Origin of the sequence: Streptomyces sp. BE303 (genome assembly GCF_036290945.1) — a bacterium.
Taxonomy (GTDB): domain Bacteria; phylum Actinomycetota; class Actinomycetes; order Streptomycetales; family Streptomycetaceae; genus Kitasatospora.
Window position 1 is genome coordinate 1 of the sequence record NZ_JAQYWZ010000708.1, and the last position, 57,671, is coordinate 57,671.

The window sequence follows — 57,671 nt, forward strand, 5'->3', positions numbered from 1 at the left end:
CACGGTCAGGCGGGCGTTACGGTGGGACACGAAGACCTCCGGTGCGGTGCAGTCCTAGACAGCTCCACCACACCGGAGGTCTTTACGTTTGATCAAGCCCGACCACTGTCAACAACGCTCGTGATCAATACAGCTAGCCGGAGCCGCCGCACGGGCCCGTCCGCCGGGGCGGGCCGACCGGTGGCAGCGCGACGGCCGCAGGTGGCCGGAAAAGGGCGTCAGGAGCGATCCTGACGCCCTTTCGGCATGTTCGAGGTGTGCGCGGGCCTCCGACGGGGCAGGCATGTCCTGCGACGGACGCACCGCCAGTCCACAGCCCGCGCCGAACATCTGACCAGGGATTCGAACACCCCGGGCGCGCAGGGCCGGAATCCACAGGCCGGACCGGGTTCCCGTCGTCCACAGGCCCGGGAGCCGTGAGTTATCCAGAATTCCTCCACAGGCCCGCCACCGCTACGCTCTTCCGCGCAGGTCAGGTGCCTGTGGACTTGTGCACAACCGTTGTCCACAGCCTGTGGACAATTGTCGGCCCGTCAGTAGGCCATCCGGGTTGTCCACCGGTTGTCCCCAGGAGAGCCCCGGTTATCCCCAGGTTGTCCACAGGCGTGTCCACAGTTCGACAACCTTCCGCAGTCGTTCACGCCCAGGTGTGAAAGGCGTCACGAAATGTTGACCGGGGCCCGTGGATAACCGGGCCCGGATCTGGGGACGGAGCTGGGGATAACCTGTGGATACTCAGCGTGCCCTGTGGGTAACGCTCCGCCGTCCACAGCGGGGCCTGCTCGTCCACAGGCCCGGTCCACACCCCCTGTGGACAAAAAACCTGGTCTGACCTGCGCAAACAGGGTTATCCACGGTTTCCACAGGCCCTACTACTACCACTACACCTATAGACCGTTCGATGAGCTCAAAAGTGGGTGGGGCCGAAATCTGTGGACAACCGCTCACCGACATCCGTTCGACTTGCTTCCGCCCGTCTGCCCCGTCTGTCGGTGGAGTACGTCAGACTGTCCTCGGCGACTGGACACGGAGCGGCAGAGCTCGGCGGCCAGGCGGACCGAAGACCAAGATCAGAAGAACCAGACGTGCGAGCGGGAGCGCTCGATCCAGGAGGCGGTTACCGGTGAAGTTCCGGGTGGAGCGTGACGTCCTCGCGGAGGCGGTGGCCTGGGCGGCCCGCAGCCTCCCGGCACGGCCGCCGGTGCCGGTGCTGGCGGGCCTGCTGCTGACGGCACAGGACGGCAGCCTGGCCCTGTCCGGCTTCGACTACGAGGTCTCGGCCCGGGTCGGGCTGGAGGCCGACATCGAGGAGGCCGGCACCGTGCTGGTCTCCGGCCGGCTGCTGAACGACATCTCGCGGAACCTGCCCAACAGGCCCGTGGAGTTCTCCACCGACGGCCAGCGGGTCAGCGTGGTCTGCGGCAGCTCGCGGTTCACCCTCCCCACCCTCCCGGTGGACGAGTACCCCGCCCTGCCCCAGATGCCGACCGCGACCGGCACCGTCTCCGGCGACGTCTTCGCCTCCGCGGTCAGCCAGGCCGCCGTGGCCGCGGGCCGCGACGACACCCTGCCGGTGCTCACCGGTGTGCGGGTCGAGATCGAGGGCGACCGGATCACCCTGGCCGCCACCGACCGCTACCGCTTCGCCGTCCGCGAGCTGCTGTGGAAGCCCGAGCAGTCCGACATCTCCGCGGTCGCCCTGGTGCCGGCGAAGACCCTGCAGGACATCGCCAAGTCCCTGGGCAGCGGCGACACCGTCTCGATCGCCCTGTCCTCCGGCGGCGCCGGCGAGGGTCTGATCGGCTTCGAGGGTGCCGGCCGGCGGACCACGACCCGCCTGCTGGAGGGCGAGTTCCCGAAGTACCGCAGCCTCTTCCCGACCGAGTTCAACGCGATCGCGGCGATCCAGACGCAGCCCTTCCTGGAGGCGCTCAAGCGCGTCTCGCTGGTCGCCGAGCGCAACACCCCGGTCCGGCTGAACTTCGAGGAGGGCGTGCTCACGCTGGAGGCCGGCTCGGGCGACGACGCGCAGGCCACCGAGCGGATCGACGCCTCCCTGGAGGGTGACGCCATCTCGATCGCCTTCAACCCGGGCTACCTGGAGGAGGGCCTCAAGGCCATCGACTCCGCCTACGCCCAGCTGAGCTTCACCACCCCGACCAAGCCCGCGCTGCTCAGCGGCAAGGCCTCGGTGGACGCCGAGGCGGACGAGGCCTACCAGTACCTGATCATGCCGGTCCGCCTCTCCGGCTGACGCCGGCGGGTGCCGGGCCGTCACCCACAGCCCTGTGAACAAACCTGTGGAAGTCTCCCCCGGTCGGCCCGACCGCGGGGAGGCCTCCGCGCTTCAGCACGTAGGCTCGGGGAGGCGCGGCAACGGCGCCGCCCGCAGGGACGTCACCACAGGTAAGGATTAGGTCATGGAGCTCGGCCTCATCGGTCTCGGCAAGATGGGCGGCAACATGCGCGAGCGGATCCGCCGCGCCGGCCACACCGTCATCGGCTACGACCGCAACCCCGACATCTCCGACGTCGAGAGCCTTCAGGAGCTGGTCTCCAAGCTCCAGGCCCCGCGCGTCGTCTGGGTCATGGTCCCGGCGGGTGCCGCGACCCAGGCCACCGTGGACGAGCTGGCCGAGCTGCTCTCCCCCGGCGACGTGGTGGTGGACGGCGGGAACTCCCGCTGGACCGACGACGTCAAGCACGCCGAGGCGCTCGCCGCCAAGGAGATCGGCTTCGTCGACTGCGGCGTCTCCGGCGGCGTCTGGGGCCTGGAGAACGGCTACGCGCTGATGTACGGCGGCCAGGCCGAGCACGTCGCGAAGGTCCAGCCCGTCTTCGACGCGCTCAAGCCCGAGGGCGACTTCGGCTCCGTGCACGCGGGTGCGGTCGGCGCCGGCCACTTCGCCAAGATGGTCCACAACGGCATCGAGTACGCGATGATGCAGGCCTTCGCCGAGGGCTGGGAGCTGCTGGAGGCGGCCCCCGAGGTCACCGACGTCCGCGAGGTCTTCCGCAGCTGGCAGGAGGGCACCGTGATCCGCTCCTGGCTGCTGGACCTGGCCGTCCGCGCCCTCGACGACGACGAGCACCTGGCCAAGCTCAAGGGCTGGGCCGCCGACTCCGGCGAGGGCCGCTGGACCGTCGAGGCGGCGATCGACCACGCCGTGCCGCTGCCGGCCATCACCGCGTCGCTGTTCGCCCGCTTCGCCTCCCGCCAGGACGACTCGCCGCAGATGAAGATGATCGCCGCGCTGCGCAACCAGTTCGGCGGCCACGCGGTGGAGTCCAAGTAGTCCCGCAGTCCCCACCCGGGTGGTCCCACCGGGTTCTCCACAGAAGGCGAGCGCAGTCCACAGTCATGCACGTCGCGCATCTGTCGCTCGCCGACTTCCGTTCCTACGCCCGGGCCGAGGTCTCCCTCGACCCGGGCGTGACGGCGTTCGTGGGTCCCAACGGCCAGGGCAAGACCAACCTGGTCGAGGCGGTCGGCTACCTCGCCACCCTCGGCAGCCACCGCGTCGCCACCGACGCCCCGCTGATCAGGCTGGGCGCCGAGCGGGCCGTGGTGCGCGCCTCCGTGGTCGCCGGCACCCGCACCACCCTGGTCGAGCTGGAGATCACCCCCGGCAAGGCCAACCGGGCCCGGATCAACCGCTCGGACAACGTCCGGCCGCGCGACGTGCTGGGCCTGCTGCGCACCGTGCTCTTCGCCCCCGAGGACCTCGCGCTGGTGAAGGGCGACCCCGGTGAGCGACGGCGGTTCCTGGACGAGCTGCTGACCGCCCGCGCTCCCCGGCTGGCCGGCGTCCGGCAGGACTACGAGCGGGTGCTCAAGCAACGCAACGCCCTGCTGAAGACCGCCGCGATGGCCCGCCGGGCCGGCGGCGGCAAGGGCGCCGACCTCTCCACCCTGGAGGTCTGGGACGGTCACCTGGCCCGGTCCGGCGCCGAGCTGACCGCCTTCCGGATCCAGCTGGTGGCCGCCCTCCAGCCGCTGGTCACGGCCGCCTACGGGCAGCTGGCACCGGGTGGCGGCGAGACGGTCCTGGAGTACCGCAGCTCCTTCGAGGGCGAACTGCCCGGCAGTCGCGAGCAGGCCGAGGAACAGCTGCTCCAGGCCCTGCGGACGGTCCGCAAGCAGGAGGTCGAGCGGGGGATCACCCTGGTCGGCCCGCACCGGGACGAGCTGGTGCTCAGACTCGGTCCGCTGCCCGCCAAGGGCTACGCCAGCCACGGCGAGTCCTGGTCGTTCGCGCTGGCGCTCCGGCTGGCCTCGTACGAACTGCTGCGCGCCGACGGCGGTGAGCCGGTGCTCGTCCTCGACGACGTCTTCGCCGAGCTGGACGCCTCCCGCCGCGACCGGCTGGCCGAACTGGTGGCCGGCGGCGAGCAGGTGCTCGTCACCGCCGCCGTCGCCGAGGACGTGCCGAAGGCGCTGGCCGGGGTCCGGTTCTCGGTCGCCGACGGAGCGGTCCAGCGCGTCACCGGCTGAGCTCCGGCACCGTTTCCCCACCCGATCCCCCCACCCGCAGCGGTCGGGGGCGCCCCGAGGACCCCTCCCGCTCCCGTACGCTGGACGGCTGACCGTTGTCCACAGGCTGGGGATAGGAGATCGCCGTGAGCGAGCCGGCGCAGGACTCCCCGCAGCAGGGCGGCGCCGAGCTGACCGGCGCCGATCTGGCCCGGTCGGCGCTGCGGGCGGCCCGGGCGCAGGCCCGCCAGCGCGGCGAGCAGGTCCGCGAGAAGCGCGAGGCGAAGCGGCACGGTCTGCGCAGCGGGGCCCGCTCGGACGGCCGTGACCCGGTGCCGCTGGGGGCGGCGCTGAACCGGCTGCTGACCGAGCGCGGCTGGGAGTCCTCGGCGGCCGTCGGCGGCGTGATGGGCCGGTGGCCGCAGATCGTCGGCCCGGACATCGCCGCGCACTGCACCCCCACGTCCTACGACGACGAGGCCGCGGTTCTCACCGTGCAGTGCGACTCCACCGCATGGGCGACCCAACTCCGATGGTTGGCAAGGCAGTTGGTGGCCCGTCTGAATCACGAGCTGGGTCACGGCACGGTCCGGACCATCAAGGTGCTGGGTCCGGCCGCCCCGGTCCGCGGTTACGGCCGGCTGCGCGCTCCGGGCAGCAAGGGGCCGGGCGACACCTGGGGCTGACCCCGGCCGGCCCGGGGCCGAGCGGACTCGGATCTTCCGGAACCCCTGACGGCCCTTCCAGGCGCTCTCAGCCCCCGGGGCGAGTATCGGGACATGTGCAGAGGGGATTCAGGGCGGCGTATCTGCCCTCAGAGGCTGCCAAACGCCCATCTCTGTCAGTCGTACCGGTAGACTGAGAGCCAAACACTGTTGCTAGTGGCAACCGAGTCGAAACGCCGTGGTCGCACGCCCGCCCGCACGGGGTGGGGATGCGGCCCGAGCTGTGCCAGAGAGGGCGCTTCGTGGCCGATTCCGGCAACCCCAGCCAGACCCCAGACCAGACCGACCAGGCTTCCTACACCGGCAGCAACATCCAGGTGCTGGAGGGCCTCGACGCCGTCCGCAAGCGTCCCGGCATGTACATCGGCTCGACCGGTGAGCGCGGCCTGCACCACCTGGTGCAGGAGGTCGTGGACAACTCCGTCGACGAGGCGATGGCCGGGTACGCGGACACCATCGACGTCATGCTCCTCGCCGACGGCGCGGTCCGGGTGGTCGACAACGGCCGGGGTATCCCGGTGGACATCGTCCCCGGGCAGGAGAAGCCGGCCGTCGAGGTCGTGCTCACCGTCCTGCACGCGGGCGGCAAGTTCGGCGGCGGCGGCTACGCGGTCTCCGGCGGTCTGCACGGCGTCGGCGTCTCCGTGGTGAACGCGCTCTCCACCCGGCTCGCGGTGGAGATCGACCGGGACGGCCACCGCTGGACCCAGGACTACAAGATGGGCGCCCCGACCGCGGCGCTGGTCAAGGGCGAGGCCACCGACCGGACCGGCACGACGGTCACCTTCTGGGCCGACCCGGACATCTTCGAGACCACGGTCTACTCCTTCGAGACGCTCTCCCGGCGCTTCCAGGAGATGGCGTTCCTCAACAAGGGCCTGACCATCTCGCTCACCGACGAGCGCCCCGAGCACGTCGACGAGGAGGGCAAGCCGCTCTCCGTCACCTACAAGTACGACGGCGGCATCGCCGACTTCGTCGCCCACCTCAACTCCCGCAAGGGCGACGTGATCCACCCCTCGGTGATCGACTTCGAGGCGGAGGACAAGGACAAGACGATCTCGGTGGAGATCGCCATGCAGTGGAACTCCTCGTACACCGAGGGGGTCTACTCCTTCGCCAACACCATCCACACCCACGGCGGCGGCACCCACGAGGAGGGCTTCCGCGCGGCGCTGACCGGCCTGGTCAACCGCTACGCGCGGGACAAGAAGCTGCTCCGGGAGAAGGACGACAACCTCTCCGGCGAGGACATCCGCGAGGGCCTGACCGCGATCATCTCGGTCAAGCTCGGCGAGCCGCAGTTCGAGGGCCAGACCAAGGACAAACTGGGCAACACCGAGGCGAAGACCTTCGTCCAGAAGGTGGTCCACGAGCACCTCAACGACTGGCTGGACCGCAACCCCAACGAGGCTTCGGACATCATCCGCAAGTCCATCCAGGCCGCCACCGCGCGCGTCGCCGCCCGCAAGGCGCGCGACCTCACGCGCCGCAAGGGCCTGCTGGAGTCCGCCTCGCTGCCCGGCAAGCTGAGCGACTGCCAGTCCAAGGACCCGTCCGAGTGCGAGATCTTCATCGTCGAGGGTGACTCCGCCGGCGGCTCGGCCAAGCAGGGCCGCGACCCGCGGATCCAGGCCATCCTGCCGATCCGCGGCAAGATCCTGAACGTCGAGAAGGCCCGGATCGACAAGGTGCTGCAGAACACCGAGGTCCAGGCGCTGATCTCGGCCTTCGGCTGCGGCATCCAGGAGGACTACGACGAGTCCAAGCTCCGGTACCACAAGATCGTTCTGATGGCCGACGCCGACGTCGACGGTCAGCACATCCGGACGCTGCTGCTCACCCTGCTGTTCCGCTTCATGCGGCCGCTGGTCGAGTCCGGCTACGTGTACCTGGCGATGCCCCCGCTGTACAAGATCAAGTGGGGCAAGGACGACTTCGAGTACGTCTACTCCGACCGCGAGCGCGACGCCGTGATCGCGGCGGGCGTGGCCGCCGGCCGCCGCCTGCCGAAGGACGACGCGATCCAGCGGTTCAAGGGTCTCGGCGAGATGAACGCCGAGGAGCTCCGGATCACCACCATGGACCAGGCCCACCGCCTGCTCCTCCAGGTCACCCTGGAGGACGCCGCCCGCGCCGACGAGTTGTTCTCCGTCCTGATGGGCGAGGACGTCGAGGCCCGCCGCTCCTTCATCCAGCGCAACGCCAAGGACGTCCGCTTCCTGGACGTGTGACGCCTGCACCCAGGCCCCGCACGTATCCAGTCCGCGTGAAAGGAAACTGACCACCAGTGGTCGACGACAACCGTCCCGAAGGCGAGCAGCCCGAGACCCCCGAGGTCGCCTCCGCGATCACCCTGCGGATCGAGCCGGTCGAGCTCGAGACCGAGATGCAGCGCTCGTACCTCGACTACGCGATGAGCGTCATCGTGAGCCGAGCGCTGCCCGAGGTGCGCGACGGCCTCAAGCCGGTGCACCGCCGCGTGCTCTACGCGATGTACGACGGCGGGTACCGCCCCGAGAAGGGCTACTACAAGTGCGCCCGCGTCGTCGGCGACGTCATGGGCAACTACCACCCGCACGGCGACACCTCGATCTACGACACCGTGGTCCGCCTGGCCCAGCCGTGGTCGCTGCGGATGCCGCTGGTGGACGGCAACGGCAACTTCGGCTCCCCGGGCAACGACCCGGCCGCGGCCATGCGCTACACCGAGTGCAAGATGATGCCGCTGGCCATGGAGATGATGCGCGACATCGACGAGGAGACCGTCGACTTCGCCTCCAACTACGACGGCCGCTCGCAGGAGCCGACCGTCCTGCCCGCGCGCATCCCCAACCTGCTGGTCAACGGCGCCACCGGCATCGCGGTCGGCATGGCCACCAACATCCCGCCGCACAACCTGCGCGAGGTGGCCTCCGGCGCACTCTGGGCGCTGGAGCACCCGGAGGCTTCCAACGAGGAGCTGCTGGAAGCGCTGATGGAGCGGATCAAGGGCCCGGACTTCCCGACCGGTGCCCTGATCGTCGGCCGCCGCGGGATCGAGGAGGCGCACCGCACCGGTCGCGGCTCGATCACCATGCGCGCCGTGGTCGAGGTCGAGGAGATCCAGGGCCGCCAGTGCCTGGTGATCACCGAGCTGCCCTACCAGGTCAACCCGGACAACCTCGCCCTGAAGATCGCCGACCTGGTCAAGGACGGCAGGGTCGCCGGCATCGCCGACGTCCGCGACGAGTCCTCCTCGCGCACCGGTCAGCGCCTGGTGGTCGTGCTCAAGCGCGACGCCGTCGCCAAGGTCGTGCTGAACAACCTCTACAAGCACACCGACCTGCAGACCAACTTCGGCGCCAACATGCTGGCCCTGGTCGACGGCGTGCCGCGCACGCTCTCGCTCGACGCCTTCATCCGGCACTGGGTCAACCACCAGGTCGAGGTCATCGTCCGGCGCACCACCTTCCGGCTGCGCAAGGCCGAGGAGCGCGCGCACATCCTGCGCGCCCTGCTCAAGGCCCTGGACATGATCGACGAGGTGATCGCGCTCATCCGTGCCTCGGAGAGCGCCGACGCCGCCCGCAGCGGTCTGATGGCCCTGCTCGACATCGACGAGCTCCAGGCCAACGCGATCCTGGAGATGCAGCTCCGCCGGCTGGCCGCCCTGGAGCGCCGCCGGATCATGGACGAGCACGACGAGCTGCAGCGCAAGATCGACGAGTACAACGCGATCCTGGCCTCGCCGACCCGTCAGCGCGAGATCATCTCGGAGGAGCTCACCGCGATCGTCGAGAAGTACGGCGACGAGCGGCGTTCGACCCTCATCCCGTCCGACGGCGACCTCTCCATCGAGGACCTCATCGCCGAGGAGGACATCGTCGTCACGATCACCCGTGGCGGCTACGTCAAGCGGACCCGCTCCGACCTCTACCGCTCGCAGAAGCGCGGCGGCAAGGGCGTCCGCGGTGCCCAGCTGAAGCAGGACGACCTCGTCGACCACTTCTTCGTGACGACGACCCACAACTGGATCCTGTTCTTCACCAACAAGGGCCGGGTCTACCGCGCCAAGGGCTACGAGCTGCCGGACGCCGGGCGCGACGCCCGCGGCCAGCACGTGGCCAACCTGCTGGCCTTCCAGCCGGACGAGCAGATCGCCCAGGTGATGGCCGTCCGGACCTACGAGGACAAGCCGTACCTGGTCCTCGCCACCCGGGCCGGCCTGGTGAAGAAGACGCTGCTGAAGGACTACGACTCCCCGCGCTCCGGCGGCCTGATCGCGATCAACCTGCGGCAGGACGAGGAGGGCCGGGACGACGAGCTGATCGGCGCCGAGCTGGTCTCCGCCGAGGACGACCTGCTGCTGGTCTCCAAGAAGGCCCAGTCGATCCGCTTCACCGCGACCGACGACGCGCTCCGGTCCACCGGGCGCGCCACGTCCGGCGTCAAGGGCATGGCCTTCCGCGAGGACGACGAACTGCTCTCGATGAACGTGGTCCGGCCGGGGACGTACGTCTTCACCGCCACCGACGGCGGGTACGCCAAGCGGACGGGCGTGGACGAGTACCGTGTCCAGGGACGTGGCGGCTACGGCACCAAGGCGGCGAAGATCGTCGAGGGCCGGGGCTCGCTGGTCGGCGCGCTGGTCGTCGACGAGAGCGACGAGATCATGGCGATCACACTGTCCGGTGGAGTGATCCGCACAAGGGTTTCCGAGGTTCGTGAAACCGGACGTGACACCATGGGCGTCCAACTGATCAACCTCGGAAAGCGCGACGCGGTGGTGGGCATGGCCCGCAACGCGGAAGCGGAGGCCGAGGACGATGAGTCGGCGGAGGACGAGGTGGCGGCCATCGAGTCCACCGAGGTGGCCGAAGGTACGGAGACGGCGCCGGGCGGGGAGACCGCCGAGGCCTGACCTCGTACCGTGTCGGCCGGTACCGACGCGCCCGTGAGACGGCGCGTGGGGACCGGCCGGCCGACCAGTACCGGGCAATCCCGCCGGGCGCTGGATGACGAGTGACGACGCAGGGCGGTGTCGCCGCCCTGGTGGGAAGTGCGGGAGGACCAGTGAGTGGAGCCACGGGTGCTGCGGGAGGAGCCACCGGCGGCCGTCCGGGCGCAGCACAGGGCGGCGGGGGCTACGGGGTGCCGCAGCCGCCGGCCGAACACCCCTCCGCGTCCACCTCGCTGATGCCCCCGGTCGGCGCGGCGGGACAGGGCGGGGCGACCTACGGCGGCCAGCAGGCCCCGCCGCCCCCGCCGGGCGCTCCGGCGGGAGGGTCGGGGTTCTCGCAGCCGACCACCTACGCCAAGGGGCAGCCGACCCCGCCCCGGGGCACCCGGGTCGGCGGCGGCAACACGCCGCCCGGCGGGACGCCCGCCGCGGGCCCCCGCCGACCCGCCGCTCCGGCGGCGCCGGTCGGCGGCCTGGGCGGCCGGACCAGGAAGGCCCGGTTGCGCGTGACCAAGGCCGACCCGTGGTCGGTGATGAAGGTCAGCTTCCTGCTGTCGCTGGCGGTCGGGATCATCATCATCGTGGCCGCGGCCGTGCTGTGGATGACGCTGGACTCGCTCGGCGTCTTCGACTCGCTGGCCAAGACCCTGAAGGACATCACGGCCTCGGAGAACAACGGCGGCGGCCTGAACCTGATGGACTACGTCGGCTTCGGCAAGGTGATGACCTTCACCTCGCTGATCGCCGTGGTCGACGTGGTGCTGCTGACCGCACTGTCCACGCTCTCCGCGTTCATCTACAACGCGGCGGCCGGCTTCACCGGCGGCATCGAGCTGACCCTCGCCGAGGAGGACTGACCCTCCGGGAGTGATCCCGGGTCAGCTGCCGCCGCACGGACGGATCTTCGTCCGCGGACGGAAATGAACGGGCCCCGCAGGCTGTTGCAGCCTGCGGGGCCCGTCGGCATCCGGGTGACAGCCGGTCCCCGCGGCGTGCCGTCCGAATCGGCCTCCGTCGCGGTGGGCTTAGCTGGACGCGCTCGTTCCGAGTTCCGACCGCCACAGGCCTCCCCGGTCCCACCGGCCGGGTCCGGTACGGCTGCGCAGGTACGGCAGGACGGAGGCGCACGATGGCGGAGCTCGCACGGCGACTGGTCGAGGCCCTGGACGGGCTGCTCGGGGTCTCGGTACCGCTGCGGATCCAGGCATGGGACGGCAGCGTCGCGGGGCCGCCGGGGGCGCCCACGCTGGTCCTGCGCAACCGCCGGGCGCTGCGCCACCTGCTCTGGCAGCCCGGCGAACTGGGCCTGGTCCGCGCCTACGTCTCGGGGGACCTGGAGGTCGCCCCCGGCACCGACCTCTACGAGGTGCTGCGCGACGTCGCCCACTTCGTCGAGCGCCCCGAGATCCGCCGGCTGCGGTTCGGCCCGGCCGAGGTCGTGGGCGTCAAGGGCCGCCGGGCGGCGGGCGCCCTGTTGCGGGCCGGCGCGCTGGGGCCCCGCCCCGTGCCGCCGCCGGAGGAGGCCCGCCCGGCGGGACGGCTGCACAGCCGGAGCCGGGACCGGGCGTCGATCAGCCACCACTACGACGTCGGCAACGACTTCTACGCGCTGGTCCTGGGCCCGTCGCTGGTGTACTCCTGCGCGTACTGGGAGCCCGCCGCCAGGAGCCTGGAGGCGGCCCAGGAGGCGAAGCTGGACCTCATCTGCCGCAAGCTCGGCCTGCGGCCGGGGATGCGGCTGCTGGACGTCGGCTCCGGCTGGGGCTCGCTGGTGCTGCACGCGGCCCGGCACTACGGCGTGACGGCGGTCGGCGTCTCCATCTCCGCCGAACAGGTCGCGCTGGCCCGGCAGCGGGTCGAGGAGGCCGGTCTGGCCGACCGGGTGGAGATCCGTCTCCAGGACTACCGGGAGATCCCGGACGGCCCGTTCGACGCGATCTCCAGCGTCGGGATGGCCGAGCACGTCGGCGCCGCGCAGTACCGCGCCTACGCCGAGGGCCTCTACCGGCTGCTGGTGCCCGGCGGCCGGCTCCTCAACCACCAGATCGCCCGCCGCCCCGACGTCCCCGGCGAGCCGTACCGTCCGAGCCCGTTCATCGACCGCTACGTCTTCCCCGACGGCGAGCTCTCCCCGGTCGGTCCCACGGTCTCCCTGCTGGAGGAGGCCGGCTTCGAGGTGCGCGACGTCGAGTCGCTGCGCGAGCACTACGGGCTGACCCTGCGTGAGTGGGTGGCCAACCTGGAGGCGCACTGGACGGAGGCGGTCCGGCTGGTCGGCCGGGGCCGCGCGCGGGTCTGGCGGTTGTACATGGCGGCCTCCGCGCTGGCCTTCGAGGAGAACCGGATCGGCGTCAACCAGATCCTCGCCGTCCGCACGACCGCCGGCGGTTCGGCCGGCCTGGCGGCCACCCGCGAGGAGTGGCTGCGCTCCTCCGGTACCGCCCCCCACCAGCCCGTCCCGGGAACCCCTGCCGCTGCCCCGGGTGAATCGGATTTGGGGGATCGGCGATCGGTCCGCTAATCTTTCAGTGCGGCAAGGGGCTATAGCTCAGACGGTTAGAGCGCTTCCCTGATAAGGAAGAGGCCACAGGTTCAAGTCCTGTTAGCCCCACCACCGCGAAGGGCCCGGAGCGTCGCTCCGGGCCCTTCGGCGTTCTCGTGCTCCGGAGGTGGAACCGCGGGCGCCGTCCGGGGGTTGTACGGGTGAGGACCGCCCGTCGGCGGGCGGCACCCGGTGGAGGGACGGTGGCGTGATGGCGGTGTTCTGGGCGATGAGCATCCCCGGCCTGGTCTGCGCCCTGGCGGCGCTGGCCTTCGTCGACCAGTTGGCGCTGAAGGCGCGGAAGTCGCGTCTGGTGCCCTGGCGGGGGACGGGTCGCGAGGGGCAGATCTCGGCGACCGGCTTCGAGCAGCTGCACGCGCAGTTCGCGGCCGGCAAGCAGCACCAGCTGGACGAACGGCAGAGCTCGCTGATGCTGCGCGACGAGGAGGGCGAGGGTGCGCCGCCCCGGACCAGGGTGGATCTGGCGGCCGGTGTGGCGGTCGTGGTGCCCCCCTCCCGCGGGCAGGAACCGTGACGGCTTCGGGGGGGGCTCCAGGGGGGCTCTGCGGGGGTTCGGGGCCGGGCCGACCGTACGACAGGAGGTGTGGCGTCAATCCTCCGACCGGACGGGTCGGTTGGAGCAGCGGTGGCTGGTCACGATTGGGACACCGGTGTGTATCATCGGCCGCAAGGGCAGTCTGCCAACCCGACCGCCCTTTCGTGCTCGTAAGGAATCATGGACTCGTCGGCCCGATCGAACCCGGTCGGTGCACGGCTACTGAGTCCGCCAACGCAAGAAGGACGAGGTCCCGCGGTGAAGAAGCTTCTCCTGGTCGCCCTGGTCGCCCTCGGCGGCTTCTTTGTCTACCGTCAGGTCCAGGCGGACCGCGCCGAGCAGGACCTGTGGACCGAGGCCACCGACCCGGTCCCGGCCGGTCGCTGAGGACGCCGACGATCTGACGATCGACGATCTTCGGGGGCGTCGCACGGCGCCTCCCGGTCCGGTCGGTCCGGCCCTGCGGCCGGACCGACCGGATCTTTCCGCACCCGTACGGCAGGAGTGCCGGGACAGGGCGTGGGATTCGCGCCGGGACCGGGTACGCTAGTGCCCGGCGGTGCGCACGATGCCGCCCCGGGGCTTTAGCTCAGTTGGTAGAGCGCTGCCTTTGCAAGGCAGATGTCAGGAGTTCGAGTCTCCTAAGCTCCACAGTCGCCCACCGCGTGCGGGCAGCAGATCGGCCGCCGACCTGAATCCGGGTCAGCGGCCGATCTGCGTTCTCAGTGGGGTTTCCGGGGGTCGTGCGGCTTGGGGCGGTCGTCGTCGTGGCCGTGGTCCGGTCCGGACCCGGTGTCGGAGCCGTTCGACGGCACGGAGCTGTCGGGTCGGCCGACCGGTGGGCCCGGTTCGGGGGAGACGCCGCCGGCCTCGGGCCCGCCGCCGGTTCCCGGCCCCGCGGCGTCGGCCCTGGAGCCGTTCACCGCGTCGGTGGGGCCGCTGCCCGAGGCGTGGGCGCCGCCGGACCGTGCGGGGGCCGGTGACGTCCCGCTCGCCGGTTCGACCAGCCACTCCGGGTTGCTGTGGTGCCGCCACCACTGCCAGGCCACGATGCCGCTGCCGATCGCCAGGGCGCCCGCGACCGCCAGACCGGTGGCCCAGCCGCTGCGGTGGGCCTTCCTGCGGTTCCGGGCCGCGAGGTCGCCGATCTCGGCCGAGGTGACGTTGCCGTGCAGGGCGGTCAGTGCGGCGGCGCTGCGGGTCTGTGCCTCCTGTGCGACCGGGGTGACGGTGGCGCGGGCCTCCTCGACCGCCTGGACGACCTTGGTGCCGACCGTGGTGCGTGCCTGGTCCGCGGCCTTGGTGGCGGCCAGGCGGGCGGCCAGGGCGGCCTCCTGGGCCCGGTGGAAGGCCTTGAGGGTGTTCTGCTGGGCCTCCGGCGGCAGGCTGGCGAAGGCGTGACCGATCTGCGGGGCGATGCGCCGGTCGTACTGGACGCGCGCGCTGTGGGCGGCCTGGGAGGCCTTCGGGCCCAGTGCGTCCAGGGTGGGGCCCAGGCGCTGCTTGGCGCTGTCCGCGAGGTTGCCGGCCGTCTCACGAGCTGAGTCCAAACGGGTCACGAGTCTCTCCTCCTGGTGGCGTCTTTTACGCACATATCCACCTGAATGCTGATCATGCATCCTGATCCGGCCGGTGGCACTCCGGAGTGGGCCGTACGCGCGGCGTGCCCGGCGGGCGCGCGGGCGCGGGCGCGGGGCCGGGGGGCGGTGCCGGGGCCGGACGCAGGGCCGGCTCCGGGCCCGGGAAGGGTGGCGAGCCGCGGGCGCGGGGGAGGGTGGGGCCGTGGGGCGGGGGGTATGGCCGCAGTAGGCTGGCCGTTCCGGCGGCGTTCGCCGGGACCGCGTTCGCGTCGTCGCGGCAGGGCGAGGTACGTCGCAGCAGGTCGTGGCAGGTCGTGGCGGAAGGGGAAAACCGATGCTCCCGGACGAGCCGAGGCAACCGACCGACCGTGTCCCCGGGCCGGGCGGTGCGAGCGGGCTGTCCCGCTGCTACCGGCACCCCGAGCAGGAGACCGGCATCGGCTGCTCCCGCTGCGGTCGGCCGATCTGCCCGCAGTGCATGGTGAACGCGTCGGTGGGCTTCCACTGCCCGGAGTGCGTCAGCGAGGGCGGTCGTCAGGTCCGCCGGGCGACCACCCGGTTCGGCGGGCAGCCGGCCGGGGACGGCGCCCTGGTCACCAAGGTGCTGATCGGCGTCAACCTGGCGGTCTTCGTGCTGGCCGCCTACGTCCTCAAGCCCTGGCTGGCCGACGACCTCATGCTGGTCAGCTTCGACCCGCGCTACACCGGCTTCCCGTACGGCGTCGCCGAGGGACCGGAGCAGTGGTACCGGCTGCTGACCGCGGTCTTCCTGCACACCGCGCCCTGGCACATCGCCACCAACATGCTGATGCTCTGGGTGATGGGCCCCGCGCTGGAGTCGGCGCTGGGACGGCTCCGCTTCCTGACGCTCTACCTGCTCTCGGGACTGGCCGGCAGCGCGTTCGCGTTCCTGCTGGACGGCGACGGGATGAAGTCGCTGGGCGCCTCGGGCGCGATCTTCGGCCTGCTCGGCGCGACCCTGGTGATGTACCGCAAGGTCCGGGCGCCGCTCGGCCCGGTGGCCGCGCTGCTGGTGTTCAACCTGATCGTCACCTTCTCGGTGCCCGGGATCGACTGGCGGGCGCACCTCGGCGGCCTGGTCGCGGGGACGCTGACCGCGGCGGGCCTGATGTACGCCCCGCGCGCCAACCGGGCGGCGGTGCAGGGGCTCACGGTGGCGGGGGTGGCCGGGCTGGTCCTGCTGATGGTTCTGGTGGGTACGGCCAGCTACGGCGGGTGACGCCTCCGCACGGTTGTCCACAGCGGGTGGGTGGCTGTGCACAGGCGGTGCGGAGGCCCGGGTGCGGACGACTGTTCTACGCGTGTCCTGCTGTGCGTATTCGGCATTCGGGGGAGGGGCGCGCGAGAGTGTGGAAAGCGCCCCCGGCGCGAGTTATCCACAGGCCCGCGTGACTTTTCCCCAGTGTGGATAACCATGTGGATAAACACGATAAGCGGGATAACCGATGGGACAAGCCGGGAGAAACCGCTACAGGTTTCGTACATATCCGGCAATCCGGGCACCGCGAAGCCGCCCCGGGGACCCGACGGTCCCGGGGCGGCGGAATGCGCTCAGGGGTGGAGCCCCGGCGTCACTTCCACTGGGTGGAGACGCCGAACCCCGCCGCGATGAAGCCGAAGCCCACCAGGATGTTCCAGTTCCGCCAGCTCTCCACCGGCCAGCTGCCGCTCGTCACGTAGTAGGTGACGATCCAGACTAGGCCGATCAGGAACAACGCCAGCATCAGGGGTGCAACCCAGCCGCGGCCCGAACTGATCTTCACCGTGACCGTGGTCGGCGGGGTGTAGTCGGACTTCTTGCGGAGTCGAGACTTCGGCACGAGGAGCTCTCCTGTCGATGCGCTGTGACCGCGCAGGGGTTCAGCGGGGGCGAGGCGGCCGGCGGTGGCGTTTGGGGAGAACGTTAAGGGGAGCGACCCCGCACATGCCACCGGCGTCCGTTAGCGTAGTGGCTCGGCGGGTCTGAAGGAGATAAGGGTACGGTGCCTAATTTGTCGATTCCCCCTCGGCCGCCCCGTACCGGGTCCGCCGGCACCCGAATTGTCGGACGTGCCCTGACCTGCGCCGTCTTCGCGCTCGCCGGGCTGCTCTTCTACATCAGCGCGCAGACCGCCCGCGGCACCGACCTGCGGACCGACAACTCGTTGCTCAGCCTCTCCGACGTGATACGGCAGCGCAGCGCCCAGAACCAGCAGTCCCAGGCCCAGCTCGCCGACCTCCAGGAGCGGGCCCGGCAGCTCACCGACCAGCAGGGCCGCAGCCCGGCCGACGCCGCCCGGCTGACCGCCCTGGAACAGGCCGCCGCGCTGGACCCGCTCCAGGGCCCGGGCCTCACCGTCACCCTCAACGACGCCCCGCCGAACGCGACCGCGCGCATCCCCGGGGTGCCCGAGCCGGGCGTCAACGACCTGGTGATCCACCAGCAGGACATCCAGGCCGTGGTCAACGCGCTCTGGCGGGGCGGCGCCGAGGGCGTCCAGGTGATGGACCAGCGGCTGATCTCCACCAGCGCCGTCCGCTGCGTCGGCAACACCCTGCTGCTCCAGGGCCGGGTCTACTCACCGCCCTACGTGGTGAGGGCGGTCGGGAGGACGGACGCGCTGCGCGGGGCGGTCGAGTCGGACCCGACGATCCGCAACTACCTGAAGTACGTCCAGGCCTACGGGCTGGGCTGGAAGGTCCAGGAGGGCGGGGACCTCGCCCTGCCCGGCTTCACGGGGACGGCGGACCTCCGCTCGGCGACCGGGCAGCAGTAGGGCGGGTCTACTCTTGTCCCCAGTCTGATACGTCGAGGGAGCACCATGTACGGCTGGATCTGGCGACACCTCCCGGGGCCCTCCCCGGTCAAGGCCGTCATCTCGCTCCTCCTCGTGCTGGGAGTGGTCTACCTCCTCTTCACGTACGTCTTCCCGTGGGCGGAACCGCTCCTCCCCTTCGGAGACGTCACAGTGGACGGGGGCGACGACGGCGCCGTCGGCTGACCCCGGCGGAACCGCCCCTCGTCCCCAGTCCCCGCACCCCACGGAGAACGCGCGCATGACCACCCAGCCGGCCCCGCCCCGCATCCTGGTCGTCGACAACTACGACAGCTTCGTCTTCAACCTGGTCCAGTACCTCTACCAGCTCGGCGCCACCTGCGAGGTGGTCCGCAACGACGAGGTGACGGTCGGGCACGCGGTCCGCCGCGAGGGCGACACCGGATTCGACGGGGTGCTGCTCTCCCCCGGCCCGGGCTCCCCGGAGGAGGCCGGCGTCTGCATCGAGATGGTGCACCACTGCGCGCGGATCGGGCTGCCGGTGTTCGGCGTCTGCCTGGGCCTGCAGTCGATCGCGGTGGCGTACGGCGCGGTGGTCGACCGGGCACCCGAGCTGCTGCACGGCAAGACCTCGCCGGTCGAGCACGAGGACGGCGGGGTGTTCGCGGGACTGCCCTCGCCGCTCATCGCGACCCGGTACCACTCGCTGGCGGTCGAGCCGGCCACCGTGCCGGACGAGCTGGTGGTCACCGCGCGCACCGAGAGCGGCGTGATCATGGGCCTGCGCCACCGCGAGCTGGCGGTCGAGGGCGTGCAGTTCCACCCCGAGTCGGTGCTCACCGAGGGCGGTCACCGGATGCTCGCCAACTGGCTTGCCGAGTGCGGCGACCCGCTGGCCGTGGACCGTTCGGCCGGGCTCGCCCCGGTGATCGGCCGGGGCTGAGCGGCGTGACCGCGGTGCGTCCGGAGGGGCGCTACCAGCCGGACGCGGACCCGCAGGGCGGCGCCGCGGACCCGGGCGCCGGCCCGTACCCGCACGACCCGTACCGGCAGCCGTACCCTCCGGAGCAGTACCCGCAGGAGCAGTTCACCCAGGGGCAGTACCCCCAGGAGCAGTACCCCCAGGAGCAGTACGTCCAGGGACAGCAGGCCCAGGGGCAGTACGCCCGGACCCCGTACCCGCAGGGGCCGTACCCGCAGGCCGGGCAGACGCCGTACCCGCAGGCGCCGTACGAGCAGGGGCCGTACGGCGCTGAGCCGTACCCGCAGAACGGCCAGTACCAGCAGTACGACCCGTACCGGGCCCAGCAGCTCCAGCAGGGCGGGCACGTGCCCGCCCAGCAGGGGCAGGGGCGGAACCAGGGTCAGGACCCGGTCCAGGGCGGCCACCCGGTGCCGAGCGGAGCCGAGGACGGCTGGGGCGTCTACGAGCAGGCCGCGCCGGCCCAGGAGGCGCTCGGGCCGCGTCCGGACGCCCAGGAGGCCCCCGGGGGCCCCTTCGAGGCGCTCGCGGCGGCCGAGACGGTCACCATGGCCGCGGTGGCCGGCGCGGACGGTCCGCCGGTCGGCGGCGGCCGGGCCGAGCGCCGCCGCGCCGCGCAGGGCCGGACGTCCGTGCGCCCGGGCAACGGGCGCCGCCGGGCGGCCGGCCGGGGCGCCGCGGGCCGGACCAAGGAGTCGCCGGCGGTGGTCGCCGCCCGCTTCCTCGGCGAGTTCTGCATCACCCTCGGCCTGGTGATGCTGCTCTTCGTCTCCTACCAGCTCTGGTGGACCAACGTGCAGGCCGACGCGGCCGCCGACGGCGCCCGCAACCAGCTGGAGGAGCAGTTCGACGCCGGTCAGCCGGCCCCGGCCGCGCCGGGCCAGCCGGCCCCCGACCCGGCCAAGCCGGAGACCTTCGAGCCCGGCAAGGGCTTCGCGATCATCCACATGCCGAAGCTGGGCCAGAAGTTCCCGATCGCCGAGGGCACCGCCAAGGGTTCCGTCCTGGACAAGGGACTGGTGGGCCACTACACCGGCACCGGCATGCCGGCCGACAAGGCGGGCAACTTCGCGCTGGCCGCGCACCGCAACACCCACGGCGAGCCGTTCCGGCGGATCAACCAGCTCGGCAAGGGCGACAAGATCGTGGTGGAGACCGCGACCGCCTACTTCACGTACGAGGTCACCGGGGGCATCCCGGAGACCCCGCCGTCCAACGTGAGCGTGATCAAGCCGGTCCCGAACGGCGCCGGTTACGGCCAGGCCGGCCGCTACATCACGCTGACCACCTGCACGCCGGAGTTCAGCTCGAAGTACCGGCTGATCGTCTTTGGCAAGATGATCGACGAACGGCCGCGCAGCCAGGGCAAGCCGGCCGCCCTCACGGCGGGCTGACGACGGCCCCGGGGCGGCCCGAGGCGGCCCGGGAAGGGGAGAGACGTGACCCAGGGGACCGAGGTGGTGGCCGAGGAGGCCTTCCCGCCGCCCGAACCCGCGCACGGGGACGGGCCCGGGCGCGGCCCGGCCGGCCGGCGGCGCCGTGGCCGGGCGCTGGCCGTGCTCGGGGTCTTCGGCGAGCTGCTGATCACCCTGGGGCTGGTGCTCGGCCTCTTCGTCTCCTACTCGCTCTGGTGGACCGACGTGCTGGCGGACCGTTCCGCCGCCGTGGCCTCCGACCAGCTGCGCGAGTCCTGGGCGGCCGGCCCGGCCACTCCCCCGTCGAGCGCCCCGGGCACCCCCGGCGCCTCCGGCACCCCGGCACCGGCCGGCACACCGGGAGCCGGACCGTCCTACGCGGCGGGCGACGGGATCGGCTTCCTGCACGTCCCGGCGATGGGCCGGGACTACCAGGTGCTGATCCGGATGGGCACCGACCCCGACACCCTGTCCGAGGGCGTCGCCGGGGTGTACGAGCAGCCGTACCGCTCGGCGATGCCCTGGGACGCCACCGGCAACTTCACGCTGGCGGCGCACCGGGACGGCCACGGCGCGAAGTTCCACGACCTGGACGCCGTGGGCAAGGGCGCCGCGGTCGTCGTCGAGACACGGGACAAGTGGTACGTCTACCGGGTCGACAACACCCTGCCGGAGACGTCCAAGTTCGACACCGGCATCGTCGCGCCCGTGCCGAAGGGCTCCGGCTACGCCGGGCCCGGCCGGTACATCACGCTGACCACCTGCACGCCGGTCTACACCTCGCGCTACCGGATGGCGGTCTGGGGGAGCCTGGTGCGGGTGGACGACATGGACGCCAAGCGCACCCCGCCGCCGGAGCTGCGGCACTCCTGAGGCCGCGCCGCAGCGGCGGGGCGCCCGGCGCGCGCGCCCGGCGCCCGGGAACGCCCGAGGGCCCGTCGACACTCCGTCGACGGGCCCTCGGGGGTTCAAGCGCCCGGGCGTTCAGGCGCTCGGGCGTTCAGGTGCTCCCGGAAACAACTCGGCCGGCCGGCCCGGTTCCGACGTGCTCAGAACCAGGGGAACCAGGGCTTAGTTGTTGGGTCCCCCTTTGGTGTTGGAGGGCGTGGGGATACCGGGGATCCCGGGGATGGTGGGGGTGTCGCCCCCTTTGGGCGGATCCGCCGCCTTGGTCATCAGCCCGATCGAGGTCTGCGGGTCCACCTGGGTCCCGGCCTGCGGGGTGGAACTGGTGACCAGCGAGGCCGGGTCCGCCGGACCGAACACGATGGTGTACTTCAGGCCCGCGGTCTCCAGCTGCTTGATGGCGTCCCTGAGGACGACGTTCGTCAGCGGCGGGACGGTGACCTTGTCCGGCGCCTTGAAGACGGTCAGCTGGATCTTCGAGGCCGCCGCGACCTTGCTGTTGGCCGTCGGCGTCTGCGAGGCCACGGTGTTGACCTTGCTCGGGTCGTTGGTCGTGGTGGTCTTCGAGGCGTCGACCTGGAAGCCGGCGCTCTCCAGGGTGGCCTGCGCGGCCTCCTTGGGCTGGCCGACCACGTTGGGCACGGCGACCTTCGCCTTGCCCTGCGAGACGGTGAGCTTGATCGGGGCGGTCGGGTCGGCACCCGCGTTGGGGGGCGGGTCCTGGCCGGTGACCTGCTCCAGCGGGGCGTTCTCGTCGTCCTTGTACTCGGAGGTGACGTTGGTGAACCCGGCGTCGGCCAGCGCCTTGACGGCCTGTTCCTTGGTCTTGCCGGTCACGGCCGGCACGGCGGCCTTGGCCGGGCCGGAGGAGAGCTGCACGGTGATCGTGCCGGCCTCCGCGAGCTGGCCGCCGACCGCCGGGTTCTGGGTGCAGACCTGGTCCTTCTTCACCGCGGCGTCCGGGCAGGCGACCTTCTCGCCCTCGGTGACCACCAGCTTGGGACCGGCCTGGGCGGCGAGCGTCTTGGCCTCCGCCAGGCTCTTGCCGACCAGGTTCGGCACCGCGACCTTCGGCGCCTCCTTCGGGGTGTCGCCCTTCGAGTTGCCGAACATCGCCTGCGCGACGAAGAAGGTGCCCACCAGGACCAGGACGGCGGCGACCGCCAGCACGATCCAGGAGGTGTTGCTCTTCTTCGGCGGCTCCCCGCCGCGCCGGCCGCTGCGGCCGTACCCGTCGTCGTAGCCGTCGTTGCCGCCGCCCTGGGCGCCGGCGTAGGTCTGGCCGTACCCGTCGTCGTAGCCGGGGCCCTGGGGCTGCGGGTAGCCGGCCGGGGAGGCCTGCGGCAGCACCGTGGTCGGTCCGCCGGCGGCGTGCTGCGGCAGCATGTTGGTCTGGCCGTACGGGTCGTGCTGCGGGTAGCCGTTCTGGTCGTAGCCGTACCCGGCGGCGCCCATGCCGTAGGCGGCGGCCTGCTGGGCGGCGGCCACCGGCAGGCCGTCGAGGAAGCGCTCGATGTCGTCGCGCATCTCGTCGGCGCTCTGGTAGCGGTAGTCGCGGTCCTTGGCGAGCGCCTTGAGCACGATCGCGTCGACCTCGGGGCGGACCTCGGGGTCGAAGACGGACGGCGGCTGCGCCTCCTCCCGGACGTGCTGGTAGGCGACCGCCACGGGGGAGTCGCCGACGAACGGCGGGCGGACGGTCAGCAGCTCGTAGAGCAGGCAGCCGGTGGAGTAGAGGTCGGACCTGGCGTCCACCTGCTCGCCCTTGGCCTGCTCCGGGGAGAGGTACTGGGCGGTGCCGATGACGGCCGAGGTCTGCGTCATCGTCATGCCGGCGTCGCCCATCGCGCGGGCGATGCCGAAGTCCATGACCTTGACGTTGCCCTGCCGGGTCAGCATGACGTTGGCGGGCTTGATGTCGCGGTGCACGATGCCGGCCCGGTGCGAGTACTCCAGGGCCTGCAGGATGCCGATGGTCATCTCCAGCGCGCGCTCCGGCAGCAGCCGGCGCCCGGAGTGCAGCAGCTCCCGCAGCGTGGACCCCTCGACGTACTCCATCACGATGTACGGGATGGAGATCCCGTCGATGTAGTCCTCGCCGGTGTCGTAGACGGCGACGATGGCGGGGTGGTTGAGTGACGCCGCGGACTGTGCCTCACGACGGAAGCGGGCCTGGAACGACGGATCCCGGGCCATGTCGGCCCGGAGCGTCTTCACTGCGACGGAGCGGCCGAGCCGGGTGTCATGGCCGAGGTACACCTCGGCCATGCCGCCGCGTCCCAGGACGCCGCCGAGCTCGTACCTGCCGCCTAGGCGACGAGGCTCTTCCATAGTTCCGACCCTCTCCCTCACCCGCCGGTGAGGTTCTGACGTAGGTGTCCCCGCACGCTCCCTGTGACGCCGCCCGGGCCCCGGGTGGTTCTGCGTTCAGGACCGTGCGGCGTCTCGCGGGCGGCAACGGGTACACCCGCTGCTGCGGATACGCTACCGGTCGCACCGCGCCGGACCCGAGTCGACCGCAGGCCGATATCAGACCGGTACCCGGACAGGGGTGCCGATCGTGACATTTCACTCACCCGCGGAAGCCGTCCGCGCCCGCCCCGGGGGCCTCCCGGAACGGGCGGAAGCGGTGGATCCGGCGGGCCCCGCGGACCCGGTCGGCCGGGCACGACCGGCCGGACTGGCCAGCTACTTCCCGAGCGTCGCCTGCATCACCGACTTGGCGATCGGCGCGGCCAGCCGGCCGCCGCTGATGCCGTCACGGTTGTTGGAGCCGTCCTCGACCACCACCGCGACCGCGACCGAGCGGCCGTCGGCCGCCTTGGCGTAGGAGGTGAACCAGGCGAACGGCAGACCCGCGTTGTCCTCGCCGTGCTGGGCGGTGCCGGTCTTGCCGCCGACCGTCAGGTCGGGGATCCGGGCGTTCCTGCCGGTGCCGTTCTCGACCACCGAGACCATCATCTCCTGCAGCTTCTGCGCGGTGGCCGGGCTGATCGGCTGCGAGAACTGCTTCTCGGTGTGCTTGGAGATGGTGGTCAGCGAGGCCGAGCGCTCCTGGTCGACCAGGTAGGGCTGCATCAGCGAGCCGTTGTTGGCGATCGCCGCCGTCACCATGGCGATCTGCAGGGGCGTGGCCCGGGTGTCGTGCTGGCCGATGGAGTCGAGCGCGGTGCCGTCCGGGGTGGAGTCGGTCGGGAAGACGCTCTTCTCGGACCGGACGGGGGTGTCCACGGTGCTGTTGAAGCCGAACTTCTCGGCCTGCGCCCGCATCTTGTCCTTGCCCAGGTCCGCGCCGATCTTGCCGTAGACCGTGTTGCAGGACTGGTCCATGCCGGACTTGAGCGTGGCGTTCTCGCACTGCTCCTTGTCGGACTCGTTCTTCAGCTCGGTCTTGGTGCCGGGCAGGACGTACGGGTTCGGCGTCTTGGTGGCGTCGTCGATGTTCTGGTAGAGGCCGTTCTCGAACGCCGCCGCCGCGGTGACCAGCTTGAAGGTCGAGCCCGGCGGGTAGGTCTCGCGCAGCGCCCGGTTGAGCATCGGCTTGTTCGGGTCGGCGTTGAGGTCCGTCCACGCCTTGGAGTCGGCGGACTCGTTGCCGGCGAAGACACCGGGGTCGTACGACGGCGTGGAGACCAGGGCCAGGATCGCGCCCGTGCGCGGGTCGAGCGCGACGACCGCGCCCTTCTTGTTGCCGAGCCCCTCGAAGGCGGCCTTCTGGGCCTTGGCGTTGATGGTGGTGACGACGTCACCGCCCTTCTTCGGTTCCCCGGTCAGCATGTCCAGGGTGTTGCGGAAGAAGAGCCGGTCGTCGTTGCCGGAGAGCACGCCGTCCTCCAGCTGCTCCAGCTGGCTGGCCCCGAAGGCCTGCGAGGAGTAGCCGGTGACCGGCGCGTACATCGGGCCGTCGACCCAGGACCGCTTGTACTTGTAGCGCAGGCCGTTGACGAAGGCGGACTGGGTGACCGGCTGGCCGTCGACGATGATGTTGCCGCGCGGGTGGGCGTACCGGTCGTAGACCTGGCGCTTGTTGTTCTTGTTGGTGGCCCAGGCGTCGGCCTGGACGCCCTGCACCCAGTTGGTGCGCACCATGAGGGCCAGGATCAGGACGAGACAGAAGATCGAGACCCGGCGGATCGGCTTGTTCACGAGGCTGCTCCCCCCTGGAGCTCGCTGGCGGGAGCGGGTTCCACGCCCGGGCGGCGGGCGCTGTCGCTGATCTTCAGCAGGATCGCGACCAGGGCCCAGTTGGCGACCACCGAGGACCCGCCCTGGGCGAGGAACGGCATGGTCATACCGGTCAGCGGGATCAGCCCGGTGACGCCGCCGGCCACCACGAAGACCTGGAGCGCCATGGCCGAGGAGAGGCCGACGGCGAAGAGCTTGCCGAACGGGTCGCGGGTGGCGACGGCGGTGCGCAGGCCGCGCTGGATCAGTAGGGCGTAGAGCATGAAGATCGCCATCATGCCGGTGAGGCCCAGCTCCTCGCCGAAGGAGCCGAGGATGAAGTCGCTCTTGGCGGCGAAGTCGATCAGCCAGGACCGCCCCTGCCCGAGGCCGGAGCCGGTCACCCCGCCGGAGCCGAGCGCCATCAGCGACTGGCCGATCTGCTCGGTGGCGCCGGGCGGGTGGTTCGGCGAGAAGGCGGCCATCGGGTCGAGCCAGGCGTCGATGCGGGTCTTCACGTGGCTGGTGGTGGAGGCCACCAGGACCGCGCCGCTGACCGACATCAGGAGGCCGAAGATGATCCAGCTGGTCCGCTCGGTGGCGACGTAGAGCATCACCACGAAGAGGCCGAAGTACAGGAAGGACGAGCCGAGGTCGTTCTCGAAGATCAGGATCAGCAGGCTGAGGAGCCAGATCACGATGATCGGACCGAGGTCGCGGCCGCGCGGCAGGTAGAGGCCCATGAAGCGGCGGCTGGCCAGGGCCAGGGCGTCCCGCTTGACCATCAGGTAGCCGGCGAAGAAGACGGTCAGGATGATCTTGGCGAACTCACCGGGCTGGATCGAGAAGGCGCCCATCCGGATCCAGATCTTGGCCCCGAAGTCCTCCTGGCGCGCCGGGAAGAAGGCCGGCGCGGCGAGCAGCACCAGGGCCACCACCATCGAGATGTAGGTGTAGCGCTGGAGGACCCGGTGGTCCTTCAGGAAGACCATCACCACGATGAAGAACGCGACCCCGAGCCCCGACCACATCAGCTGGTTGGGGGCCGCCGCGAAGTTCTTGTGCAGCAGCGGTCCGGCCTTGTCGAGCCGCCAGATCATCACCACGCCGAGCCCGTTGAGCAGGGTGGCGATGGGCAGCATCAGCGGGTCCGCGTAGGGGGCGAACTTCCGCATCAGCAGGTGCGCGATCAGCGCGAGGGCCCCCATGCCGAGGCCGTAGCCGAGCATGCCGGTGGGCAGCGCGTCGTCCATCGCCAGGCCCACGTTGGCGTAGGCCAGGACCGGCAGCAGCACCGCGAAGGCCAGCAGGGCCAGCTCGGTGTTGCGGCGGTTCGGCGTGCCCTGCGGCGAGATGGTGGTGTTGCCGCGGCGCCGCGAGGACGCGCGGTCGGCGGGGACACCGCCGGCCCGGCGTCCGTCGGACCGGTTGTTCGCGTCGTTGCTCAGGTCGAAGGTGCTCATGCTCCCGCCTCTCCCCCGGCCCCGGGCCCGGGGGACACCCGGGGACCGGCGGGGGCGTTCGCCCGGGAACGCCTCTCGGTGGTCTGCTCGCTCACGTGGTGGCCGCTCCCTGCCGGCCGGCGGGCCCGCGCGGGGCGGGCCTATGTCGGGTCGCGGCCGTCACGGCTTCGGGCAGGAGTCGGCCCGCTGCCGCTCCTCGTCGCTCAGGCCGGGCAGGTCGTTCTGCGGTGCGGCCGGTGCGGCGGCGCTCTGGCTGGGCGCGGCCGCGGACGGCGTGGCGGGGGCCGGAGAGCTCTGGGTCGGGGTGGGCGAGGGCACGCCCGCCGCCGGGGCCCGGGTGGTGGACGGGCTGGGCGGCGCGGTGGCGGTCACGAACCCGGCCTGCAGCGTCGTCCCGGCGGGTCCGCCGGCCGCCGAGGCGGGGACGGTCGGGGCGGTCCCGGGGAGCGCGGGTACCGTCCCGGGGACGGTGTTGGCCGCGGCGGTCCGGGCGTCGGCGACCTTGCGGCAGAGCGCGGCCTGCTCGCCCAGCTTCTTCACCTTGTCGCCGGCGTCGCCGAGGCTGCTCGCCGAGATGGTGTTGGCGACGTGGGTGCGCTGGTCCTGCGGCAGGAACTTGAGCTCGATGTCCTTGTACGGGGTGTGCACCGAGGAGAGGTTCAGTCCGGCCAGGCTCTGGTGGACGCCCTGGTAGACCGCGACGTGGTCGCCGTCGGCGCCGACGTAGTACTGGCTCTGGGTCCACTGGTAGCCGAAGAAGCCGCCCGCGCCGAGCAGGCCCAGCGTGACCAGGCCGACCAGCGAGAACGCCAGCGCCCGGTTCTTCCGCTTCGGGCGGGGCTCCTCGTCGAAGTCCTCGGCGCCGTACGCCGCGGGTTCGCCGGCGTAGCCCTCCGGGTACCCCTCGGGGTAGCCCTCGGCCGGGCCGAAGCCGCCCTGGCCGTCGCCCGGGTGGCCGGGGTCGTAGCCCGCGGCCGGGCCGAACGCGCCCTGCGGGCCGCGGCCGAGCCCGGCGGCACGGCCGGCCGGGGTGTCGCGGATCGACCGGTCGGCGGCGGCCGAGGACGGCGGGGTCTCGGCGACCGCGCCGACCACCACGGGGACGTCGCTGAACTGGCCGCTCAGGGTGTCCGTGGCGCCGACGTCGAGGACGTCCGCGACGATGCAGGTGATGTTGTCCGGACCGCCGCCGCGCAGGGCGAGCTGGATCAGCTCCTGCACGGTCTGCTCGGGCGAGTAGTAGCTGCCGAGGGTGTCCTGGAGGGTCTGGTGGCTGACCGGGCCGGAGAGGCCGTCGGAGCAGATCAGGTAGCGGTCGCCGGCCCGGACCTCGCGGATCGAGAGGTCCGGCTCGACCTGGCCGCGGCCGTCCAGCGCCCGCATCAGCAGTGAGCGCTGCGGGTGGGTCTCGGCCTCCTCCGGGGTGATCCGGCCCTCGTCGACCAGCCGCTGCACCCAGGTGTGGTCCTGGGTGATCTGCACCAGTGCGCCGTCGCGCAGCAGGTAGGCGCGGGAGTCGCCGACGTGGACGAGGCCCATCCGCTGGCCGGTCCAGAGCATCGCGGTGAGGGTGCAGCCCATGCCTTCGAGCTGCGGGTCCTCCTCGACCATCTGGCGAAGCCGGTCGTTGGCGCCCTGGACCGCATCGCCGAGGAGGGTCAGCAGATCGGCGCCCGGCACGTCCTCGTCCAGCCGGACGATCGAGCCGAGCACTTCGGAGGACGCGACCTCACCGGCCGCCGCACCGCCCATGCCGTCGGCCACGGCCAGCAGCCGCGGGCCGGCATAGCCGGAGTCCTCGTTCCCCTCCCGGATCAGTCCCTTGTGGGAGCCGGCGGCGAAGCGCAGCACCAGGGTCATGCGACCTGTGCCCCCCTCTGGGTCATGGACGGGATGCTGTCCCTCATGCGCTACTACTTCCGCAGTTCGATGACGGTCCTGCCGATACGGATCGGCATGCCCGGCTGGAGCGGGGTCGGCGCGGTCAGGCGCTGACGGTCCAGATAGGTGCCGTTGGTGGAGCCTAGATCCTCGACCGTCCACTGCCCAGTCTGGTCGGGATAGATCCTGGCATGCCGGGAGGACGCGTAGTCGTCGTCCAGCACGATGGTGGAGTCATGGGCCCGGCCCAGGGTGATGGTCTGGCCCTGGAGCGCGACGGTGGTCCCGGCCAGCGAGCCCTGGACCACGACGAGCTGGGTGGGTGCGCCGCGTCGGCGCCCGCCGCCCTGGGTCTGCGGACCGCCGGAGGGCTGGGCCTGCGCCCCGCGTCCCGGCGCCGGGGTCGCGGTGCCGGCGGCGGCCGCGGCGGCGCCCCGGCGGGACGCACGGGGGTTCACCCTCGTCCCGAACAGGTCGCTGCGGATCACCTGGACCGCCACGATGACGAACAGCCACAGGACGGCGAGGAAGCCGAGCCGCATGACCGTGAGGGTCAGTTCTGACATGGCCGGCCCGCCCGTGAGTGAGCGAAGCGCGCGAACAAATCGGACACTACCCTTCGACCTGTCGGTAGACGATGGTGGTGGAGCCCACGACGATTCGAGAGCCGTCGCGGAGCGTAGCGCGCTGGGTGTGCTGTCCGTCCACCACGATGCCGTTGGTGGAACCCAGGTCGAGCACCATCGAGGGGGTACCGGGCCGGATCTCGGCGTGCTTGCGGGAGACTCCGGGGTCGTCGATGCGCACGTCGGCCTCGGTCGAGCGGCCGAGCACGCACGCGTTCCCGGTGATCTGGTGCCGGGCGCCGTTCACCTCGATCCAGCGGCGCACCGACGTGCCGTGGCCGGCGCCCGGGAACGGGCGGACGTTGCCGCCGCCGGGGGCACCGGGGGGCGCGGCGGGGGGAGCGGCGGGCGGCGGGGGCGGGCTGTACGGGGCGGTGCCCTGCTGCTGCTGCCACGGTGCGCCGGGAGCCGGGGCGGCCGGCGGCCGCCCGTAGCCGGGCTGGGTGGGCTGCGCGGGCGCCTGCTGCTGCTGTTGCGGCGGGGGCGGGGACTCCTCGGCCGCCAGGGTGCGGCTGCGCACCCGGTACAGGCCGGTGTCGAGGTCGTCGGCCTTCTCCAGGTTCACCTGGAGCGGGCCCATGAAGCTGTACCGCTGGGCCTCGGCGTACTCGCGGACCATGCCGGACAGCTCGGTGCCCAGCTGCCCGGAGTAGGGGCTCAGCCGCTCGAAGTCGTGCGGGCTCAGCTCGACGATGAAGTCGTTGGGCACGACGGTGCGCTCGCGGTTCCAGATGCTCGCGTTGTTGTCGCACTCGCGCTGCAGCGCTCCGGCGATCTCCACGGGCTGGACCTCGGACTTGAACACCTTGGCGAAGGTGCCGTTGACGAGACCCTCGAGTCGCTGCTCGAACTTCTTCAGCACTCCCATGGGGCACCCCCTTCCAGGGTTCGTTCGCCTGCCTGCCGACCGGATTCCGGGGAGCCGGTCGCGCCTACTTGCGGTACTTCCGTACTGATCGTATCCACGCCGGGGCCATCCGTACGGTTCCCGGACCACGTGGTGCCCGGGGGTGGGCTCGGACACACAGGGTGACGCATTCGGGCGGCAGCATGCCAGGGCTACCCGTTCGACGGGCCCGCCATCCCTCGTCCGCCTGTTCGCCGGGCATCCGTTCGGATGCGCCCGGCCTCTGCGGGGAACGGATTCGGAGGTGACCCGCTGGTCGTGCTACTGTTTTCCACGTCGGAAGGGGCACCCGCAAGGGGGCCGGATCGAAGAGACGCAAGGGCCACATGGTACCGAGCAGCTCGGCTGATCGGCTGGCAACCACGACAGACACCCATGCGCGGGTGGCGGAATAGGCAGACGCGCTGGATTCAGGTTCCAGTGCCCGAAAGGGCGTGGGGGTTCAACTCCCCCCTCGCGCACAGTGAAACCCCGCAGGTCTTCGGACCTGCGGGGTTTTCTCGTTCTCCGGGCGCCCCCGCCTCCGGAGGGAGCCGGAGGCGGCCCGTTCCGAGGCGCGTCCCGGGGGGCGTCCCGGGGCCAGTTCCGGGGGTCAGTTCCGGCTGGCCGGGAGCTCGGCCCGGACCTCGAAACCGCCGTCCGCGGTGGGTCCGGCGGCGAGCGATCCGCCGAGCAGCTGGGCGCGCTCGCGCAGGCCGACCAGGCCGTGGCCGCCGCCCGGCAGCGTCTGGACGGGCGGGACCGGCGGGGCCTCGTTGCGGACCTCCACCCGCAGCCTGCGGCCCCGGGCCTTGACCCGTACGTGCACCGCGGCCTCCGGGGCGTACTTGGTGATGTTGGTGAGCGCCTCCTGGACGGTGCGGTAGGCGGCCCGCTCGACCGCCTCGGGCCAGGGGCGGTCGCCGGGGGTCAGCTCGGCGTCGGCGGCGAGCCCGCTCTCCTCGATCAGCCGGGGGAGGTCGGCCAGGCGGGGCTGCGGAGCCAGCGGGGTGTCCATCCGCGGGCCGCCGGCCCGCAGCACCCCGACCATCTGGCGCAGTTCCTCCAGGGTCCGGACGGAGAGCTCCCGGATGGTGCGGGCCGTGGTCACCGCGGCCGGGTCGGGGGTCGAGACCTGGAGCGCGCCGGCCTGGATGCTGATCAGGCTGACCTGGTGCGAGACGACGTCGTGCATCTCCCGGGCCAGCCGGCCGCGCTCGTCGCTCAGCACCCGCTCGGCGAGCAGCCGGCTCTCCCGCGCCTGGCCCCGGGTCAGCTCGTCCAGCCGGGCCGCGAGCTCGCGCCTGGTCCGGGAGAGCAGGCCGGTGGCGGCCGGACCGGCCGCCAGCATCACGGACTGGATCGCGTACAGCGCGGTGTCCCGGCTGAGGGCGAAGGTCTGCTCGTAGACCGGCCAGTGGAAGAACTCGACCAGGGCGAACAGGGTGGCGCAGGGCACCACCACCCGGGGGCTGGGGCGCTCGGCCGCCACCGTGTAGACGGCGGTGATCGGGGCGAGCCAGATGTCGTCGAGGTAGCTGCCGGGCATGACCAGCAGCAGGACGGTGACCGGGAAGCGCCGCCGCCAGAGCAGCGCGACGGCGGCCAGCACGGAGAGCAGGGTCTGCCAGAGCGGGGCGCCCCGGGCCACCAGGGCGGCGTCGACCAGGGAGTAGAGCGCCGGCAGCAGGAGCATCAGCCAGGGGGCGGTGAACCCCGCCGGGAGCCGTCTGCCGGGGGAGAGGTCGCTCATGCCCCGTCGCTCGGCCTGGGCCGCACCAGCCCGGCCCGGTGGGCGATGACGGCGGCCTGGACCCGGTTGGCGGCGCTGAGCTTGCCGAGGATCGCGCTGATGTGGTCCTTCACGGTGCCGGTACCGAGGAAGAGCCGGTCGGCGATCTCGGCGTTGGACAGGCCCTCGCCGAGGAGCGCCAGCACGTCCAGCTCGCGGCCGGTCAGGGTGCGGGCCAGGGTCGCCGCCTCGGCGTCCGGGCCGCCGCCGTCGACGTAGCCGCCGATCACCGTCCGGGTCACGGTCGGGGAGAGGATGTTGCCACCGGCCGCGAGCACCCGGACGGCGTGCACCAGCTGCTCCGGGGCGGTGTCCTTGAGCAGGAAGCCGGACGCGCCGGCCCGCAGCGCGGTGCCGATGTACTCGTCGGTGTCGAAGGTGGTGAGCATCGCCACGGCCGGCGGGTCGGGCAGCGCGCGCACCCGGCGGAGCACCGAGATGCCGTCCATGTCGGGCATCCGGATGTCGAGCAGCACCACGTGCGGGCGCAGCCGGCGGACGTACTCCTCGGCCTGTCCGCCGGAGCAGTCGCCGACCACCTCCAGGTCGGCGGCGGACCCGACGATCAGCCCGAGTCCGGACCTCACCAGGATCTCGTCGTCCACGATCAGCACGCGGGTGGTGGTGATGGGTCCCTCCTCGGTTCGGCGGACGGGGCCGGGCCGGTCCGCATGACTGGATTCGAGGGTAGGGCCTGAGCGGCCGGGACCGCGGTTCGGCCGGTCGTGAACCCCCGCCGTTCGGCGGGGGTGTGAATCGCCTACCTGGTTCACGCGATTCTCTCCCGGGGTGGGGAACCATGGAGTTGGCTGCCGCTCCATCGGTCTGCCGGCCGAGGCGAGCGGTCGGTCGGGTCGTCGGGCCTGTACGGAGTGCCCGACCTCGGGCCGTGTGCGGATGCGCCCCACCATCTGATCGTTTGGAATTGAGCTGTGTCGTCCACTCTGAAGCCGGAGCCGTCCACGTCCTCCGCCGGGTCCCCGCCCGGCCTCCTGGAGCGCTGGCGCCCTCGGGCCGCCGCGGCGACCGTCTGGTACCTGCGGCTGCTCGCCCTGCTGAACCTGGTCACCGTGCTGCTGGTGCCGTTCCGGGACCAGGTCGAGACGCACAACGAGGGCGAGTACTTCACCCCGTACCTGATGACGGCGGGCCTGAGCAGTGCGGTGCTGTCGGCCTTCCTCGCGATCGCGATGCGGCGGCGCAAGCGGGCTGCGTGGATCTTCAACATCGCGCTCGCCGGCGTGTTCGCCCTGCTCTACCTGGCTGCCATGTCGCTGCCCGGCGAGGGCTTCAACGAGCACCCGCTGAACTACGTCTCCACCGTGCTGACCTGCCTGTTCGTGCTGGCCCTGGTGATCGGCCGGAAGGAGTTCACCTCCAAGGGGGACCGCTCCAACCCGAAGACGGCGGCGGCCACCTTCGTGGCCGGCCTGGGCTTCGGCGGGGTGGTCGGGGCCGCGCTGGTCGCCCTGACCAACGACCTCGACGGCGCCGGCTTCTGGGACACGTTCCGCTACTCGGTCGGCCGGATGGTCACCGTCACGCCGTCCGAGCACCTGCGTTCCGTGATCGACGCCCCGACCTGGGTGAACGCGGTCATCAACGCGATGGGCGCGCTGCTCTTCCTGCTGGTGCTCTACGTCGCCTTCCGCAGCCCCCGCAACAAGGAGCTGCTGACCGCCGAGGACGAGGAGCGCCTGCGCGGGCTGCTGGACCGGCAGGGCGACCGGGACTCGCTGGGCTACTTCGCACTCCGCCGGGACAAGGCCGTGGTGTTCTCGCCGAGCGGCAAGGCGGCGGTCACCTACCGGGTGATCGGTGGTGTCTCGCTGGCCTCCGGCGACCCGATCGGCGACCCCGAGGCCTGGCCGGGGGCGATCGACGCCTGGCTGTCCGAGGCCCGTGAGCACGCCTGGGCGCCCGCCGTGATGGGCGCCTCCGAGGAGGCCGGCGTGATCTACGCCCGGCACGGCCTCGACGCGCTGGAGCTGGGCGACGAGGCGATCGTCGAGCTGGACGAGTTCTCGCTCGACGGCCGGGCGATGCGGGTGGTGCGGCAGGCCTACAACCGGGTCAAGCGGGCCGGGTACACGGTGCGGATCCGCCGGCACGAGGAGATCCCCGAGTCGGAGATGGCCGAGCTGGTCGCCAAGGCCGACCAGTGGCGGGACGGCGCGACCGAGCGCGGTTTCTCGATGGCGCTGGGCCGGCTGGGCGACCCGGGCGACGGCCGCTGCGTGATGCTGGAGTGCCACGACGGCGACGGTGAGCTGAAGGCGCTGCTGAGCTTCGTGCCGTGGGGCGCGGACGGGCTCTCGCTGGACCTGATGCGGCGGGCCCGGGACACCGAGAACGGCCTGATGGAGTTCATGGTGATCGAACTCCTGCAGCGCGCGGGCGAGGTGAATCTGGCCCGGGTCTCGCTGAACTTCGCGATGTTCCGTTCCGTTTTCGAGCGCGGTTCGAAGCTCGGCGCCGGTCCGGTGCTGCGGCTCTGGCGCTCCGTTCTGGGCTTCTTCTCGCGCTGGTGGCAGATCGAATCCCTGTACCGCGCGAACGCCAAGTACCGGCCGATCTGGGAGCCGCGTTATCTGCTGTTCGAGAAGAGCAGCGAGATTCCGCGGATCGGCATCGCCAGTGCCCGGGCCGAGGGCTTCATCACCGCGCCGAGTCTGCCCGCCCTGTTCCGTCGTCGACACACGGGAACCGCCGTCGTGGAGCCCCGGGTGCCGGTGGCGGCGAAGGACGGGAAGGGGTAGTCCCTCCGCCGGGGGGCGGAGGGAGCCGGACGTCCGGATGGGGGGATTTCGGGGTGAGCCCTCCCCCCTGAGGATGACCTCGGTCCACATTGATGCCGATGTGGATTCCTTAACCGGCTTCTAATGTGGGGGTAGCCGGGGAAACGTTCCCGGCTTCGGGGATATGGAGACGGTAGTGAATCAGAGGGCCCACGCGGGGGGCGTGCGAAAGGGGCCGGTGGCAATTGCCAGAGAGGCCGCTGTCGCCGAGTGGGGAACGCTGTTCGGGATCGTCCGGGAAGGGGTGGTGCGGAAGAAGTTCGCAGCCGTCCCGCTGGCCACCGCGGCGACCTGCCTGATCCTGCTGTTCAGCATCGTCCAGCACCTGCCGGGCGGGGAGCGGTTCGTCACCCAGATCGGGGTGGTGAAGGCCGCGCTGCCGCTGGAGGTCTCGCTGCTGCGCACTCCGCTGTCGCTGTACGTGCCGGCCCTGGACCTGCCGGTCTGGGGGGCGCTGGCCCAGGTCTTCCTCGTCTTCGGCATCGCCGAGATCGTGCTCGGCCGGCGGCTGACCCTGGTGGTGGCCTACACCTGCACCCTGGCCGGGACGCTGTTCGCCCGGGTCGGGGTGGCGATCGGACCGGAGCACGTCTTCGGCTTCCCGAAGTGGGTCGCGCACGTGCGGGACACCGGTCCGTCGGCGGCCGTGGTGGCGCTGGCGATCTGCATCGCCTTCCGCAGCCGGGCCTGGTTCACCGCCGGTCTGGTGGTGGCGCTGATGGTCGGGGAGGCGGTCGTGCTGCCGAACCTGGCCGGTCTGGAGCACGTGGTCGCGGTGATAGCGGCGCTGCTGATCGCCGTCTCGGTGGAGGTGTTCGGGGACTTCTGGCCGCGGGTGCTGGCCGGGGTCGGGGCGGCGGCCGTGGTGGCCGCGGCGGCCTCGATCGAGGTCGCCAACGAGGCCAGGCGCCGGGCGCCGGTCCGGGCCGTGCCGTAGCCCGGACCCGGGCACCGGGTCCGGACGGGCACGAGCCGGCGGACGGACGGGCACGGTGCCCGCGACCGGGGGGCACTGCGCCGAGCGGTCCGGGCGACGCTAGTGCGGCGGCGGGGGCAGGGGCAGCTCGAACCAGACGACCTTGCCGACCGCCTTGCGGGCGGTGCCCCAGCGTTCGGCGAGCTTGGTGACCAGGGTCAGTCCGCGGCCGGTCTCGCCGAGCTGTTCGGCGGGCTCCAGCGAGGGCAGGTTGTGGTTGTCGTCGCTGACCTCGACCAGCAGCTTGTCCACCCGGATCAGCTGGAGCTGGACGCGGTCCCGGGCCACCCGGACGGCGTTGGTCACCAGCTCGCTGACCAGGAGTTCGGTGGTGTCGCTGAGCGCCCCCAGGTGCCAGCCGGCCAGCTGCTCGCGGACCAGGGCGCGGGCCCGGCGGACCTCGCGCTGGTCGACGGTGAGGTCCCAGGTGGCGACCTCGCTCGGGGCCACCCCGTCGAACCGGGCGACCAACAGGGCGACGTCGTCCTTCCGGTCGTCCGAGTGGAGCCGGTCCAGCACCACGTCGCACGCCTGCTCGGGGCTCTGCCGGGGGTCGATCAGGTTGCCGCAGAGCGCGGCCAGCCCGGCCCCTATGTCGCCGCCCCGGACCTCGACCAGGCCGTCGGTGCACAGCACCAGCATCGACCCGTCCGAGACGTCGATGGTCTTGGCGACGAACGGCACGCCGCCGACGCCGATCGGGGCGCCGGCCGGGATCTCCAGCAGCTCGCCGGTGCCGTCCGGGTGGACCAGGACCGGCGGGACGTGGCCGGCGCTGGCCAGCTCGCAGGTCCGGTTGATGGGGTCGTAGACCGCGTACAGGCAGGTGGCGAGATGGTCGTCGCCGAGCTTGTGGGCCAGGTTGTCCAGGTGGCGCAGGAGCTGCCCGGGCGGCAGGTCGAGGGCGGCCAGGGTCTGCATCGCGGTGCGGAAGCGGCCCATCGCGGCGGCCGAGTGCAGGCCGTGGCCCATCACGTCGCCGACCACCAGGGCGACCCGGCTGCCGGGCAGCTGGATCGCGTCGAACCAGTCGCCGCCGACCTCGGCGCGGGAGTCGCCGGGCAGGTAGCGGTGGGCGATCTGGACGCCGGGGATCTGCGGCGGGCGGGTCGGGATCATCGACCGCTGCAGGGTGGTGGCGACCCGCGACTCGGCCCGGTGCAGCCGGGCGTTGTCCAGCGAGAGCGCGGCCCGGGCGGCCAGCTCCTTGAGGGTGGCGGCGTCGCCCTCGTCGAAGGGGTCGCGGTCGGGCAGCCGGAGCAGCTTGAGGATGCCGAGCACGGTGCCCCGGGCGGAGAGCGGCACCACCAGCATGGAGCGGCCGGAGACCACGGAGGCGAGCCTGGGGCCGCCGAGCGCGGCGGCGTAGTCGACCGCGACGTCCCGGGTGACCACCGGGACCAGGACCGGCTGGTTGAGCTGGAGGGCCATGCCGGGCGGCGTGCGGCGGGGCATGGCCACCAGCGCGCCCTCGGCGAGCACGTGGTCCCACTCGCCGACGGACTCGTTGCAGGCCAGGGCGACCCGGCGGAGCATCGTGTCGTCGTCGGGGCGGGCGGCCGGCAGCTCGGAGTCGGAGATCAGGCCGTCGACCAGGTCGACGCAGGCGAAGTCGGCGACCCGGGGGACGAGGACCTGGCAGAGCTCGTGGGCGGTGAAGCCGAGGTCGAGGGTGGTACCGACCTTGCCGCCGACCTCGTTGAGCAGGGCCAGCTGCTCGCCCGCCTGGCCGTTGGTGAGGAACGCGCCGAACCGGCCGGTCGGGGCCACGGGGGTGGTCACGGGTACGGCTCCGGGGACCGGGACGGGTGCGGTGGGTGGTGCGGTGGGCTCGCCCGGGTGGAGCCGGCGCCCGGGGGCGGACGACTCGACGGCGGACGACCCGACAGCGGTCTGCTCGATGGCGGTGGTTCCTCTCGGCGGTGCCGGGACGGTGGCCGGTGCGGCGGGCGCGGCGGTGCCGGCCTGGGGCGCTCCGGTCTGGGAGGCGGCGGTGGCGCCGGCGGTGGTCGGGGCGGCGGTGGTCGGGGCGGCCTCGCGCTGGCCGGGCAGCGGGCCGGCCGGGCGGCGGCCGGGTGCGGGCTGCTCGGGCTGCGGCGGCGGGCCGAGCCGGGTGGCCCGCTGTTGCGCGGTCGGATAGCGCCGACCGATCCCGGCGGCGGCGTGGGCGGTGCCGGCCGCCGGGTCGGCGGGCCGGACCGGCAGCACGCTGGTCGGGTCGGGCCGCAGGGCCGGCAGGCCGCCCCGGGACAGCGCGACCAGCAGCGGCCCGCGGCGCTCGGCCGAACCGGGCAGCAGCGCGGCGAAGGGTGCGGGGACGGGCCGGCCGGGGGCGGTCAGCGCGGCGGAGATCCGGTGGAAGCCGCCGCGGGCGGCGGGGGCGGCGGCGAACGGCAGCAGCCGCTCGCCGAGCGCCAGCCGGGGGCCGGCCGAGCGCAGCGGGCGGGCGTCGGCGGCCAGCGCCAGCAGTCCGCCGACGGGTCCGTCCACGGGGTAGGCCCACCAGAGCACGTCGCGCAGCCGCCCCTCGCGGTCGACCACGGGCAGCTGCCCGGCCCAGGCGGTCCCGGTGGCGGTCAGCTCGGCGAGGGTGTCGAAGGCGTCCCGGCGGCGGGCCGGCGGGATCCCGGCCCCGGCCGGAGCGGGGACGCTGCGCGGTTCGGCGGCGGGCAGCAGGCCGGTGGCGGGGCGGTCGTGGACGACCTCCGCGCGGTGTCCGAACAGTTCCTCGGCCGCCCGGCTCCACTGGGTGATCCGGCCGCTCCGGTCGACCAGCACGAGGGCGAGCCGCACCAGGGCGACCACCCCTGACGGCTGGTCACCCGGTGCGGTTCCGGGCCCCGTTTCGGTACCCGCCGGACGCGATGTGGAGTTGGGCTCGTCCACCATGGATTGGGTCTGCTCCCGCCTGGCCGCCACGCCTGGAGACGGCCGATTCTCCGGAGGAAGGCATGCTGTGCGGATACCAGCGAAGCACGGACGGGCCGGGACTCGATAGCGAAACGGGGAGATTCCTCGGTATCAGTTGCGTGTCACGTGGCGTGCGCCGGTCCGCACTCCCCGTCCACCCCGCCGGTGCACCGCACGCGGGGGGTAGGGTCGCAGGACGGGACGGAACCACCCAGGACGAGACAGAGGCGAGAAGTGACCGCGCAGAGCCCCGTCCGCTGGACGGATCCGGAGCAGCAGGAGCTGGAGGAGCGGGTCGCCGCCGCCGAACTCGCCTGGCTGACCATGGACGTCGACGTGCAGACCCTGCGGGTCGAGATCGACAACTTCGCGCTGATCCACCACCAGCTGCTCGGCCCGCTGTACGCCCGGCTGGACGAGCTGGACGCGCTGGTCGCCGAGGCCCTGGCCGCCCGCACCGGTCTTCCGGAGGACCTCAGGCAGGCCGCCGAGGCACGCCGGAGGGTGGACGAACTCCCCGACCTGGACGCGCTGTTCGACACCGTGCGGGAACAGGAGGACGCCCCGCCGCCGCCGGCCGCACCGGCCCGGGTCCGGCCCGGTCGGGACGCCCAGCGGGTCTACCGGGAGCTGGTCCGCCGGGCCCACCCGGACCTCACCACCGACCCGGCCGAGCAGGAGCTCCGGGCCGCCTTCCTGATCCGGGTCAACGAGGCGTACGCGTTCGGTGACACCGGTGCGCTGGAGACGCTGGCCGCCGAGTGGTCCACCGCCCCCGAGGCGGCTCCGGCCGTCGACTCCCCCGACCGTCTCGGCTGGCTGCGCCTCCGCCTGGAGTGGCTCACCGGCCGGATCGGCGGGCTCGCCGCCGAGCAGGTGCGGCTGGAGCGGACCGCGATGGGAGAGCTGCTGGCGCTCGCCCCGCAGGATCCGGACCGGCTGCTGGAGGAGCTGGCCGAGCAGCTGCTGGCCAGGGCCGCCGCCCAGCAGGCCGAGCTGGAGCGGCTGCTCGGCGCCCCGGCGACGGTGGGGGACAATGGCGGAGCCGATCCCGACGCCCAGGAGAACCAGACGATGTTCGCGCAGATCCCCACCATCGACGCCGCCGGCGTCCCCGCCGACGCCGCCCTGCTGGATGTCCGTGAGCAGGACGAGTGGGACGCCGGGCACGTGGACGGTGCGCTGCACATCCCGATCGGCGAGGTCGTGGCGCGGATCGATGAGCTTCCGGACGGGAAGCTGTACGTGCTCTGCCGGGTCGGCGGGCGCTCCGCGCAGGTCGTCCAGTACCTCGTGCAGAACGGCCGGGACGCGGTCAACGTCGACGGCGGCATGTACGCCTGGGACGGCGCGGGCCGTCCGATGGTGAGCAGCGGCGGCCAGCAGGCCTTCGTCCTGTAGCGGGCGACCCGGGGGTCCCCCGCGGATTCCGGTGGTCCGGACGGGCCCGCCGTTCGGGGGAGTAGGGCAGGATGGGCGCGCGACCGGGCCGGCGCGGTGCCGGCCCCGCCCTTCCCCGGGGGAGTTCATGGCCGAGAGCGCCGAGAGCACGGACCCGCCGCCCGTCCACCGGGCCTGGTCGGCGCCCGCGCGGGCCGTGCTCGGGACGGCCGCCGTGGTGCTGACCGCCGCCACCGGGCTCTTCCTCGGCGCGGTCTTCCTGCACGTGGCACCGGCCAACTCGCTGTCCCAGCGGTACCGGGACCAGGTCGACGGCCTGGTCTACCCGGAGTTCGAGCAGAACTGGAAGCTGTTCGCCCCCAACCCGCTGCAGCAGAACGTCGCCGTGGACGCCCGGGCGCGGACGGCGGCGGAGGACGGCGGCGTCCGGACCCACGACTGGGTCGGGCTGACCGCCCGGGACCTCGCGGCGATCCGGGGCAACCCGGCGCCCAGCCACGCCGACCAGAACATGCTCCGCCGCGCCTGGGACTTCTACGACGGCTCGCACAACGCCCAGGACGAGTCGCTCGTCAATCCGCGCGGCCGGCTGGCCGAGGAGTACCTGAAGCGGATCGTGCTGCAGCGGATCGGCCGGAGCGTCGACGGGCGGCCGGTGCTGGAGGTCGAACTGCGGGTGACCACGACGACCGTCCCGCCGCCGGAGTGGAGCGACGAGGCGCCGCCGCCCGCGCCGAAGGTCCGGGAGCTGCCCTGGTGGCCGGTGGGCGACGAGGACGTCCGGGGGCTCGGGTGAACGAGGTCCCTCCGGCCGAGGTCGGGGAGCGGCTGCTCGACGGGATCCCCCGCCAGCCCGGTTCGCCGCCGGAGGCCGAACCCGCGGCGCGCCGGCCGGGGCCGGTCCGGCTCGCGGCCCGGGCGTTCGCGGTGTTCACCGGACGGGTGCTCGGGCCGTACCAGGCGGCGACGGTGCGGATCGGCTTCGGGCTGGTCTGGATGGTGTACCTGCTCCGCGAGTGGCCCAACCGGCGGCTGCTGTACGGCGACACCTCGCCCTGGTCACCGGAGCTGGCGGAGCGGCTGCTGGCCGACAACGGGGCGCTGACGGTGCTGCCCTGGTTCGGCGGGCGGCTCTGGTTCGAGCTGGTCTACCACCTGGCGGTGCTGGCCGCGCTGGCGGTGCTGCTGGGCTGGCGGACCAGGGCGAGCACGGTGCTGTTCCTGGTCACCGTGCTCTCGCTGCAGAACCGCAACGTCTTCCTCGGCGACGGGGGCGACAACGTCGTCCACCTGATGGCGGTCTACCTGGTCTTCACCCGCTGCGCGGAGGTCTGGTCGCTGGACGCCCGGCGGGCGGGGTCCGGGCGGACCGGGGTGGCGCTCTGGGCGGTGCTCGGCGTCGTCCTGCTGGTCTGCGGGCTGGGCGGCTTCTCCGGGGAGAGCCTGGCCTGGACGACCGCGACGTTCCCGTACGTCGGATGGGGGCCGGTGTTCTGGGCGCTCTGGGCGGTGGCCGGGCTCTGGTGGCTGGCCGGGCGGCTGGCGCCGGACGGCGAGACGCGCGCGGTGCTGGACGCGCTGGCGACCATGGTGCACAACTGCGCGATGCTGGTGATCGCCGTCGAGGTGGTGCTGATCTACGCCACCGCGGGCTGGTACAAGGTGCAGGGCTCGCGCTGGCAGGACGGCACCGCGCTCTACTACCCGCTCCACCTGGACTACTTCACGCCGTGGCCGGGGCTGTCCGGGCTGGTCGGGTCGGCGCTGCTGCCGGTCTTCCTGATCACCTACGGGACGGTCCTGCTCCAGGTCGCGTTCCCGTTCACGCTGGTCAGCCGGCGGGTCAAGAACACGCTGCTGGTGGTGATGATGGCCGAGCACGTGGGGATCGCGGTGCTGCTCGGGCTCCCGGTGTTCTCGCTGGCGATGATCGCGGCGGACGCGGTCTTCCTGCCGACGGCGGCGTTGCGGTGGGCCGGTCGACGGGTGGGCCGGACGGTCCGCCGCGTGGGCCGGGTCCCTGGCGGGGAGAAGGGCGCCACTCCCCTAAGCTGACCGCTATGTCCTGGTTCGCCGCCCTTCGAGACACCGCGCGGACCGGACTGACCGTCGACCGGGCGCTCACCGACCCCAAGCGGGCGCTGCGCGGCGCGGTCGCGGTGGCGGCGGTGCTCTTCCCCACCCTGGCCCTGGGCGGGCCGGAGCTGGCCACCTCGGCCGCGATGGGCGCGTTCATCGCCGGGACCGCCACCTTCCAGCGCAGCTTCCGGCCCCGGGCCACGCTCGCCGTCGCCGCCGGGATCGGACTCGGCGTCAGCACCTTCCTCGGCTACCTGGCGGCCGGGGTGCCCGGGGCGTTCCCGGTGCTGCTGGCGGTCTGGGCCTTCGGCGCCGGACTGGCCTGGGCGATCGGGCCGACCGCCGGGGTGGTCGCCGCCAACACCGTCTCGGTGATGCTGATCGTGGTCCAGCTGCCGGTCAGCCCGCTCACCGCGCTCGGACACGGGCTGGTCTGCGCGCTGGGGGGCGTCGCCCAGGCGCTGGTCATCACCGTCTGGCCGATCGGCAGCTGGACCGTCCAGCGGGAGGCGCTCGCCGACACCTACGCCGAACTCGCCGACTACGCCCGCCGGCTGCGCCAGGACCCGACCGCGCACGTCGACCCGGAACCGTTCATGACCGCCCGGCACGCCGCCGCGCTCACCCCCTGGCAGGACCGGAACCGGCCGCCCGAACTGCGCGGCCTGCGCGGGATCGCCGAACGGGTCCGGCCGACCCTGGCGGCGATCGCCGACCCCAAGGTCGGCGCCCCCGAGGAGGGGCCGGAGCGCGACCGGGCCCGCGAGGTGCTGGCCGCCGCCGCCGAGGCGATGGACGCGCTGGCCCGGGCGATCCGCACCGGGGACCCGCTCCAGCTCCCGCGTTCGGCGCCCGCGCTCACCCTCGCCGCCCGGACCGAGGGCCCGGAACTGCGCGGCGCCGCCCGGCGCTCCGCCCGCCGACTGGCCGGGCTGCTCCGCAAGGCCTCCGACACGCTGGACCGGGGCGCCGAGGACACCATCGACACCCCCGTGGTGCAGGCCGGCGGGGCGCTGCGCAAGCCGCCGCTGGTCCGGATGCTGCCCACGGCGCTGCGCGCGGTGCGGCGGCAGTTCCAGCCGCGCTCGGCGGTCTTCCAGCACGCCGTCCGGCTGGCCGGGGTGGTGACCGTCGCCTACCTGCTGGCCCGGCTGGTCGGCTTCGAACACGGCTACTGGGCGCCGATGACGGCCGCGATGGTGATGCGGCCGGACTTCGCGCAGACCTACAGCCGGGGGGTCGCCCGGCTGGCCGGGACCATGGTCGGGGTGGCCGTCTCCACGCTGGTGGTGCAGCTGGCGCGCCCCGGCGAGTGGGTGCTGGCCGTCCTCGCGGTGCTCAGCATCGGCGGCGCCTACCTCACCCTGCGCACCGGCTACGCGGTCATCACGGTCTGCATCTCCTCGTACGTGGTGTTCCTGCTCGGGCTGCAGGCCGGGAACCCGCTGACGACGGCCGTCGAGCGGGTCGGGCTGACCCTGCTCGGCGGGTCGGTCGCCCTGCTGGTCTACGCGCTCTTCCCGACCTGGCAGACCGCCCGGCTCGGTGAGCGGCTGGCCGAGTGGCTGGCCGCCGCCGGACGGTACGCGGCCGAGGTGATCGCGGTCTACGAGCGTCCGGCGGCGCCGCGCGGACGGGCCGTCCGCGCGGCACTGCTGGACTCCCGGGAGGCGCGCTCCGAGCTGCTCCAGGCGATGCAGCGGGCCGACGCCGAGCCGGGGCGGCATGCCTCCGGACTGCCCGGGGTGAGCCGTCGCCAGCTGGACCGGGCCCGGGCGGCGGTCGGCCACCTCGGGCGGGTCGCGGTGCTGCTGGAGGCGCACCTGCCCGCGGCCGACGCCGATCCGGTGCCGGGGGCGGCGGAGTTCGCGGAGGAGCTGCAGCTGGCCACGGCGCTGGCGGCGGGCGCCCTGCTGACCGGGCAGCCGGTGGAGTTCGACGCCGTCCGGGAGGCACAGGAGCGGCTGGAGCAGCGGCTCGCCGGGTCGCCCGGCGAGGTGCAGCGGGACGTGCTGCGGACCGGGACCAGGTTGCTGCTCCAGGCGCTGAAGGACCTGGAGCGGGCGCTGCGCGGCGGCGGGACGGCGACCGCGACCGCGCAGCGCGAACCGGAGCCGTCGGGTCGTTAGGCGGGCCCGGCCCTGGTCCGACGAGGTCCGGGGGGCGGACCCGCCGGTCAGGCCGCCGCGGCGGCCTCCAGCCAGTTGGCGAACTCGCAGGCGAAGTGCCACTGGTGGCCGGTCGACAGCCCGGTCGGGGCCGCGGCCGGGAACTCGACGGTGAGCCGGATCCGCAGGCCCTGCGGGGAGTCGGCGAACTCGTGCATCACCCGCAGCACCTCGGAGCCGTCCGCCAGGTGGCCGGTGCCGCCGATCCGGACCGGGTACGCCGGGGTCGCCGGGGTGGGGCGGAAGCGGAGGAGGAAGCGGAGCGGTCCGTCGCCGACCGTCTCGATGATCTCGACCGTCCCGTCGGCCGAGTCGGCGAGGTAGTGCTCGGGGTTGGCGGCCAGCAGGGCGGCCCGGTCGGGGGCGTGCAGCCGGCCCTGCCACCAGGCGAGGAAGGTCGCGGCGTCGATGCCGGTGGCGGTCAGTTCGGTGACGGCCGCGCGCCACCGCCCGCCGGAGGCGTGCAGCCAGCCGGCCATCGCGGCGTCGGCCGCGGCGGTGTCGGGGGCGAGCAGTTCGCGGGTGCGGTCGTCGCCGAGGCGCTGCTTGAGCAGCCGCAGAGCGGCCCGGGCGCGGTCCAGCTCCCAGGCGAGGACGGCCGCGCGGTCGTGCCCGGTGCCGTCGATGTCGGTGTGGATGGCCGGCGATGAGGTGGTCGTCATGGCGTCGCTCCTCGGAAGGGTGCCCCGCTTAAGCGGAGAGATTTTCTCCGTCTGTCAGGACGGTAGCATAGGGGGAGAGAATCTCTCCGGTTAAGGGGCTGGTGATGAGAGCGGACGCGGAACGCAGTCGGCGCAGGATCCTGGAGGCCGCCTGCGAGGTCTTCCTGGAACGGGGCCCGGACGCTCCGCTGGACGCGGTCGTCCGCCGGGCCGGCGTCGGCCCGGGGACGCTCTACCGGCGCTTCCCCGACCGGGAGGCGCTGGTCGGGGCCCTGGTCACCGATCTGCTCACCCGGCTCGCCGAGGCGGCCGACCGGGCCCGCGAGGCCGAGGCCGACCCGTACCGCGCGCTGCGCCGCTTCGTGCACGCCGCCGCCGACCTGCGGATGGGGGCGGCGATCGTGGTGCTGCTGGAACGCCTGGTGGTGGACGAGGAGCTGGTCGCCGCCCGGACCGGCGCGGTCGCGGCGGTCGAGGAGCTGCTGCGCGCGGCCCAGGAGGCGGGGCAGCTGCGCACGGATGTCGGGATGGGTGACCTGGTGCTGCTCTGCGTCCGGGTCTCCCGGCCGCTGCCGGGCGGCCTGGCCGTGCTCGACGCCGGGGGCGCGCTGGTCCACCGGCACCTGGACCTGGCGCTGGCCGGGCTGCGGCCGGGCGCGGCCGTCGAGGAGTCTGCGGAGGAGTCCGGTGGGGAGGCCGGTGGGCCGCTCACCTTCGACCAGGTGATCGCCGCCGCGGGACGACCGGGCGAGCCCGGTCCGGCAGAGTGAGCGGCGTGAACGACGAAGAACTGCTGCGCGCCTGGCGGGCCGGCGCCGAGGAACCGGGAACGGTGCTGCTGGACGGGTTCCACCCGTTGAAGCACGCACTGCGGTTCGGCGGCGCCGTCCGGCAGGTGCTGACCGCCGACCGGGCCGCGCTGCTGGCCCTCGCCGCCGAGCTGGCCCCGGACGTCTCCCCCGCGCTGGACGGGCTGGCCGCCGAGCTGCCGGAGAAGACGCTGCGGGGGCTCGCGCCCCGGCTCCACCCGACCGGCGTGATCGCGCTGGCCGCCCGGCCGACCGTCGAGGCGAACCGCGCCGCGCTGGACCGCCGGCCGCGGACGGCACCGGTCGTGCTGCTGGAGGACCCGCGCAACCTGGGCAACGTCGGCGCGGTGATCCGGCTGGCGGCCGGCTTCGGCGCGGCCGGGGTGGTGACCACCGGGGACCTCGACCCCTGGCACCCGGGCGTGCTCCGGGGCAGCGCGGGCCTGCACTTCGCCACCGCCGTCGAGCGGCTGACGCTCCCGGACCTGCCCGCGGGCCCGCTGTACGTGCTGGACCCGGAAGGTGCGGACATCCGGGAGACGGCCTTCCCGGACGACGCGGTGCTCGCCTTCGGCACCGAGCGGCACGGTGTCTCGGCGGGGCTGAAGGCGCGGGCCGACCGGCTGGTCGCGGTGCCGATGCGGCCCGGGGTCTCCAGCTTCAACCTGGCGACCAGCGTGGCGATGGGGCTCTTCCACTGGATGTCGGGGCGCCCGCCCGGTGTTCCCCTGCCGGACGGACGCGCGGTGTGAGCCGGGCCCCCCGGGGGCCGGTCGACCCCGGTCGGACGGCTCCCGGGGCGGTCCCCGGTCGGGCGGTCCCTAGGAGAAGAGCCGCTTCCAGGTGTCCGGGCCGGGGTAGCCGTCGGCCTCGGCGCCGCGCCAGCCCAGGGACTCCTGGAAGGCCTGGACGTTTCGCCGGTCGGACTCCGTCCAGCGCGGGCCCGGACCCTGCGTGTAGTGGCGGCCGAACCCCTTGCGGACCAGTTGCTCGCCGAGCCGCCGGACGTTGTCGTTGGCGGCGCCCGGCCCGAACGCGGCCCGACCGGGGAAGGGCGGCGCTCCGGCGCCGGTGCCGGGGCCGACCGGCGGCGGCGGGAGCGGGGCGCCGCCGTCGATGTTCCGGCCCTTGGCGTTGACCAGGTAGTCCCAGGTGTCCTTGCCGGGGATGCCGTCGGCCTCGGCGCCGCGCCAGCCCTGGGCGAGCTGGAAGGCCTCGGTGGCCCGCCGGTCCGACTCGCTCCAGCGCGGCCCGGGGCCCGTGCCGTAGAACCGGGCGCCGCCGCGCTGCACCAGCATCTGGCCGAGCCTGGTGACGTACGCGTTGTCCGCGCCGGGGCCGAACTTGTCGGCACCCGGGAAGGCGGTCGAGGAGGAGCCGTCGCTGCTGCCGCCGCCGTTCGTTCCGCCGTTCGTTCCGCCGCCGTCGCCGCCGGGGGAGAGCGCCTTGTAGCGGTACGGGACGTACGAGCCGGAGTTGTTCCAGTAGGCGTACGGCGTGGACCGCTTGGTGGTGCCCGGCGAGGTCTGCTCGTACGCCAGGTAGCGGGTGCGGGTGGAGTCGGTCCAGCCGCCGAAGACGGTCACGTGCGAGCCGGCCTGCGGATGGGCGGGGTTGTTGTAGATCAGGACGTCGCCCGGCTGGAGGTCCGCCTTGGCGATCCGCTCGGCGACGTTCGGCAGCGTCCAGGTGGTCTGGCTGCTGCCCAGGCCCCAGGCCATCGAGACGAAGCCGGAGCAGTCCTGGCGGTAGCCGTCCGACCAGTACCGGCTCATGCTGTACGGGACCTTCTGGTCGACCCAGCGCTGCGCCCGTTCGATGATCTGCGCCCGGGTGACCGGCTGGGCGGCGCGCGGGGCGGAGAGCCCGCGGGCGGACGGGGAGTCGCCGTAGAGGCCGCTGACCTCGCCCTGCGGGGTCTTCGGCTGGGCGGTGGCGGAGCCGCCGGGGGCGGGCGTCGGGGCGGGTGCCGCGGCGGCGCCGGCCGCGCCGCCGCCGAGGGCCGTCCCGACGGCGGCCATCAGCACGGCGGCCCGGCGGCGGACGCTGCGGGCTGCGGCGTGGCCGCCCTCGTGCACCGGTGCGGCGTGCAGTCGGGCGCGGCGGCGGGCGCTGCAGCCCCCGCATATGCAGTCCGCGTCGGGCTCGATCTCGTCGAACTCCAGCAACGGGATCGGTCGGTCGGTGAGGGTCATGCTCCGCCTCTTTCTCCTGGTCGGACTGGTCACCGCTGACGGCGTGACAGGACGGTCCTTCCCAGGGCGACAGCGCGTGTTATCGGGACCAAAGTCCCAAATCGGGCACCTGGTCGGCGCGGTGGACTGCGCCGGTCGGGTGACGACCGTTCGGCGGCCCGGGCGTGGCGCGGGTGCGCGGGAGGCGGTAGTGACGGTGCCGACCTGGCGGGCGGTCAGCCGTCGGCGGGTCAGCCCGCGGATCGCGGGTTCGCCGGTGAGTACTCGGGATCGGTCCAGGTCAGCGGGGTGGCGTCGGCCAGTTCGAGGACGTCGGTGACGGTCAGGTCGATCACCCGCTCGGCACCCGGCAGACCGGCCCCGGCGGGGTCGGACCAGTCGGTCCGCGCCTCGCCGGTGACCAGCAGTGCCCCGCCGGTCTCCCAGTCCGGGATCAGCAGTCCGGCGCGCGGGTCGAGCTCCAGGTTGCCCAGGGTCATGAACATGCTGTTGCCCGCGTAGTCGGGCCAGCGCAGCCGGTCCGGTCCGAGCACCCTGAGGAAGCCCGGGTTGCCGCCCCGGTGCGAGGCGTCGACCCGGCCTTCCGGTCCGGCGGTGGCGACGAAGAAGGTGTCCGCGGTGGCCGCCAGCAGCTGCTGGGCGGTGCTGAGGGCGGGGCCGCCGGCCACCCTGCGAGGGGCGCCGGCCTCGGGGCGGTCCACCGGGCTGCGGCGCTGGATGTACTTCGGGCAGTTGGCGTAGACCTGGTCGGCGGTGATCACCAGGCCGCCCCGGCCGTCCGGCACGGAGCGGCCGTTCAGCCGCATCCGGCGCCGGGCGGCCGGGTCCAGCGCGACGGTGCCGACCTCGGCCGGGCCGGCCAGGGCACCCGCCAGCGGGTCGTCTCCGGACGGCCGGGCGGCCACCGTCAGGGTCCGCTCGTCGGCGGCCCGGAGGAACCCCGGGGCGCCGCTGAGCTGGGTGGCCCAGAGGCGGCCGTCGGCGTCGGCGGCGCCGACCACCAGCATCCGCCGCTCGGTCAGGAACCGGGCGGCCACGGCCGGGACGGTGCTGCCCACGGCGCGTCCGGAGTGGTCGGCCCGGTCCAGCCGGCCGGCCCGTGCCTGGGCGGCCCGTTCGCCGGGGTGGTAGGGCGTGTCCGTGGTCATGGTGTGCCTCCCGGTGCCCGTTCGGTCGAGTCCTAGAAGAAGCCGCAGGTCGGGGCGGACCCGGCGGGAGCCTCGGCGCCGGTCCCGTCGACGCCCTGCGGGGTGTAGATCTCCAGCCGGATGCCGTCCGGGTCGGTGAAGAAGATCCCTCCGGAGGCCGCGCCCTCGCCGTGCGGGACGACGCCGTCGTAGGCGAAGGAGGCGCCCAGTTCGCGCAGCAGCGCCTCGGCGGCACGGACCTCGTCCAGTGAGTCGACCTGGAAGGAGAGGTGGTGCAGGCCGGGGGCGGCGGTGGCGAAGGTGCCCGCGCTCTGCTGCCAGAGGGTGAGCACCGGGCGGCCGTCGCGGCCGAGGAAGGCGAAGCGCTGCTCGGGGCCGGTGCCCTCCTTGAGCAGCTCCAGGCCGAGCACGCGCCGGTAGAAGGCGGTCGAGCGGTCGAGGTCGGTGACGTTCAGACCCACGTGGCCGGTCTGCAGGGTGCTGCTGATGGTGCCGGACATGCCTGGTCACTCCCGTGGTCAGAGCGCCCCGGAGGGCGCGACTGGCTAACCTTTACTGACGACGTTAGTGGTTAGGTAGGGGGCCGTCAACCGCTACTGCCCTATGAAGGGGTTAGGTGGGAGGGGCATGGCTCGTTCATGACAGAGGTGGGGAGGGGTGGAGCGGAGAGCCGGCGCCGGGCGGCGGAGGGGCTACTCCCACTCCCAGCGGATGCCGATGTGGCCCGGCTGCTGGTCGGGGGCGAGCACGTGGGCGCTGGCCGACGCGCCGATCCAGAGCTGCTCGCGGCGGCGGTCGACGTCCGCCCCGGGGTCGCGGTCGTACCGCTCGCAGTGGGCCGGGACCCGCGTCGGGTCGAAGTGCACCTGGAGCACGTACTCGCGCACCGGGGTGGCGAAGCGGCGGCTGTACTCCAGCGTCTCGGCGCCGCCGGACGGGATCTCCACCTCGTACTCGAAGACGGTGCTGTCGCCGAGCCCCAGCGGCCGGTCCAGCATCAGCTCGCCGACGATCAGGCCGGCGTCGGGGCGTCGCCGGACCCGGCCGAGCCGGCCGTGCCGGACCCCGGTGATCTCAGGACAGCCGGTGGCCTCCTCGTCGGCCTTGTGCACGACCAGGCAGCGGGTCACGCCGGCCACCGTCGCCCGGACCACCTGCCGCATCCTCAGCAGGTTGCCGCGCCGGTCGGCGTCCACGTAGTACGAGTCGTGGATCGACAGCCGCTCCAGCTCGCCGGCCGGCGGCGCGTCCAGTTCGGCGAAGACGTCGGCGATCTCCTGCTCCCCCGGCCAGACGTCCTCCAGCCGCAGGTGGCTGGCGTTGGCGTTGGCGGCCCAGCGCCCGCGCGGGCGGGGCGGGCCGAGCAGCGAGGAGAGCGTGGAGTGCGGGAGACCGAGCAGCTCCTCCAGCAGGTGCACCGCGCGCAGCGAGCTGGCCCGCTCGGGCTGGCTGCGACCGCGCCGCCAGTAACTGAGCGTCGTGACGCTGACCCTGACGCCGCGTTGGGCGAGGGCCGCCCGGATCCGGTCCAGGCTGAGGCCGCTGGCCTCGATCGCGAGGTGCAGGGTGTCGGCGAAGCCGCCGGTCGGGCTCGGGCGTCCGGCGGACGCGGTGGCGGGCGGCTGGAGGGCAGGCTGAGGGGGCGCGGCGGCGGGCACGTCGGGGCGTGGCCCGACCTGTCTCAGCCGTGCGTCCTGGGGGTTCTGTGAGGCCATGCGGTTACTCTCCCCACCGAGCGGGTGCGGCAGAGCCGGATCGGCGCGGGAGTGCGCCGTCAACGGCCTCGCCGAGCTGTGGGGAACCCTATGCACGGTCGAGAGGCTACGTCATCAGTCCTGCGTATGACAGTGGTCACGAGCGGGCGAGCGGAGGGTTGACGATCGCGGAACGGAGCGGAAACAGACCTTCCGGTCCGGTCGGTCGGGGCCGGTCCGGGGCACGGGAACGGGTCCCGGCGGAGCGGCGAGGGGGGCCCCGACGGACCGCCCCGACGGAGCGCCCCGACGGAGCGCCCCGACGTAGACTCGTGGACCGGGCGAGAGCGAGGGAGTGCCGATGACGGAGCGGACAGCAGACCCGCGGGACCCGCGACCGCTGCTCGGTGAGCCGCTGGCGCTCGACCTGCTGAACACCCGGTGGGCCGGGACCCCGGTCAACGACCTGCTCGGCGAACCGGACGGCTACGCGATCTGGCTCTCCTCGGCCGGGCTGGCCGGGCGTTGTGCGGCCGACGGGGCCGGGCTGACGGCCGTCCGGGAGGCGCGGGAGGCGCTGGCGGCGGCGGTCCGGGACCTGGACGGGGGCGGCGCCGTGGGGCCGGTGGCCCTGGCGGGACTGGACGCGGTGCTGCGGCACGGCCGGGTCCGGCGGGAGGCCTCGGCGACGGGGGCGCGGGACCGGGTCGAGGTGGACGCGCCGGAGTGGCTGGCGGCCTGGCTCGCGGTCGACGACTTCCTGGTGCTGCTCGGCCAGGGGCCGCAGCGGGTCAAGAAGTGCGCCCACGAGGCGTGCATCCTGCACTTCTTCGACACCTCGCAGAACGGCCGGCGGCGCTGGTGCCGGATGGCGGTGTGCGGGAACCGGGCGAAGGCGGCGCGGCACTACGAGAAGGTGCACCAGTAGGCGAAGGCGCCGTCCGTCCGCGGCAGTGCCCGTCCGCGGCCGTGCGGGACAGGGGCGGAACAAGGGCGGGGCCGGACGGCGGAGGCGGGTGCCGGCCGACCCGGCGCCCGCCTCCGGGGCCGGGTCAGCCGGCCGGGGTGCCGAGCCAGTCGGTGAGGGCGGCGCGGAGCTCGCCGAGGCCCGGGTCGACGGAGGCCCAGGCGGCGTAGCCGTCCGGGCGGATCAGCAGGACGGTGTCGCGCAGCTTGCCGTGCGGGTCGGCCGGGGCGGCGGTGATGACCCGGTCCGCCCACGGCTCGGCGACGGACAGCTCGTCGTTGCTGACCAGCACGAACTTCCCCGCCCGGAGCGCCTCGTAGAGCCGGTCCGGGGCGGCCGGACCACCCTCGCGCGGCGGTTCGAGACCGGTCAGCCGCAGGTCCGGGACGCGCTTGCCGACCAGCGGGTGGGCGTCCTTGGGCGCCGGGTAGGCGATGCCGATGCCGGAGACGGTGCGGGCGCCGCGCTCCGCGACCACGTCGAGGTGGTCGGCGAGCGAGGCCAGCGCGCCGCGCAGGGCCCGGGTGGCCGCGGACTGGGCGAGGGCGAGCCTGATCAGCGCACCGGACGTGCGCAGCACCGCCTTGCCGACCGGGTGCCGCTCGGTCTGGTAGGTGTCGAGCAGCGCGTCGGTGGCCTGGCCCCGGACGGCGGCGGCGAGCTTCCAGGAGAGGTTGGCGGCGTCCTGGATCCCGGTGTTCATGCCCTGGCCGCCGGCCGGCGAGTGGCAGTGGGCCGCGTCACCGGCGAGGAAGACCCGCCCGGAGCGGTAGTTGGGGACCTGCCGTTCGTCGCTGTGGAAGGTGGAGCTCCAGCGGGCGTCGTGCAGGCCGTAGTCCTCGCCGAACGCGCCGAGGGCGACGGCGGCGATCCGGTCGAGTGACGGCGGAGTGCCGTCGGGGTGCTCCTCGGTGCGGTCCCAGGCGATGATCCGGTACCAGCCGTCGCCGAACGGCACCAGGAAGGCGAAGCCGTGCTCGTTCGCGCCGACGGTGACCGCCTCGTCGGGCTCGCGTTCCAGCCGGACGTCCGCCAGCAGGACGGAGTTGACCACGGACTCGCCGGGGAAGGGGATGCCGAGCAGGTCGCGGACGGTGGAGTGGACGCCGTCGGCGCCGACCGCGTAGCGGGCCCGGTGGGTGGTGACGGCGCCGTTCTCCAGCGTCTCGACGGTCACGCCCTCGGCGTCCTGGCGCAGGCCGACCACCTCGGCCCCGCGCAGGACGGTCGCGCCGGCCTTGACCGCCCGGTCGTGCAGCAGCTGTTCGGTCCGGTACTGCGGGGTGATCAGGACGAACGGGAAGCGGCTGGGGAGTTCGCCGAGGTCGACCCGGAACTTGTTGAAGATCTTCAGCGAGGTGAGCGGACGGCCCGTGGCGATGAGGTCGTCGGCGAGGCCGCGGGCGTCGAGGAGTTCGAGGGTCCGGGCGTGCACGGCGAACGCCCGGGTGAGGTTGGACTCGGTGCTGCGCCTCTCCAGCACGGTGACCTTGATCCCGGCGGTGGCGAGGTCCCCGGCCAACAGCAGGCCGGTCGGTCCGGCGCCGACGATCAGGACGTCGGTGACGGTCTGCTTCTCGGTCATGTGTCAGCTCCCGGTGATCGGACAGAGGTTGGACGCCGCGTTCGGCGCGCTTCCGACCTCCATCATCGCGGTCCCGGGGCGGAGCTGTGAATTCTCCGGGCCCCGGAGACGTCCGGGGCCCGGGGGCGGCGCCCACCGCGCCCGGGCCCGGCCCACGTCGGTACCGGCCCGCTCCGCCCCGAACGTCGGGACCGGAGCGGGCCGGTGGCGGGCGAGGTCGCGGTCAGCCGTGGCGGCGGATCTCCACGGTGCGGAACCGCTTGGCGACGAACGCGCCGTCGCAGTAGGCGGAGTTGGCGGCCGGGTTGGCGCCGGTGCCGTGCAGGTCGGAGAAGGCGGCGGTCTGGTTGGCGTACACACCGCCGGTGAGGTTGAGCGAGAGCGAGACGCCGGAGTCGAGTGCGGCCTCGACCAGGGCGGCCTCGACCTCGGGCGAGGTGGTGTAGCCGGCCGCGGTCATCGCGCCCTGGGTGCGGACCGTGTCGCGGAGCAACTCGACGGCGGCGGCGGTGTCCTCGACGGCGACGGCGAACGAGACCGGGCCGAAGCACTCGGTGCGGAAGACCGTCCGGTCGTCCGGCTTGTCGGCGTCGAGCTTGACCAGCGCAGGGGTGCGGACGGTGGCGCCGGGGAACTCCGGCGACTCGACCACGCGCGGGGCGAGTGCGAGCTCGCCGTACTCGCCGCCGGCCGCGGCCACCGTGCGCCGGAGCACGGCGGGGTTGACCACGGCGCCGAGGACGGCGGCGGCGCGGGCGTCGTCGGAGAGCAGGCCCTCGATGGCGGAGGCGAGGTCGGCGACCACCTCGTCGTAGGACTTGGCCCCCTGGTCGGTCCCGATGCCGGTCCGGGGGATCAGCAGGTTCTGCGGGGTGGTGCACATCTGGCCGCTGTAGAGCGAGAGGGAGAACGCCAGGTTGCCCAGCATCCCCTTGTAGTCGTCGGTGGAGTCGACGACCACGGTGTTCACGCCGGCCTTCTCCGTGTAGACCTCGGCCTGCCGGGCGTGCTCCTCCAGCCAGTCGCCGAAGGCCGTGGAGCCGGTGTAGTCGATCAGCTTGATCTCGGGGCGGACGGCGAGCGTCTGGGCGATCGTGCCGCCCTCGTGCTCGACGGCCAGGCAGACCAGACCGGCGTCGAAGCCGGCCTCGGTGAGGACCTCGCGGGCGGTCCTGACGGTCAGGGCCAGCGGGAGGACGGCGCGCGGGTGCGGCTTGACCAGCACCGGGTTGCCGGTGGCGAGGGAGGCGAAGAGGCCGGGGTAGCCGTTCCAGGTGGGGAAGGTGTTGCAGCCGATCAGCAGCGCCAGACCGCGCGGGACGACGGTGAACTCCTTGGTCATCACCAGCGGGTCGCGCTTGCCCTGCGGCTTGGTCCAGCCGGCGCTCTCCGGCAGCCGGGTCTGCTCGGCGTACGCGTAGGCGACCGCCTCCAGACCGCGGTCCTGGGCGTGCGGGCCGCCGGCCTGGAAGGCCATGGCGTACGCCTGGCCGGTGGTGTGCATCACGGCGTTGGCGAACTCGTGCGAGCGGGCGTTGATCCGGGCCAGGATCTCCAGGCAGACGGCGGCCCGGGCGCGCGGGCCGGCGGCGGCCCAGGCCGGGCGGGCCGCGCTCAGTGCGGCGATCAGCGCGTCGGGCTCGGCGTGCGGGTAGCCGATGCCCAGCTCGACGCCGTACGGGGAGGCCTCGCCGCCGACCAGGTCGCCGTCGGCGGGGTGGCCGGGCAGCTCGAACGGCCGGTTGAGCAGCGCCTCGAAGGCGGCCTTGCCGTCCGCGGCGGCGCTCTCGCCGTAGGCCTTCGGGAACTCGGGGTAGGGCGACCAGTAGTCGCGCTTCGCGGCGGCGGCGAGTGCGGCGTCCAGGGTGGCCTGGTGGCGTTCGACGAGCTCGGTGACGACGGGGTGGGTGACCGCTGCGGACATCGTGTGCGCTCCTCAGAGGGGAGGACGGGACACGTCACAGAGTAACCGAACGATCGGTCGGCTCAAGGGGGTGGGCGGAACCGGGTGCGGAAACGCGAGGGGGCGCGTCCGGAGCGGACGCGCCCTCTCGGCCGGAGGACGGACGGTCGGGGACCGCCCGGGTGCTGCGGGCCGGCCTACGGGATGCCCAGCTCGAAGATCACGTACCCGCCGTACCAGCCGGAGGCGATCGCGCCGGTACCGAGCAGCCCGGCCAGCACCGGCCAGCTCAGCTTCCGCATCGCCACGGCGAACGCGATGAGCAGCGGGAAGGCCGGCAGCAGGTAGCGCGAGGTGTTGCCGAAGATGCCCAGGCTGCCGAGCACCGAGACGATGGTGGCCAGGGTGTACGCGGTCAGCACCAGCGGCGGGCGGAGCCGCACCAGCAGCACGATCAGCGCGGGCAGCGAGAGCACGATCAGCGTCGCCAGCATGTCGGCCGTGTGGTAGGCGAACGGGTAGTCGTTGCGGCCCAGCAGCACCCCGCGGACGGCGTTCCAGGTGCCCTGGCCCCAGTCGAAGTAGTGCAGCCAGGCGTCCCGCTGGAGCGTGAAGTAGCCGCCCCAGTCGCCCATCCGCCAGCCGACCCAGCCGACGTAGCCGAGCAGCCCGATCGGGGCCAGCAGCATCGCGGCCAGCGGGCGCAGCACGCCGCTGTCCCGCCGGTACAGCTCGACCATCGCGGCCAGGCCGACCGCGCCGATCAGTGCCGCCGAGGTCGGCCGGTTGAGGCCGGCGATCAGGGTGAGCACGCCGGCGGCGATCCACTGCTTGGTCATCACGCAGTAGCAGGACCAGGCGGCCAGCGCGATGAACAGGGAGTCCGAGTAGAGCGCCCACTCGGCGCCCGAGCCCGGGGCGATCGCCCAGAGCCCGGCCGCGATCACACCGGCCCGCGGCCCGGCGAGCTTGTCGACCACCGCGTAGATGCCGGCCGCCGCGAACAGTGACGCCACCACCGAGACCAGCATCCCGGCGCCGTACAGGCCGAGGCCGGTGCCGTCCGAGATCAGCCGCATCAGCCCCGGGTAGAGCGGGAAGAACGCGGCCGAGTTCTGCTCGACGGTGAACCCCGGCGTGCCGTTCGGGACGGCCACCAGCGCCGGGTGGTAGCCGAACTGGGCGACCTGCTGGTACCACCAGCCGTCCCAGCTGGCCAGCACGTCCCAGGGGTTGGCGCCCCCGCCGAACCGGGCGTGCTTCTCCAGGTAGTCCCCGGAGAAGGAGAGCAGCTTCATGAAGACGGTGAAGCCGACCAGCTTCAGGACGGCGTAGCACCAGACGGCCGGGCCGAAGCGGAGGACCAGCTCGCGGGCGCGCTCGCGCCAGTCGGTGCCGGGCTCGGTCACCGACTCGTCGCTGCGCTGCTCAGGCACGTCGGAGGCGACCGCCGGTATTGCGCTCATCAGACTGGACCCCACCCTGCTCGGCCGTGGACGGATCGTCCGCCGAGTCTAGGGCGTGGTCCTGTCCTTTGGTGTGGACCAGGCCACCCGGGCGCACCCGGGACGGGCCGGGCGGGGATACTCGGGGGATGGCCGATCACACCACGCGCACCGCCTACACCGTGGAGTCCCTGCTCGCGGTGACCGTCGACGTCTTCAACGAGCGCGGCTACGACGGCACGTCGATGGAGGACCTGTCGCGTGCGGCCGGCATCTCCAAGTCGTCGATCTACCACCACGTGCGGGGCAAGGAGGAACTGCTCCGGCTGGCGGTCGGGCGGGCGCTGGACGGGCTGTCCGCGATCCTGGCGGAGCCGGCCGCGGTGGAGGGGCCGGCGGTCGAGCGCCTGGAGCACGTGGTGCGGCGGACCGCCGAGGTGCTGCTGGAGGAGCTGCCGTACGTCACCCTGCTGCTCCGGGTGCGCGGCAACACGGCCACCGAGCAGTGGGCGCTGGAGCGGCGCCGGGAGTTCGACCACCAGGTGGCCGAGCTGCTGAGGGCCGCCGTCGCGGACGGCGCGCTGCGGGCGGACGTCGAGCCGCGGCTGGCCACCCGGCTGCTGTTCGGCATGATCAACTCGATCGTGGAGTGGTACCGGCCCGGCCTCAAGGGGGCCGACGGGGTCGCGGACGTCGTCGTCCACCTGGCCTTCGACGGCCTGCGCGCCCGCGGCTGAGCCGTACGGCACCTCCGGCCCGGGGGCCGGGGGCACCTCCCCGCCTGTGGCCGGGGGCGCCGGTCAGAGCGGCGGTACCTGGTCGGTCTCCTCGAAGACCAGCATGGTGCGGGTGCCGAGCACCTGCGGGATGGACTGGATGCGGTTGAGCACCAGCTCCCGCAGGGCGTGGTTGTCGTCGGTGTGGACCAGCAGCAGCACGTCGAAGTCGCCGCCGACCAGGGCGATGTGCGCGACCCCCGGAAGCGCCAGCAACTGCTCGCGGACCGTGCGCCAGGAGTTCTGCACGATTTTCAGGGTGATGTACGCGGACGCGCCCTGACCTGCGCGTTCGTGGTCGACGCGGGCCGTGAAGCCGCGAATGACGCCGTCCTCGACCATCCTGGAGATCCGGGCGTACGCATTGGCCCGGGACACGTGCACCCGCTCGGCCACCGAGCGGATCGAGGCGCGACCGTCCTGCTGCAGCAGCCGCAGGATCGC

General features: G+C 73.0%; 46 protein-coding genes and 3 tRNA genes (1 of these 49 running past the window's edge). 29 read left to right on the forward strand and 20 right to left on the reverse strand.

Annotated elements, in window-relative coordinates:
- Positions 1-1,123: 1,123 nt before the first annotated feature.
- From dnaN to PUR56_RS17545, 12 genes are all read left to right on the forward strand, one after another.
- A complete protein-coding gene (dnaN, locus tag PUR56_RS17490; RefSeq protein ID WP_329884802.1) occupies positions 1,124-2,254 on the forward strand; it encodes a DNA polymerase III subunit beta in 1,131 nt (376 codons plus the stop codon).
- Positions 2,255-2,420: 166 nt separating this feature from the next.
- The gene (gnd, locus tag PUR56_RS17495; RefSeq protein WP_329949605.1) at positions 2,421-3,296 is read left to right on the forward strand and encodes a phosphogluconate dehydrogenase (NAD(+)-dependent, decarboxylating); all 876 of its coding nucleotides are present in this window, start codon (positions 2,421-2,423) and stop codon (positions 3,294-3,296) included.
- A 65-nt stretch (positions 3,297-3,361) separates the two neighbouring features.
- Positions 3,362-4,495, forward strand: coding sequence for a DNA replication/repair protein RecF (gene recF, locus PUR56_RS17500; protein ID WP_329884800.1), 1,134 nt, complete (start codon positions 3,362-3,364; stop codon positions 4,493-4,495).
- Between the two features lie 125 nt (positions 4,496-4,620).
- Positions 4,621-5,160: a DUF721 domain-containing protein gene (locus PUR56_RS17505; protein ID WP_329884799.1), complete on the forward strand. Its 540-nt coding sequence runs from the start codon at positions 4,621-4,623 to the stop codon at positions 5,158-5,160.
- A gap of 248 nt (positions 5,161-5,408) precedes the next feature.
- A complete protein-coding gene (gene gyrB, locus PUR56_RS17510; RefSeq protein WP_329884798.1) occupies positions 5,409-7,433 on the forward strand; it encodes a DNA topoisomerase (ATP-hydrolyzing) subunit B in 2,025 nt (674 codons plus the stop codon).
- A 56-nt stretch (positions 7,434-7,489) separates the two neighbouring features.
- A complete protein-coding gene (gene gyrA / locus PUR56_RS17515) occupies positions 7,490-10,102 on the forward strand; it encodes a DNA gyrase subunit A (RefSeq protein WP_329884797.1) in 2,613 nt (870 codons plus the stop codon).
- Between the two features lie 152 nt (positions 10,103-10,254).
- The gene (locus PUR56_RS17520; RefSeq protein WP_329949606.1) at positions 10,255-10,998 is read left to right on the forward strand and encodes a DUF3566 domain-containing protein; all 744 of its coding nucleotides are present in this window, start codon (positions 10,255-10,257) and stop codon (positions 10,996-10,998) included.
- Between the two features lie 272 nt (positions 10,999-11,270).
- Positions 11,271-12,662, forward strand: a complete 1,392-nt coding sequence (locus PUR56_RS17525) for a cyclopropane-fatty-acyl-phospholipid synthase family protein (RefSeq protein WP_329949607.1) — start codon at positions 11,271-11,273, stop codon at positions 12,660-12,662.
- Between the two features lie 16 nt (positions 12,663-12,678).
- A tRNA-Ile gene (locus tag PUR56_RS17530) sits at positions 12,679-12,755 on the forward strand.
- Between the two features lie 139 nt (positions 12,756-12,894).
- Positions 12,895-13,218, forward strand: a complete 324-nt coding sequence (locus PUR56_RS17535; RefSeq protein ID WP_329949608.1) for a DUF6191 domain-containing protein — start codon at positions 12,895-12,897, stop codon at positions 13,216-13,218.
- Positions 13,219-13,497: 279 nt separating this feature from the next.
- Positions 13,498-13,626: a DLW-39 family protein gene (locus tag PUR56_RS17540; protein WP_014137031.1), complete on the forward strand. Its 129-nt coding sequence runs from the start codon at positions 13,498-13,500 to the stop codon at positions 13,624-13,626.
- Positions 13,627-13,817: 191 nt separating this feature from the next.
- Positions 13,818-13,890, forward strand: a tRNA-Ala gene (locus tag PUR56_RS17545).
- Positions 13,891-13,961: 71 nt separating this feature from the next.
- Here the strand turns inward: PUR56_RS17545 and PUR56_RS17550 are convergent.
- Positions 13,962-14,858, reverse strand: coding sequence for a DUF5324 family protein (locus PUR56_RS17550; RefSeq protein ID WP_329949609.1), 897 nt, complete (start codon positions 14,856-14,858; stop codon positions 13,962-13,964).
- A gap of 295 nt (positions 14,859-15,153) precedes the next feature.
- On the opposite strand from PUR56_RS17550, the gene PUR56_RS17555 reads away from it, so the two are divergent.
- Positions 15,154-16,059: a rhomboid family intramembrane serine protease gene (locus PUR56_RS17555; RefSeq protein WP_329884792.1), complete on the forward strand. Its 906-nt coding sequence runs from the start codon at positions 15,154-15,156 to the stop codon at positions 16,057-16,059.
- A gap of 352 nt (positions 16,060-16,411) precedes the next feature.
- Here the strand turns inward: PUR56_RS17555 and crgA are convergent, their stop codons facing one another.
- The gene (gene crgA, locus PUR56_RS17560) at positions 16,412-16,660 is read right to left on the reverse strand and encodes a cell division protein CrgA (RefSeq protein ID WP_329884791.1); all 249 of its coding nucleotides are present in this window, start codon (positions 16,658-16,660) and stop codon (positions 16,412-16,414) included.
- A 177-nt stretch (positions 16,661-16,837) separates the two neighbouring features.
- Here crgA and PUR56_RS17565 point away from each other — a divergent pair, with 177 nt between their 5' ends.
- The 5 genes from PUR56_RS17565 to PUR56_RS17585 are packed head-to-tail and all read left to right on the forward strand — an operon-like array spanning position 16,838 to position 20,866.
- Complete coding sequence (locus tag PUR56_RS17565; protein ID WP_329949744.1) at positions 16,838-17,596, forward strand: DUF881 domain-containing protein; 759 nt, start codon at positions 16,838-16,840, stop codon at positions 17,594-17,596.
- A 45-nt stretch (positions 17,597-17,641) separates the two neighbouring features.
- The gene (locus PUR56_RS17570; RefSeq protein ID WP_329884790.1) at positions 17,642-17,821 is read left to right on the forward strand and encodes a hypothetical protein; all 180 of its coding nucleotides are present in this window, start codon (positions 17,642-17,644) and stop codon (positions 17,819-17,821) included.
- A gap of 55 nt (positions 17,822-17,876) precedes the next feature.
- Positions 17,877-18,539, forward strand: a complete 663-nt coding sequence (locus PUR56_RS17575; protein WP_329884789.1) for an aminodeoxychorismate/anthranilate synthase component II — start codon at positions 17,877-17,879, stop codon at positions 18,537-18,539.
- A gap of 5 nt (positions 18,540-18,544) precedes the next feature.
- Entirely contained in the window at positions 18,545-19,972 is a 1,428-nt protein-coding gene (locus PUR56_RS17580; protein ID WP_329949610.1) for a class E sortase, read from the forward strand.
- Positions 19,973-20,017: 45 nt separating this feature from the next.
- Positions 20,018-20,866 (forward strand): class E sortase, encoded by an 849-nt coding sequence (locus PUR56_RS17585; protein ID WP_380518492.1) that lies wholly within the window; start codon positions 20,018-20,020, stop codon positions 20,864-20,866.
- Positions 20,867-21,064: 198 nt separating this feature from the next.
- Here PUR56_RS17585 and pknB read toward each other — a convergent pair whose 3' ends face one another.
- The 6 genes from pknB to PUR56_RS17615 form a co-directional block, all read right to left on the reverse strand.
- A complete protein-coding gene (gene pknB, locus PUR56_RS17590; RefSeq protein ID WP_329949611.1) occupies positions 21,065-23,230 on the reverse strand; it encodes a Stk1 family PASTA domain-containing Ser/Thr kinase in 2,166 nt (721 codons plus the stop codon).
- Between the two features lie 357 nt (positions 23,231-23,587).
- Entirely contained in the window at positions 23,588-25,045 is a 1,458-nt protein-coding gene (locus tag PUR56_RS17595) for a peptidoglycan D,D-transpeptidase FtsI family protein (RefSeq protein WP_329949612.1), read from the reverse strand.
- Positions 25,042-26,526, reverse strand: coding sequence for an FtsW/RodA/SpoVE family cell cycle protein (locus tag PUR56_RS17600; protein ID WP_329884785.1), 1,485 nt, complete (start codon positions 26,524-26,526; stop codon positions 25,042-25,044). The genes PUR56_RS17595 and PUR56_RS17600 overlap by 4 nt, the downstream gene beginning before the upstream one ends.
- Before the next feature lie 159 nt (positions 26,527-26,685).
- Positions 26,686-28,386, reverse strand: coding sequence for a PP2C family protein-serine/threonine phosphatase (locus tag PUR56_RS17605; RefSeq protein WP_329949613.1), 1,701 nt, complete (start codon positions 28,384-28,386; stop codon positions 26,686-26,688).
- Positions 28,387-28,439: 53 nt separating this feature from the next.
- On the reverse strand, positions 28,440-28,973 hold the full coding sequence (locus tag PUR56_RS17610) for an FHA domain-containing protein FhaB/FipA (protein ID WP_329949614.1): 534 nt from the start codon (positions 28,971-28,973) through the stop codon (positions 28,440-28,442).
- A gap of 46 nt (positions 28,974-29,019) precedes the next feature.
- Positions 29,020-29,901 (reverse strand): DUF3662 and FHA domain-containing protein, encoded by an 882-nt coding sequence (locus tag PUR56_RS17615; RefSeq protein ID WP_329949615.1) that lies wholly within the window; start codon positions 29,899-29,901, stop codon positions 29,020-29,022.
- Positions 29,902-30,317: 416 nt separating this feature from the next.
- Between PUR56_RS17615 and PUR56_RS17620 the strand changes: the two genes are divergently transcribed.
- Positions 30,318-30,401 (forward strand) — tRNA-Leu (locus PUR56_RS17620).
- Positions 30,402-30,532: 131 nt separating this feature from the next.
- Here PUR56_RS17620 and PUR56_RS17625 read toward each other — a convergent pair.
- Together PUR56_RS17625 and PUR56_RS17630 are read right to left on the reverse strand one after the other, a co-directional pair.
- Positions 30,533-31,672 (reverse strand): sensor histidine kinase, encoded by a 1,140-nt coding sequence (locus tag PUR56_RS17625; protein WP_329949616.1) that lies wholly within the window; start codon positions 31,670-31,672, stop codon positions 30,533-30,535.
- Positions 31,669-32,322, reverse strand: a complete 654-nt coding sequence (locus PUR56_RS17630) for a response regulator transcription factor (RefSeq protein ID WP_329884998.1) — start codon at positions 32,320-32,322, stop codon at positions 31,669-31,671. Before PUR56_RS17630 ends, PUR56_RS17625 begins: the two co-directional genes overlap by 4 nt.
- 321 nt (positions 32,323-32,643) lie before the next feature.
- Between PUR56_RS17630 and PUR56_RS17635 the strand changes: the two genes are divergently transcribed.
- Both PUR56_RS17635 and PUR56_RS17640 read left to right on the forward strand, forming a co-directional pair.
- Positions 32,644-34,470: a phosphatidylglycerol lysyltransferase domain-containing protein gene (locus PUR56_RS17635; RefSeq protein WP_443034523.1), complete on the forward strand. Its 1,827-nt coding sequence runs from the start codon at positions 32,644-32,646 to the stop codon at positions 34,468-34,470.
- A 217-nt stretch (positions 34,471-34,687) separates the two neighbouring features.
- Entirely contained in the window at positions 34,688-35,446 is a 759-nt protein-coding gene (locus tag PUR56_RS17640) for a hypothetical protein (protein WP_329949617.1), read from the forward strand.
- Between the two features lie 99 nt (positions 35,447-35,545).
- On the opposite strand, the gene PUR56_RS17645 is transcribed toward PUR56_RS17640, so the two are convergent.
- A complete protein-coding gene (locus PUR56_RS17645) occupies positions 35,546-38,290 on the reverse strand; it encodes an ATP-binding SpoIIE family protein phosphatase (protein WP_329949618.1) in 2,745 nt (914 codons plus the stop codon).
- A 339-nt stretch (positions 38,291-38,629) separates the two neighbouring features.
- Here PUR56_RS17645 and PUR56_RS17650 point away from each other — a divergent pair, with 339 nt between their 5' ends.
- The 4 genes from PUR56_RS17650 to PUR56_RS17665 all read left to right on the forward strand — a co-directional run bounded on the left by PUR56_RS17650 (position 38,630) and on the right by PUR56_RS17665 (position 44,004).
- Positions 38,630-39,796, forward strand: a complete 1,167-nt coding sequence (locus tag PUR56_RS17650; protein ID WP_329949619.1) for a rhodanese-like domain-containing protein — start codon at positions 38,630-38,632, stop codon at positions 39,794-39,796.
- 127 nt (positions 39,797-39,923) lie between these two features.
- Positions 39,924-40,592 (forward strand): DUF5819 family protein, encoded by a 669-nt coding sequence (locus PUR56_RS17655; RefSeq protein WP_329949620.1) that lies wholly within the window; start codon positions 39,924-39,926, stop codon positions 40,590-40,592.
- The gene (locus PUR56_RS17660; RefSeq protein WP_329949621.1) at positions 40,589-41,851 is read left to right on the forward strand and encodes an HTTM domain-containing protein; all 1,263 of its coding nucleotides are present in this window, start codon (positions 40,589-40,591) and stop codon (positions 41,849-41,851) included. The genes PUR56_RS17655 and PUR56_RS17660 overlap by 4 nt, the downstream gene beginning before the upstream one ends.
- 5 nt (positions 41,852-41,856) lie before the next feature.
- On the forward strand, positions 41,857-44,004 hold the full coding sequence (locus PUR56_RS17665) for an FUSC family protein (RefSeq protein ID WP_329949622.1): 2,148 nt from the start codon (positions 41,857-41,859) through the stop codon (positions 44,002-44,004).
- Positions 44,005-44,051: 47 nt separating this feature from the next.
- Here PUR56_RS17665 and PUR56_RS17670 read toward each other — a convergent pair whose 3' ends face one another.
- Positions 44,052-44,705 (reverse strand): hypothetical protein, encoded by a 654-nt coding sequence (locus tag PUR56_RS17670; protein ID WP_329884774.1) that lies wholly within the window; start codon positions 44,703-44,705, stop codon positions 44,052-44,054.
- Between the two features lie 104 nt (positions 44,706-44,809).
- On the opposite strand from PUR56_RS17670, the gene PUR56_RS17675 reads away from it, so the two are divergent.
- Positions 44,810-45,475: a helix-turn-helix domain-containing protein gene (locus PUR56_RS17675; RefSeq protein WP_329949623.1), complete on the forward strand. Its 666-nt coding sequence runs from the start codon at positions 44,810-44,812 to the stop codon at positions 45,473-45,475.
- 5 nt (positions 45,476-45,480) lie between these two features.
- Positions 45,481-46,266, forward strand: coding sequence for a TrmH family RNA methyltransferase (locus PUR56_RS17680; RefSeq protein WP_329884772.1), 786 nt, complete (start codon positions 45,481-45,483; stop codon positions 46,264-46,266).
- A 69-nt stretch (positions 46,267-46,335) separates the two neighbouring features.
- Here the strand turns inward: PUR56_RS17680 and PUR56_RS17685 are convergent, their stop codons facing one another.
- From PUR56_RS17685 to PUR56_RS17700, 4 genes are all read right to left on the reverse strand, one after another.
- Positions 46,336-47,709 (reverse strand): peptidoglycan-binding protein, encoded by a 1,374-nt coding sequence (locus PUR56_RS17685; protein ID WP_329949624.1) that lies wholly within the window; start codon positions 47,707-47,709, stop codon positions 46,336-46,338.
- A gap of 230 nt (positions 47,710-47,939) precedes the next feature.
- Complete coding sequence (locus PUR56_RS17690; protein ID WP_329949625.1) at positions 47,940-48,857, reverse strand: pyridoxamine 5'-phosphate oxidase family protein; 918 nt, start codon at positions 48,855-48,857, stop codon at positions 47,940-47,942.
- A gap of 32 nt (positions 48,858-48,889) precedes the next feature.
- The gene (locus PUR56_RS17695; protein WP_329949626.1) at positions 48,890-49,357 is read right to left on the reverse strand and encodes a VOC family protein; all 468 of its coding nucleotides are present in this window, start codon (positions 49,355-49,357) and stop codon (positions 48,890-48,892) included.
- Positions 49,358-49,549: 192 nt separating this feature from the next.
- Complete coding sequence (locus PUR56_RS17700) at positions 49,550-50,572, reverse strand: XRE family transcriptional regulator (protein ID WP_329949627.1); 1,023 nt, start codon at positions 50,570-50,572, stop codon at positions 49,550-49,552.
- Between the two features lie 340 nt (positions 50,573-50,912).
- On the opposite strand from PUR56_RS17700, the gene PUR56_RS17705 reads away from it, so the two are divergent.
- On the forward strand, positions 50,913-51,479 hold the full coding sequence (locus tag PUR56_RS17705; RefSeq protein ID WP_329949628.1) for a CGNR zinc finger domain-containing protein: 567 nt from the start codon (positions 50,913-50,915) through the stop codon (positions 51,477-51,479).
- A 124-nt stretch (positions 51,480-51,603) separates the two neighbouring features.
- Here PUR56_RS17705 and PUR56_RS17710 read toward each other — a convergent pair whose 3' ends face one another.
- The 3 genes from PUR56_RS17710 to PUR56_RS17720 form a co-directional block, all read right to left on the reverse strand.
- Entirely contained in the window at positions 51,604-53,103 is a 1,500-nt protein-coding gene (locus tag PUR56_RS17710) for an FAD-dependent monooxygenase (protein WP_329884766.1), read from the reverse strand.
- A 223-nt stretch (positions 53,104-53,326) separates the two neighbouring features.
- Entirely contained in the window at positions 53,327-55,027 is a 1,701-nt protein-coding gene (gene paaN / locus PUR56_RS17715) for a phenylacetic acid degradation protein PaaN (RefSeq protein WP_329949629.1), read from the reverse strand.
- A 176-nt stretch (positions 55,028-55,203) separates the two neighbouring features.
- A complete protein-coding gene (locus PUR56_RS17720; RefSeq protein ID WP_329949630.1) occupies positions 55,204-56,472 on the reverse strand; it encodes a hypothetical protein in 1,269 nt (422 codons plus the stop codon).
- A gap of 128 nt (positions 56,473-56,600) precedes the next feature.
- Here PUR56_RS17720 and PUR56_RS17725 point away from each other — a divergent pair, with 128 nt between their 5' ends.
- Entirely contained in the window at positions 56,601-57,188 is a 588-nt protein-coding gene (locus PUR56_RS17725) for a TetR/AcrR family transcriptional regulator (RefSeq protein ID WP_329884763.1), read from the forward strand.
- 63 nt (positions 57,189-57,251) lie between these two features.
- Here the strand turns inward: PUR56_RS17725 and PUR56_RS17730 are convergent, their stop codons facing one another.
- Positions 57,252-57,671 carry the 3' portion of an Lrp/AsnC family transcriptional regulator gene (locus tag PUR56_RS17730; RefSeq protein ID WP_329884762.1) on the reverse strand. Its footprint extends 42 nt past the window's final position, so the window shows 420 of its 462 coding nt (coding positions 43-462); the start codon falls outside the window, past its right edge; it ends in the stop codon at positions 57,252-57,254.

What these genes read in the sequence shown, in the direction of transcription:
- gyrB (WP_329884798.1), top strand. Translation starts at nt 5,409, where the DNA reads ATGCGGCCCGAGCTGTGCCAGAGAGGGCGCTTCGTGGCCGATTCCGGC.
- paaN (WP_329949629.1), bottom strand. Translation starts at nt 55,027, where the DNA reads ATGTCCGCAGCGGTCACCCACCCCGTCGTCACCGAGCTCGTCGAACGC.
- PUR56_RS17670 (WP_329884774.1), bottom strand. Translation starts at nt 44,705, where the DNA reads ATGACGACCACCTCATCGCCGGCCATCCACACCGACATCGACGGCACC.
- PUR56_RS17605 (WP_329949613.1), bottom strand. Translation starts at nt 28,386, where the DNA reads ATGACCCTGGTGCTGCGCTTCGCCGCCGGCTCCCACAAGGGACTGATC.
- PUR56_RS17610 (WP_329949614.1), bottom strand. Translation starts at nt 28,973, where the DNA reads ATGTCAGAACTGACCCTCACGGTCATGCGGCTCGGCTTCCTCGCCGTC.
- PUR56_RS17690 (WP_329949625.1), bottom strand. Translation starts at nt 48,857, where the DNA reads ATGACCACGGACACGCCCTACCACCCCGGCGAACGGGCCGCCCAGGCA.
- gnd (WP_329949605.1), top strand. Translation starts at nt 2,421, where the DNA reads ATGGAGCTCGGCCTCATCGGTCTCGGCAAGATGGGCGGCAACATGCGC.
- PUR56_RS17570 (WP_329884790.1), top strand. Translation starts at nt 17,642, where the DNA reads ATGTACGGCTGGATCTGGCGACACCTCCCGGGGCCCTCCCCGGTCAAG.
- PUR56_RS17615 (WP_329949615.1), bottom strand. Translation starts at nt 29,901, where the DNA reads ATGGGAGTGCTGAAGAAGTTCGAGCAGCGACTCGAGGGTCTCGTCAAC.
- PUR56_RS17655 (WP_329949620.1), top strand. Translation starts at nt 39,924, where the DNA reads ATGGCCGAGAGCGCCGAGAGCACGGACCCGCCGCCCGTCCACCGGGCC.
- PUR56_RS17550 (WP_329949609.1), bottom strand. Translation starts at nt 14,858, where the DNA reads ATGCATGATCAGCATTCAGGTGGATATGTGCGTAAAAGACGCCACCAG.
- PUR56_RS17720 (WP_329949630.1), bottom strand. Translation starts at nt 56,472, where the DNA reads ATGAGCGCAATACCGGCGGTCGCCTCCGACGTGCCTGAGCAGCGCAGC.
- PUR56_RS17700 (WP_329949627.1), bottom strand. Translation starts at nt 50,572, where the DNA reads ATGGCCTCACAGAACCCCCAGGACGCACGGCTGAGACAGGTCGGGCCA.
- PUR56_RS17555 (WP_329884792.1), top strand. Translation starts at nt 15,154, where the DNA reads ATGCTCCCGGACGAGCCGAGGCAACCGACCGACCGTGTCCCCGGGCCG.
- PUR56_RS17710 (WP_329884766.1), bottom strand. Translation starts at nt 53,103, where the DNA reads ATGACCGAGAAGCAGACCGTCACCGACGTCCTGATCGTCGGCGCCGGA.
- PUR56_RS17575 (WP_329884789.1), top strand. Translation starts at nt 17,877, where the DNA reads ATGACCACCCAGCCGGCCCCGCCCCGCATCCTGGTCGTCGACAACTAC.
- PUR56_RS17525 (WP_329949607.1), top strand. Translation starts at nt 11,271, where the DNA reads ATGGCGGAGCTCGCACGGCGACTGGTCGAGGCCCTGGACGGGCTGCTC.
- PUR56_RS17600 (WP_329884785.1), bottom strand. Translation starts at nt 26,526, where the DNA reads ATGAGCACCTTCGACCTGAGCAACGACGCGAACAACCGGTCCGACGGA.
- PUR56_RS17665 (WP_329949622.1), top strand. Translation starts at nt 41,857, where the DNA reads ATGTCCTGGTTCGCCGCCCTTCGAGACACCGCGCGGACCGGACTGACC.
- PUR56_RS17705 (WP_329949628.1), top strand. Translation starts at nt 50,913, where the DNA reads ATGACGGAGCGGACAGCAGACCCGCGGGACCCGCGACCGCTGCTCGGT.
- pknB (WP_329949611.1), bottom strand. Translation starts at nt 23,230, where the DNA reads ATGGAAGAGCCTCGTCGCCTAGGCGGCAGGTACGAGCTCGGCGGCGTC.
- PUR56_RS17675 (WP_329949623.1), top strand. Translation starts at nt 44,810, where the DNA reads ATGAGAGCGGACGCGGAACGCAGTCGGCGCAGGATCCTGGAGGCCGCC.
- PUR56_RS17625 (WP_329949616.1), bottom strand. Translation starts at nt 31,672, where the DNA reads ATGAGCGACCTCTCCCCCGGCAGACGGCTCCCGGCGGGGTTCACCGCC.
- PUR56_RS17695 (WP_329949626.1), bottom strand. Translation starts at nt 49,357, where the DNA reads ATGTCCGGCACCATCAGCAGCACCCTGCAGACCGGCCACGTGGGTCTG.
- PUR56_RS17725 (WP_329884763.1), top strand. Translation starts at nt 56,601, where the DNA reads ATGGCCGATCACACCACGCGCACCGCCTACACCGTGGAGTCCCTGCTC.
- recF (WP_329884800.1), top strand. Translation starts at nt 3,362, where the DNA reads ATGCACGTCGCGCATCTGTCGCTCGCCGACTTCCGTTCCTACGCCCGG.
- PUR56_RS17685 (WP_329949624.1), bottom strand. Translation starts at nt 47,709, where the DNA reads ATGACCCTCACCGACCGACCGATCCCGTTGCTGGAGTTCGACGAGATC.
- PUR56_RS17535 (WP_329949608.1), top strand. Translation starts at nt 12,895, where the DNA reads ATGGCGGTGTTCTGGGCGATGAGCATCCCCGGCCTGGTCTGCGCCCTG.